Origin of the sequence: Dyella sp. ASV21, from assembly GCF_016428975.1 — a bacterium.
GTDB lineage: Bacteria > Pseudomonadota > Gammaproteobacteria > Xanthomonadales > Rhodanobacteraceae > Dyella.
The window spans coordinates 1-54,413 of the sequence record NZ_JAELTT010000027.1; the positions used below are offsets into that span (position 1 = coordinate 1).

A 54,413-nucleotide genomic window follows, 5' to 3' on the forward strand; every position below is an offset into this window, starting at 1 on the left:
CCCCCCCCCCCCCCCCCCCCCCCCCCCCCCCCCCCCCCCCCCCCCCCCCCCCCCCCCCCCCCCCCCCCCCCCCCCCCCCCCCCCCCCCCCCCCCCCCCCCCCTTCTACTGCCCCGGCGACCACCGAGATCTACACCCGAACGTTGTCGTCGGCAGCGTCAGATGTGTATAAGAGACAGGTGTTGCGTTGACCGTCTGAAGTCGCAGCCTTGAGTTGTTCATTCGGATCGCGAAACACCAGGGGCTGCAACCGTCGCATTACCAGACGAAAGGTAGGAACCGCTTCACCCGTGCTGCGTACGGTCGATAGTCGGGGAAGGCACCGTTGAGCGCGTTCTCTTCTACATGGATGCGATAGAGAAACCCGGGCAGGGTGAACACCGTGAGCAGGATCATCGCGATCCCGTTGCCCAGCGCCAGACCCAGCCCGACAAAGCCCAGCCAGCCGCCGAAGTAACCGGGGTGCCGCACGAAGCGATACGGCCCCGCGATCACCAGCCGGTGATCGCTCTGCACCGCCACGTTGGCCGAAAAGAATTTCCGCAGCGTCCACATGCCGGCCCAGCGGATGCAAAAGCCCGTAAGCATCACGGCGATGCCGAAGATTTTCAGTGCAGGTGTAAATGCCAGCGCGCCGATGCCCAGGAAATAGAGGGCTATGGACAGCCAAGAAATGATCATATTGCTGCCGGCCAGCAAGGCGAGCGAGCGGTCATCCACGTTCTTGCCGCTGCGGTCACGTGCCGTGCGGAGGATCAAGGGTTCGGAAAAGAACCAGAGAGCAAAAAGCGCCACCGCAACGGTTTCGATCTTCATGGCATCCCCTTTACGCGCTAACTATGCACCGTACTTGAATACATAGTGTGTGCCGATGGTTCACGGCACACACAAACTGAGACGCCCTGGAAGGCTCGAACTTTGGAGTTCCGTCCAGTGTCGGCTTGGGCCGAAGCACCCGGCCCGCGCCAAGCCATGGGTGGCGCACACCGGCGAAGCAGCATCCTATTGACTCTAAAAGGTTGTGAATCAACAATTATTACATGAATACAACCATTGCCGACTCCGGTCGAAGCGCAACGCATCCGAACCTCATTCTGGGCATCTGCTGCCTGAGCCTGCTGATGGTCGCCATGGACGCGACCATCGTTAACGTTGCGCTGCCATCGATCCGACGCGATCTGGTCGCCTCGATATCGGGACTTCAGTGGGTGATCGATGCGTACACCATGGTGGTGGCAAGCCTGCTGATGTTGGCCGGATCGATGGCCGACCGCTTCGGCCGACGCCGCGTGTTCCAGACCGGCATGGCGCTGTTCATGCTGGGCTCGCTGCTATGCAGTATCGCCCCCAACATCCAGGGCCTGGTGGCGTTTCGCATCGTGCAGGCGCTGGGTGCGACGATGCTTAATCCGGTGGCCATGTCGATCATCGCCAACACGTTCCACGAGCCGAAAGCACGCGCACGCGCCATCGGCGTGTGGGGCGCGGTCGCCGGTGTCTCGATGGCGCTGGGGCCGGTGATCGGCGGCGTGCTGACCGAAAGCATCGGCTGGCGCTCGATCTTCTGGGTGAATCTGCCGGTGGGCGCCGCCGCGATGTTGTTGGCAGCACGCTACATCCCCGAGTCCAAGGCACCGCACCCGCGACGCGTGGATGCCGTGGGGCAGTTGCTGGTGTTCGTGATCCTGGCCACGGTGACGTATGCGGTGATCGAGGGTCCTCACGCCGGCTGGCGCTCGCCGACGATCATGGGCCTGTTCAGCGCCTCCGCGCTCGCACTGATCGCCTTGCTGATCTACGAACCTCGACGCCATGAACCGCTGATCGACATTCGCTTCTTCCGCAGCGCGCCCTTCAGCAGCGCCACCTTGATCGCCGTATGCAGCTTCTCGGCGTTCTCCGGCTTTCTGTTTCTCAATGCACTGTACCTGCAGGAAGTACGCGGTCTGTCGGCCTTTCAAACCGGCCTATGCACGCTGCCGCTCGCCCTCGCCACCATTCTTTGCTCGCCGCTCTCCGGGCGACTGGTCGGCACGTACGGCACGCGTCCCTCACTGATGGCCTCCGGCGTCGCCACCATCACCAGCGCGTTGCTGATGACGCAGTTGACCGCCACCACACCGCTGCCCTGGTTGTTGTTGACCTATGTGATCTTCGGAGTCGGCTTCGGCATGGTGAATGCGCCCATCACCAATACCGCCGTATCGGGCATGCCCAAGGCCCAGGCGGGTCTTGCTGCAGCGGTGGCGTCCACCAGCAGGCAGATCGGTGCGTCACTGGGTGTCGCGCTGGCAGGCACCATTCTGGGCACACACATGCATCATGGATTCGCCGAAGCCTCTCATCCGTTCTGGTGGCTGGTGACCGGCGGCGGCGCGACCGTGCTGTTGTTGGCGTGGCTTTCCAATACACGCTGGGCACACGAGACGACGCGGCATGCGGCGCATTTGCTGGAAGAAGCCCCCGCGGGAGCGGCGGCATGACTGGACACGCCCCCAACGGCAGCGCTGCCGATAGCGTGTGGCAGATGCTGGTCAGCCTGGTGTGGGAAACCCGCGGTGAATGGCGTCGCAAGGTGAGCGATGCCACCGGCCTGCCTTTCAGCCGCGTGCGTATCCTGCGACGACTGCTCGACGCGCCGCTAACCTTGAGTCAACTGGCCGAGATGACCGGCAGCGATGCGCCAGCCACTACTGTCGCGGTGAACGATCTGGAAGATCGTGGCCTGGTTGAACGCCGACCGCACCCGGAGAATCGCCGCGCAAAACTGGTGTCGCTCACGTCCGCAGGCCGCCAGCTCGTGGAGCTGGCCCAACGCACGGTTCATGACGATGCACCGCTGGCCGTCCAGCGACTATCCGCAACCGATCTCGCTCACCTTCGTCGGATTCTGCAGCAGATAAGCCAGCACGAGCAGTAGGCGGCACACAGGATCGCGCCGGGTGCTTCACCTCACTTACCTCAGTCGCGCTCATGGGCGCTCCACTGCAAGCGGCCGTTATGACGTGGCGGCAGAGTGTGGAACCACGCTCGCCATGGGCAACGTGGGAGCAATGCTGTTGCGTCGCTTCAGAGGCGGCGATAGGTCAGCGCTTCAGCGAGGTGCGAGCGATCGAGCAGGGCGGCGCCGCCATCCAGATCGGCGATAGTGCGGGCCACACGCAGGGTACGGTGATAGGCGCGTGCCGACAGGCCCAGGCGCTCCAGCGCAGCATCGAACCAGCGGCGCTCGGCCGGCCCCAGCGCACAGTCGCGCTCCAGTTCGCGGGTGCTGATTTCCGCGTTGGAGCGCCCCGCACGCATCAACCCGTGATGCCGCGCCTTGATCACGCGTGCGCGAACGGTAGCGGAGTCCTCGTCATGCGGCCCGCGCAATGCACCCAGCTCGCCCAGTGGCACGCGCGGCACGTCCACCGCCAAATCGATGCGATCGAGCAACGGGCCGGAGATGCGGGCGCGATAGCGCCGCACCTGATCGGGTGTGCATTGGCAGCACTGGCGCGGATCACCGGCATAGCCACAGGGACATGGGTTCATCGCCCCGACCAACTGGAACTGCGCGGGAAAGGTGGATTGCCGGGCGGCTCGGGAAATCACGATGTGCCCGGACTCCAACGGCTCGCGCAGCACATCCAGCACGTGGCGACCGAATTCGGGCAACTCGTCGAGGAACAACACGCCGTTGTGCGCCAGCGAGATTTCGCCGGGCCGGGGCAGCGCGCCCCCGCCCACCAAGGCCACCGCCGAGCTGGTGTGGTGCGGCGCCCGGAACGGGCGGCGACGCCACCGGGCAGGATCTACCGACTGGCCCGCCACCGAAAGTACCGCGCAGGTCTCCAGTGCTTCGGACTCAGTGAGAGGCGGCAGGATGCCGGGCAGGCGCTCGGCCAGCATGGTCTTGCCGGTACCCGGCGGCCCCATCAGCAGCATGTGGTGACCGCCGGTGGCGGCAATCTCCAGCGCACGCCGCGCTTGCAGCTGGCCGCGCACGTCCAGCAGATCCGGCGCGCCTGTTTCGGTGATCTGCGTCGACGCCTCGCCCGGCATGGCCAACTCCTGCGCACCGCGCAGCCAGCCGCATACTTCGGCCAGGGAGTCGGCGACCAGGACATCGGCATCGGAAACGAGCGCGGCCTCGGCGGCATTGGCCCGCGGCACGACCACCCGCCGCCCGCGCGCCCGCGCCCGCAACAAGGCCGGCAGCACGCCGGATACGGCGCGCAACGCACCGGACAGCGCCAGTTCGCCGAGAAATTCGCAGTCGTCGAGCTTTTCGCGCGGTACCTGGCCGCCTGCCGCAAGGATACCCAGGGCGATAGCCAGGTCGAACCGGCCACCGTCCTTGGGTAGCTCGGCCGGGGCCAGGTTCACCGTGACCTTGCGATTGGGGTATTCGAAGGCGGTGTTCTGGATGGCGACACGCACGCGATCGCGCGCCTCGCGCACGGCAGCTTCAGGCAAGCCGACAATATTGGTCCCGGGCAGGCCGCCGGACAGATGCACTTCCACCATGACCTGGGGTGCCGCCACACCTTCCTGGGCACGACTGAGCGTGACCGCGAGACTCATGGGGCCGACGCTGAATGACCAAGCCGAATGCGGCTAGCGGATTCAGACATGGAGCGGTTCCCTCGCGCGGCCTGCATGAAAATAGCCGCCCCCGACCGTTCTCGGGGTGAGGGTGACAAATCGGGGGCGGCTCCCGGGACGTGGGCCCGCGCTGCGCCCCCTTAGGTGGCAGCACCGGCCTCGAGTTCGGCGATTCGTTTCTCCAGGGCCTCCACCTTGGCGCGGGTGCGCGCCAGGAGTTGAACCTGGACATCAAACTCTTCGCGTGTGACTAGGTCGAGGCGACGCAATCCTTGCGCCAGGACATCGCTGAAGTTGGTGCGCAAATCCTGGTGCGCCTGAGCCAATCCTGATGGAACCAACGAAACAAGACGCTGGGCAAGCTGATCAATACCCTGCCTATCCATCATGGATAGCACCTCGAACTCGTCGAAAGTAAGTGTAGATTCATAAAGTGAAATGCCACTATCGGCATGCTCCGTCACGTGTTGTAGGTATTTTCCTACACGAGGGGGTCCCAGGCGACAGCTCCGGGGTCGCGCAGGCAAAATGGCGGTCTGGCGGCACGCGTGCCGGGACCCAACGATTGGAAGGAAAGCTCATGAAGCTGGTGGTGGCGGTCATCAAGCCGTTCAAGTTGGATGATGTGCGCGAAGCCCTGGCCGAAGTGGGCGTGCAGGGCATCACCGTAACCGAAGTGAAGGGCTTTGGCCGTCAGAAAGGCCATACCGAGCTCTATCGCGGCGCGGAGTATGTGGTGGATTTCCTGCCCAAGATCAAGCTGGAAGTGGCGGTAGCCGACGAGCAACTGGACCGCGTGGTGGAAGCCATCCAGCAATCGGCACGCACTGGCAAGATCGGCGACGGCAAGATCTTCGTCACCCCTCTGGAGCAGGTCATCCGCATCCGCACGGGCGAGATGGACAGCGACGCCCTGTGAGCACCAGGCCTCAGGCTACCGCCTGGGCCTGTTCGAAACGCCGGTGATGCACCAGCAAGCCGGCGTTGTAGCAAATGTAGTAGCCAATCATCAGCCCGAAGATCGCCAGGGTCAGCGGGCTGTTGCCCATGGCCGGCCCCGAATGCGTCACGGACGGATCTTGCAGCTGAGGCATCACGACCAGGAAGCGCCAGGCCAGACGGGCCACCAGCAACACAGTGAGCAGGCCGCCGATCCAGGCATTGGGAATGTACAAATCCGCGCCATCGGCGCGACGCTCGAAGCGGGTCAAGCGCAAGCCGACGGTGCCCAGCGCGGCACCGGCAAACACGCCGCCCAACAGGCCTTCCAGCAGCTTGAGGTTGTGCAGTCCGCTCACCGCCAGCAGCACGCCGATCACGGCGAAAATGACGATGCGCGCCATCATGCGCTTGCGCCGGATCGGCTGACGGCCAAAGCTGCCGCGCACGCGGCGCCAAATGGCAAACACCATCAGCGGAATCATGAGGGCGTAGATCATGTTCGGGGTCATGGCGGCGCTTCGCGTGGAAAGTGTGCGCAAGCTTAGCGGCGGACCCGCGGCGTGGCGATTGACGCGCCATAGCCATCGCGGGTGACGTCTGTCACCCGCGAGGTCGTCTCCTGGCTTACTTGGCCTTGCCCTGGTTGGCTACGGCGGCCATCTTGGCGGCGATGGCGGCGGCGTCGCCCAGGTAGTAATGACGGATCGGCTTGAGGTTGGCGTCGAACTCGTACACCAGCGGCACGCCGTTGGGGATGTTGAGTTCCACGATTTCCTCCTCTGACATCTGATCGAGGTACTTCACCAAGGCACGCAGCGAGTTGCCGTGAGCGGCCACCACCACACGCTGACCGGAACGGATGGCCGGCGCCAGTACGTCATGCCAGTAGGGCAGCACGCGATCGACGGTGTCCTTCAGGCACTCGGTATCGGGAATCATCGAGGCATCCAGCCCGGCGTAGCGCGGGTCGGTCACGGCTTCGTTGCTGGCGCGATCGAGCGGCGGCGGGGGAATGTCGTAGCTGCGACGCCACACCTTCACCTGGTCCTCACCGTACTTGGCCGCCGTCTCGGCCTTGTTGAGGCCGGTAAGGCCGCCGTAGTGGCGCTCGTTGAGGCGCCAGTCGGTCACCACCGGCAGCCACATCTGGTCCACCCCATCCAGCACGCCCCACAGGGTGCGCACGGCGCGCTTGAGCACCGAGGTATGGGCCACGTCGAAGGCATAGCCTTCGGCCTTGAGCAGGCGACCGGCTTCGGCAGCCTCGGCCTTGCCCTGTTCGGTGAGGTCCACGTCGGCCCAGCCGCTGAAGCGGTTGTCGAGGTTCCACTGGGACTGGCCGTGACGGATGAGTACGAGCTTGTACATGGCGGGAATCGGTGGCGGGAAACCTGAAATGGTGAGGCCCGGCCCCAGGCGCGTCAAATGGAGGCCGGCCCCGTGTCGAAGGTCATGCTAAACCCGGCGCCGCGCGGGTGCATCCTAGCCAGGTCATTTCTATTCTTTGGGGAGCCCTGTCATGCGCCGTACTCTTATCGCCCTCGCTTTTGCCCTGGCCTTGCCCGTAGCGGCCCACGCCTGGGACAACGACGTCAGCAAGGTCAATGGCACCGTCCGCGTGGACTCGGGCCAGCAGGCCGGCAATGTCAGTACCGTCAACGGCGCCGTGCACATCGGCGATAACGCCACGGTGCAGAAGGCGAGCACGGTCAATGGTTCGGTGGACATCGGCGACAAGTCGCAGGCGTCGCTGATCGACACCGTCAACGGCTCGGTCACACTGGGCGCCAACAGCCGTGTCACCAGCACCATCGGCACCACCAATGGCGGCGTGCGCCTGGGCGATCACGCGGAAGTGGCGGGCAAGGTGAGCACGGTCAACGGCACCATCAGCCTTGCTGCCGCGCACGTGGGTGACGGTATCCGCACGGTGAACGGCGATATCAACGTGGGCGCCAATTCGCATGTGGAAGGCGGCATCCTGGTCGACAAGCCCGGCGGCTGGTTTAACTGGAACAGCAATAGCCGCCTGCCGCATATCGTGATCGGCCCGCACGCCGTGGTGCAGGGCACGCTGGAGTTCCGCCGCGAGGTGGTGCTGCAGGTGAGCGACACCGCCCAGATCGGACCGGTGAAGGGCGCCACGCCGGTGAAGTTCAGTGGCGACGCGCCGAAGGAATAAGGCGACCTCTTCCAACCGAAGGGCGTGGCGGTCGTCATTCGCGGCAACGGGCCAATGACGACCAAGCCGTCGACCTCACACCCAGTCGCGCGGCTTGAGGTAGTCGGAAAGCCGCGCTTCGGCCGAATCCGGCTCGGGCTGATAGGCATACTCAAAACGCACCCGCGGCGGCAGGCTCATCAGGATGGATTCCGTGCGGCCGCCCGACTGCAGGCCAAACAGCGTGCCGCGATCGTAGACCAGATTGAATTCCACGTAGCGGCCGCGACGGTATAGCTGGAATTCGCGCTCGCGCTCGCCATATGGCGCGTCCTTGCGACGCGCCGCAATGGGCAGGTAGGCATCGAGGAAACCCTGGCCCACGTCGCGTGTGAACGCAAAGCAGCGCTCGAAGCCGCCTTCGTTCAAATCGTCATAGAACAGGCCACCCACGCCGCGTGTTTCACTGCGGTGCTTGAGATAGAAATAGTCGTCGCACCATTTCTTGTAGCGCGGGTAGACCTCTTCGCCGTACGGCGCGCACAGGTCGCGGGCCACGGTGTGCCAATGCACCACGTCCTCGTCGTGCGGATAAAACGGGGTGAGATCGAAGCCGCCCCCAAACCACCACACCGGCGCCACGCCTTCCTTGCTGGCCTCGAAATAGCGCACGTTGGCGTGCGTGGTCGGCACGTGCGGGTTGCGCGGATGCAGCACCAGCGACACCCCCGTGGCGACGAAGCTGCCGCCGGCCAGGTCCGGACGATGCGCGGTGGCGCTGGGCGGCAACTGATGGCCGTAGACGCGCGAGAAGTTCACCCCCGCCTGCTCGAAAAGGGCGCCATCGCGCAGTACGCGCGTGCGCCCGCCACCGCCAGCCGGACGCGTCCACGCGTCTTCCTCGAAACGGGCTTTGCCGTCGAGCTGCTCTACAGCGGCGCAGATGCGGTCTTGCAGCGCACGCAGGAAAAGTTCGGCTTGGTCGGCTTGCTGGCTCATCACGCGGTCCGTGGTCGTGGTCAAAACGCGCCAAGCTTAGCAAGCGCCGCCGCGCGCACCGATGCGGCCGGGCGTCGCGTCGGTGCGGCCCTAGCTCATTCGCTCCACGATGCGCCGATGGCCGATCAACCGCCCCCACCGCACGCCCACATCGATCCACATGAGATAACCCGACTCGGTCAGCAGGCGCAGCAGATTGCGGCGGTCAAGCCTGAACTCCGGCTCGGCCGCCACGGGTACGCTGTCAAAGCCCAGGCGGCGCGACAACAACAGGCAACGGGCCAGGTGATAGCGACTGGTGACCAGTGCCACCGGCGGCAAGCTGCGCATCAACGGACCATCTTCCTGCAACAGGCTGCGTGCGTGACGCAGGTTTTCCAGCGAATCGACCGACGCCTGCTCCAGTTGCAGAATCACCCCGGGCGGCAGCCCATGTTGGCTCAGCCAGGCCTGCCCGGCGGCGGCCTCACTGAGGCTGCCGCCGCTGCGACCGCCCAGCAGCAGGACATGCTCGGTCTGCTCGGCCCGCATCAACGCCAAGGCCCGTTGCAAGCGCTGCTGGTAGTCGCGCTCGGGCTGGTCGTCCACCAGCCGGCGCCCGAATACCAGCACGGTCATCGGCCGCGCCAGCGTAAGCGGGCTGCGCGCCGCCACGCGCCAGACGTGGATGAGATAGCCCACCCACAGCAGGCCCAGGCTCAACACCAACGCGAGCAGCGTTATCACGACCGCATGCAACACATCGCGATCGCTCAGGTAGCGCCAGGGACCACGTTTGAGGGGAGCAGTGAATGGCGACACGGCGGCAGGCAGGGCGGGGCGCGAAAGCGCCGATGGAGGAGTGTGCGCAGCGGGCCAGCTGGGCGCAATTGCCCCAGCGCAAAGATGAACGCTACCCGGTACGCGGACCGTCCGGGCATAGGCAATGGGGCGGTCGCTGGGTAGGCTGAACGGATGTCTGTTCCGTTCCAACCCTTGGCCGTCCGTACCTATACGGCCACCTCCGCCCTGGGCCGAGGGCTTGACGCACATTACGCCGCGCTGGTCGCCTCGCGCAGCGGGCTCCGCGCCAACGATTTCAGCAGCGCGCCGCTGGCGTGCTGGATCGGCCGCGTGGATGGCGTGGAAGACGCCGCGCTACCCGCCGCGCACGCCGCCTGGGATTGCCGCAACAACCGCCTGGCCTGGCTGGGCCTGCAGCAGGATCACTTTCTCGAACAGGCGCTGGACGCTCGCCTGCGCTATGGCGCGGCACGCGTAGCCCTGGTGCTGGGCACCTCCACCGCCAGCATCGGCGCCACCGAGGAGGGCTACCGTACGCTGGACGCGGACGGCCGCATACCGCCGGAACTGCGCCGGCCGTTGATCCACGCGCCGCATTCGCTGGCCGGCTTCGTGGCCGAGGCGCTGGGGCTGGAAGGCCCGTGCCTCACGGTTTCGACCGCCTGCTCCTCCAGCGCCAAGGTGTTCGCCCATGCCGAGCGGCTGATCCGCCTGGGCTTGGCCGATGCCGCCGTGGTCGGTGGCGTGGACACGCTATGCGACAGCGTACTGTTCGGCTTCAACGCACTGGAGCTGGTGTCGCCCGAACCCTGCCAACCGTTCGACCAGGCGCGCCGCGGCATCTCCATCGGCGAAGCCGCCGGTTTCGCCTTGCTGGAACGCCTTGATGCCGCGCCCCAAGCGCCTCGCTTGCTCGGCTATGGCGAATCCAGCGATGCCCATCACATGTCCACGCCGCCGCCCGATGGGCTCGGTGCCGAACTGGCGCTGCGCGCCGCCCTGTCCCGGGCCGGCCTGCGCGCCGAGCAGGTCGACTACATCAACCTGCACGGCACCGCCAGCCAGAAGAACGACGAGGTGGAGGCGGCGCTGATTGCACGTACGTTCCCCATCCACACCCGCGCCAGCTCTACCAAGGGCTTTACCGGCCACACGTTGGGCGCGGCGGGCATCCTGGAAGCGGCCCTTGCGCTACAGGCCATCGAGCGCGGCCTGATACCGGCCAACCTCGGCGCGCGGACCCCCGATGCCGTCTGCGGCCCGCAGTTCGCCTGGGAGAGCGAGCAGCGCCCCGTGCAGGTGGCGCTGAGCAATTCGTTCGGCTTTGGTGGCAACAACGCCTGCCTGGTCTTCGGTGGAGCGCCCGCATGAGCATGCTCACCGTGTATCTGGATGGCATCGGCCTGTGGTCACCGGCGCTGGCGGATTTCGCGGCGCTCAAGGCACAGTTGCACGGCCAGGACACGCCCGCACCGGCCGTGCGACCGCCCGCTGGCCTGCTGCCTGCCAACGAACGCCGACGTGCGCCGGAAAGCGTGCTGCTCGCGGTCGAAGTCGCCGGGCAAGCCGTGCAGATGAGCGGCTATGCAGCCGCCGATCTGCCGTGCGTCTTCAGCTCCGCCTATGGCGATCAGCTGATCTCCGACTACATGTGCGCCACGCTGGCACAGGCGCCCACCGAGCTGTCGCCCACGCGCTTTCACAACTCCGTGCACAACGCACCCGCCGGTTACTGGACCATCGCCACCGGCTGCCACGCCGCCTCCAGCGCCATCAGCGCCGGCCGCGCCAGTGTAGGCGCCGGCTTACTGGAGGCAGCGAGTCTGTGCATAGCGGAACAACGCCCGGTGTTGTTAGTCTGCAGCGACATCGCCGGCGCTGGCCCCTTGCTCGACATGAGCGCCACGCGCGTCAGCTTTGGCTGTGCCCTGGTAATGGCCCCGCAAGCCAGCGCGCATAGCATGTATCGCCTGTCACTCAGCCTGCATCCCCATGCTGGCGACCAGCTGCGCCCGGCGCCGCCCACCGGGGCGTGGTACGAAGACAACCCCATTTCCGCATCGGCATGGCCGCTGGTGCAAAATCTTGCTCGTGGCGCTGGAGAGAACATCCTCGCCGCGGCCGAAACCCTGGCTCTGCGAGTTGTCATGGAGACGCCTGCTTGAATACAACCGATGTCCGCTGGTGCGTGCTGATTCCCTGCCTCAACGAAGAGGCGGCGATCGGCCGTGTCGTGCAATCCGTGCTGGCACTCGGTGTTCCGGTGATCGTGGTGGACGATGGATCAGACGATCGCACGCCGGAGATCGTGAGTGCATTGCCGGTAACCCTGCTGCGCCACCCGCAGCGGCGCGGCAAAGGCGAAGGCCTGCGTACGGGCTTTCGCGAAGCGCTGCGCCAGGGCTACGACGCCGTGCTCACCATGGATGGCGACGGCCAACACCTGGCCAGCGATATTCCGCGCATCGCCGCGGCCGCACAGCGCTATCCCCACCACATCGTGATCGGTGCGCGTTTGCTCGATCGCGAGCAGCAACCCAAAAATCGGCGGCGCGCCAATGCCGTGGCGGATTGGGGCATCTCCTGGGCATGCGCCCAACCGGTAGCCGATACGCAGAGTGGCCAGCGCTGGTATCCGCGCGCCGCACTGGACCTGGTGGATTTGCCGGCCGAAAACTTTGTGTTCGAGGCGGCCATCCTTATCGCCGCCACGCGAGAGAAGGGGCTTGGCGTCGTATCGGTACCTATCGCCTCGCGCTATCAGGGCGAGTTCCGCCTGAGTCACTTCAGCCCGGTGCGCGACGTGGCACGCATCACGTTCTATACGGTGGGCCAGTTGGTCCGCCACGGCGATGTCGTGGCCAGCTATCGACGCTCCCGCGCCTCACGCCCGATCGTGTTCGACACCGCCGTCACCTGATCGCACACCGCGACGCCATGCGATGCAAGCCGGGCATCCGCGGTTAACCGCGGGTCGGATGGATCACCGCCGCGCGGCCGCTCACCAAGAGGCGGCCGCCCTGTTCTATGCGAAACGCATACTGTGCGCCGGCATCGTCCGCGTAGAGTGCGTGTGCATGGACGTCCAAACGCCCGAGCGACGCCTCCACGTACTCCACGGCAAGCGTCACCTCGCGCAGGCTCACCAGACGCCCCGGGCGTACGGCTTCACTGCCTCGATGGCGTGCCAGCAAGGCGCCATGCACGGCCATGGCCTGCGCACCGTATTCGGCCAGATGCACCGCATGCAGCCCTGATTCACCGCGCAAGGGCTGATCTTCGCGCGCGTGACTTTCGCTGATGGCGTGAATATCCGCCTCGTCCCAGGCCAGCACGGCGTCCAACAGACACATGCTGCCCTGGTGCGGAATCAGGTGAGCCCAATCAGTCTTGGCGAGCATGCGGAGCCATCAGGATGGAAAGACAGAAATGGAATGCCACACCCAGGCTCACGGTCAAGCCAATGGCGCGCAGCACCGGAATGGAACTCCAGGCCAGCATGCCAAACACCAGCAGCGCCGAGAGCACGCACACGAGGGTGGCATGCAGGGTGCGTCGCTGCTCGTTCAGGTCACCGGTATCGCGTTCGAAGAACAACGCGTAATGCAGTCCCAGGCCGGCAGCGAGAATCAAGGCTACTAGATGGAACAGCGATATCTCGACGCCCGCGATGCGCTCGACCGCCAGCACCAGAAATGTCGCCAGTGTCATGGGCGCCAATACATGCCAGGCGCGGCGCAGGCTGCGCAACGACAGCGTAATAGTCAACACGAGCAGCACCGTAGCCACCCACAAAGCCTGCAGAATACGAGCACGGTAGTCCACCACCAGCGATTCGGCGGCCGCCTTCAGGTCGAGCACGCGCACCGCATCGCCCTGGGCTTGGGCCCATTGCTGTAACGCGGCCACGTCATGCACGCCGCTCACCGTACCCAGACCCAACCAGCGCCCATCGCGTTGCTGCAACATGGCTGCCAGGCGTTGCCCCAGCGGCGAGCCCTCAACGCGTGCGGGCTCCAATAGCGGCAACCCACGCGCCTGCTCCACGTCGTTCACGAAGGGCGCAAACAATCCCGGCTGAAACGGCAACCCCTGCTCGGCGTCGGCCAGTGCCCGCTCCAGCGCGGCGCGATCCGGCAATGCCTGCTGACGCGCCCGCTGCACGGCGTCGCTGGGCAGATAGCGCGAGGGCAATTCGATGGCATCCACCACATGGCGGGCCTGCAGCGCAGTCGCCGATGTCTCCAGCGCTTCGGAGAGGCGCAGTACGTCCTGTTGGCTGGGTGCCTGCAGCACCAACAGATAGCGCACATCCGGCGCGCCCAAGGCGGCACGCAGGCGCGCGTCGCGTTGCAGCAGGTCACGTGGCAGCGGTGTCAGCGCCGATAGATCGTTCTGCCAGAACGGCGGCTGCGCCGCCACCAGCATGACTACCGTAGCCAGCGCTACGAATAGCGGCAGCCAACGTGGGCGCGGCAACGCATCCACCCACCGACGCGCGGTGACCAGCCAAGGCATGTGTGCCACGTCGCGTACGTGCGTGGGCAACAGATACGGCAGCAGATAGCGCGTACTGAAACCGGCGACCAGCAAACCCACCACGGTGAATACGGCGAGCTGGCGCAAGCCGTTCACACCCGATGCGTAGAACGCGAGGTAGGCAATGCATGCCGACATGATGGCGGTAAGCAGCAGCGGCCATAGATCGCGCACGCTCTGCACCGCATCTTCGCCAGCGCGGCGGTGGCTGAGCACGCGTATGGGATATTCCTGGGCTACGCCCAGCAAGGTAAAGCCAAACGCCAGGGTGATGCCATGCACCTGCGGATACAGCACGATCAGGGCCAGCATGCCCGCCAGCGCGGCGCTGGCGATGGGCAACGCCGATAGCAATAGCGACGCCACGCTACGGTAGGCAAGCAGCAAGAGCAGGATGAAACCCACGGTGGATACACGACCGATCCACTCGGCCTGTCCGCGTGTCTGCGCATTGGCGACCACGCTGAAATACCCCGGGCCGCTGAATGCCAGCGTTGCCCCCGCGCGCGCCGGCAACGCGTCGAAGGCGCGTTGGATACCGGCGACCGCATCAGCCTGCGCGCCGGGATCAAAGCCCGCCGCACGGGTCTGCACCACCAACAAGGCCTCACCTTGCGCGGAAAACCACACGCCCTCGCGCAGTTCCGGCGACGTGGCGGGGGTCCAGCGCTGGGCCAGTTGCAGCACCTCGAGCGTGGGATCACGCGGCAGCAAGCCCTTCAACAGACTGGCCGCGGGTGAGGAGAGATCCTCCAGTCGTTGCTCCAGCTGATCGCGCAGAAAGGGCGCGTCCAGCCGCTGTTGATCGAGCGTGGGCGAGAGCAGGTAGCGATAAGGCAGCAACGTATCATCCAATGCGGCCATGTCGAAGCTGCCATTGAGCACCTGGGTGTAGCGCGTATCGTGGCGCAGGGACTGCACCAAGCCTTGGCTCAACGTGGCCAGCGCGTCATCCGGGGCGCCGCCGATGGCCAGCAGCAGCAAGCGCGAGCCCGGACCTTCGCCCACTTGCTCCATCAACAAGCGCTGGTCAGCCGTGCTGGGTGCCGGCATGAAGCTGCGCAGATCGGTACTCACACGCAGTCGCTGTACCACCACCACGGCGAGAACGGCCAACAGCGCCAACCAACCCAGCAGCAGGAACCATCGACCGCCGCGCCGCATGCTCAACCGCCCTGACAAAGCGCCACCAATCCTTCGCGTGTAGGTGCGGCCGGCATCCTGGCCGCCAGTTCGCCCAGCAGGTCCACCGCGAGGTCGCCATCGGCTTCCTGCATACGCAGGCAGCGTGGCTCGTTGCCACGGCCATCGATCTCGATGCGACTGACCGTGCGCACCAACTTGGGATCGCGCGGAATCAAGGTGAGCGTCCAGTGGGTAGCGTCCGTGCCGCTACGTTGAATGGTGAACGCCTGCTCCAACCGCGCCGGATCGCCTCCAAGCAAGGCCACGAAGCTATCCAGCAGCGCCTGCAATTGCGGTGCGCGCTTGAGCGAGAAACGGCGGGGCTCGCGACCTTCGCGTTGCTGCGTCACTTCGCCATCGGCAATGGTCGATAGTTCACGGTGTGGTTGCAGCAGCTGGCGCTCCAGCCTGTCACCGCCGAGCCACGACAACTGGCCCGAAACCACCAATGGCTGGTCCAGCATCTTCATGAAGCGCGCCTCGGCAAACGGCGTGCGCGCGGGGGCGGGGCGGCCCAGCGCGCTGACCAGCTCGCGCGCGGTGGCGGCGTCCTCAGGCGCCGACGCGTTCGCGTACGGCGACAGCGTCAGGCTGCACAGGAGCACCCACGTCTTGCTGCCAGAAATCATAGAAGTTGAACCAGTTATAGGGAGCGACGTGGACAAAATGTTCCACGCGATGGGCGTAGCGAGCGAGCCATGCATCCAGGGCGCGCGCGCGATCGTGGCGCGGCACCTGCACTTCATCGGCGAAGGGCTCGAAGATCAGGCGATAGTGATTGCCGCCTTCGTACAGGCCAAAGCACAACATCACCGGCACACGCAGCGAGTGGGCGAGCAGCCAGGGACCCACGGGAAATGGCGCCGGCTCGCCCAGGAAGGGCGTGCGTCGCAGCACTTCGTGCTCGCGACCGCGGTCGGCGAGCAAGGCGACCATGGCGCCCTGGGCGCAGGCCTCGGACATCGCCAGCGTGATGGACGCGCCACCTTGCGAAGCATCGATCACGCTGGCACCGATATCGGGCGCCAGTGCTTCGAGCAACTCGGTCATGGCCGGCGTCTTTTGCTTGTCCAACACCACGCGCAGCGGAAGATCGGGACGTCGCGTGCTGAGCACACGCAGCGCCTCGAAGCTGCCTTGATGCGAGCCGATCAGCAACAAGCCACGCCCCTGCGCGATGCAGGTTTCCAGCGCATCCAGACCCTCGACCTGTATGTCGAAGCCACGCTCGCCATGCGCCAGCAGGTAGATGCGATCGAGCAGGGTGGCGGCGAAGCAATGAAGGTGTTTCATCACCTGCCAGGCGGATACCGGCCGGCCCAGCACGCGCTCAAGAAAGCGACGCGAGGCGATACGTTCGGGGCCGCGCCGCACGTAGAAGTAGAGCGTGATCGGATACAGCAACAGCCGACTCAGCGGACGACCGCCATGCAGCGCAATGCTGCGGATCAACCACAGCGCGCGGCGACCGCCGCCTTCCGGACGACGCTGCCAATGCTCGCTCATGCCGCCCCCACCACGCTGCCGCGCGCCAGCAGCTGGTCATCGCGGTGGACCTCGAAACGCACGCGTCCCTGCACGTCGCTCAGTACGATCCGGGCCGCTTGATCCGGCAGCAAAGGCGCTACGAACTTCGCCTCGACGATGCGGGCCAACCGTTCCCCCCGCCAGACGCGCAGCGCCTGCGCCACGTGGTCGAGCAGCACCACGCCCGGTACCAGCGGCGCGCCCGGGAAATGTCCCGGCAAGCTGGGATGCCCCGCACTCACGCAGAACGTGTGCTCGAACGTCGACGTACTCATGACGCACCCGGCTCCCGGCCACACCACGGTGCACCGGCAGATGACGCGGAAAGCGTTAGCCCGCGTGGCGATGTGGCTATCGGTGAAGAGGCGTCGGAGGACAACATGCGGGGCTCAACCTGTTCGCGGAACGTCGAATGACGGCGGCCGGTGAAGGCCGCACGCGAGACACATCATGCCCGATGCAAGTTAAACGGCACGATGCTGTTCGACGTGCGCCGACAGGGTGCTCAGGCTGGTGAAGATCTGACGGTTTTCCGGGTTGTCCGAGCGCAGCTGGAAGCCATAGCGCTTGGACACGGCCAGCGCGATCTCCAGTGCATCAATGGAGTCCAGGCCCAGATCTCCGCCGAAAAGGGGCGCATCGGGGTCGATCTGGTCCGCCGTGACCGAGTCCAGGTTGAGGCTCTCCACGATCAACAAAGCCAGTTCGTGTTGTGCGGCGGTCTGCTCAGCCATGCCTGATTCCGGACGATTGCATGCGCCTCTCCCCCAGAGGCAGCGGCCGGCGAGTGTAACATGACCCCCTCCTACCCCCGGCTTGATTCCATGGTTCAGGGTTGTGAAAACGTAAGGCTTGCGGGGCGCCGGGCACCCCTGGTGACCTATCGGGCAGGCGATCCGGTGACCTTGCTGGCCGAACCGGGCACGCTGGCGGCCCTGGGCTTTGGCTCGGGCGCACCGGCCAGCGCCGATTCACGCTGGCTGACCATCGCCCTGGAGAGTTTCCACGCCCCGGCGCCGGTCGAGGTGTGGCAGGTCGAGGGGCCCGTGAGCCACGGTCGCGACGGTGAACTACGGTGGTCCGCTGGCGCCGGCTGGTTGTTCGCCGCCATCGAACTGGATGAGGCCATGCACGGCGGCCCCCGCGATACCGCCGCCGCGGCTTACCGTGCGCTGGGTGCGTTTCTGCACGCGCGCCCGGAACGCCATGTACAGCGCATCTGGAACTACCTGGGCGCGATCAATCAGGGCGAGGGCGATGCGGAGCGCTACAAGGCGTTCTGCGAAGGGCGCGCAGCCGGCATGGGTGATGTCTTCGCCGATGGCTTTCCGGCCGCTACGGCCATTGGTCATCACGCTGGCCACGCGCATCTGCAGGTCTATCTACTGGCCTGTGACAAGGCCGGTCAGCGCGTGGAGAACCCGCGCCAGGTCAGCGCATGGCGTTACCCGCGCCAGTACGGTCGCACGCCACCCAGCTTCGCCCGCGCGATGGCGCTGCCCGGCGGCGATGCGCTGGCCATTTCCGGCACGGCGGCCGTGGTCGGCCACGCCTCCGCGCATCAGAACGACCTGCCCGCCCAACTGGACGAAACCCTCACCAACCTCGAAGCCCTGCTGACCAGTGCGGGCATGGCCGCTGGCTTTGACACCCAATCACCCCTCAAGGCCTATGTGCGCCACCCCGGCGATGCGGCGACCGTGCACGCTTTTTTGCAGCAACGCCTGCCTGGCGTGCCGGTGCTGATGCTGCATGGGGATATCTGCCGCAGTGAACTCCTGGTGGAGATCGACGGCTGGCGTTACGCCTGAAGCTCAGCCCGGCCACCCCTGCGGTGAATGGCAGGCAGGAAAGGCCTGCCGAAAACTATCGATCACGAACGCAGACAGATCGGGCTTGCCGCCCGGTAGCGCCGCGTAGACCGCAGCCACCGCAAGATCCCCCTTTGGGCTATCCAGCGCATTCACGGGGATACTGCTCAGCACCGCGGCCTGCACGGTGAGCCCGGCCGCGCGATAGCGGAACAACGCGGTGCAGTCATCCGGACGCGACTGCCAGCTCATCACCGGATTGGTTTGTCCAAGATTGGCGGCCGCCCCGCCGCTTACATCTGCCAGATGCTCACCGGCGCCCGGCAACAAACCATTCGCCACCTCGAGCATGCAGCCCAGGCAGGCAGGAACGACGGTGTAGGAGAGCCAGCCGGAGCTCGCTCCCGCAGCTGCGGCGAAGGTATACACCGCGCCACCGTCCACCCCGATCGCGGCGCGCTGTACGTGCCAGCCGGCGGGCACGGGCATCCAGCCCACGGTATTGCCGTAGAACCATTGCACGCGATCGTGCAGGGCAGCGGGCGCATCGAGCGGCAGCGTTGGAAGCTTGGCCGAATCAGGTCGCAGCCAATCACCGAGACCGGAGTTCACGTCGATCAGTGTCACCGTGTGCGCGCCGACCTGGGCGGTGCGCAGGGCGTAATCCTTGCCAAGCGCCGACGTAAGCTCAGGTGTCGAAGGCAATTCACGCACACCGGTTTCGGCATGCAGCAACGGCACGCATACAGCCAGCAGACCCGCGCCGAGCCACCGCAACCAAGGACAATCGAGCACACGCATGGCACGCTCCCAAGCGACCGCTGGGCGCAGCTTACACGCGCGCCCAGCGTGCGGAAGCGGTATAGGCCGTCAGGCCTAAGCCTGCATCAGGCGTGTCCCGTTGGCGCGGGAAACCTAGGCCTTTTTGGTCGGGCGCTTCCAACCGCCCAGCGTCAGTTGGCGCGCACGTGCCAGCGTCAGTTCACCGGGCGGCGCATCCTTGCCGATGACCGAACCGGCGCCGATGGTGGCCTGGGCGCCGATGGTCAGCGGAGCCACCAGGGCGCTATTGGAGCCGATGAACGCACCATCGCCGATGGTCGTGAGGTGCTTGTTCACGCCGTCGTAGTTGCAGGTGATGGTGCCTGCGCCGATGTTCACGCCGCTGCCGATCACCGCATCGCCGAGATAGCTCAGGTGGTTGGCTTTGCTGCCCTCGCCCAGGCGCGCCTTCTTGGTTTCCACGAAATTGCCTACGTGTACACCCGCCGCCAGTTCCGTGCCGGGGCGAAGACGCGCGAACGGACCGATGGTGCAGGGGCCATGCGTCACCACGCCATCCAGGTCGCAGTGCGCCTGCACCACGGTGCCGGCGGCCAGACTCACATCCTTGAGCCGCACGAAAGGGCCAATGCTTACGTCATCGCCCAGCGTCACCTGGCCTTCGAAGATCACATCGATATCGATCTCCACATCCATGCCGGCCTTTACGGTGCCGCGCACATCGATGCGCGCCGGATCGGCCATACGCACACCTTCCAAGGCGAGCGCTCGGGCGGCACGCAGGCGATATTGCTGCTCCAGCTCGGCGAGCTGCCAAGGATTGTTGGCACCGGCCGCCTCGTATTCATCCGCGCATTCCACACAGGCAGCCGCGCGATTCTCCTCGGCGGCCATCGCGAAGATATCGGTGAGGTAGTACTCACCTTGCACGTTGTTGCGATCGAGTTTGGACGTCCATCGCTTCAAGGCCTGCGCATCGGCCGCGACAATGCCGGTATTGATCAGATTGACCGCGCGCTGGGCGTCGTCCGCGTCCTTCTCCTCCACCACGGCGCGCACAAGGCCATTGCCGTCGCGCAACACACGGCCGTAGCCGAACGGCTGGGCGACACGCGTGGCGAGCAAGGCCACCGTACCCTCGGCCGCCACCAGACGCTGCAAGGTTTGCGCACGCGTGAGCGGCACATCGCCGTAGAGCACCAGTACGACTGCCTCGTCCGGTACATCCAGCAGCGCCTCGCGCACCGCGTGACCGGTGCCCAAACGCTGGGATTGCAGCACCCAACGCAGGTCTGCCTCGTGCTCGAAGGCCGCATGCACCTGGTCGCCGCAATGGCCGTACACCACATGGATCGCCTGTGGCTTCAGAGCGCGCGCCGCCTCCAGCACGTGTGCAAGCAAGGGGCGCCCGGCCAATGGCATCAGCACCTTGGCCTTCTTCGACTTCATGCGCTTGCCCTCACCAGCGGCGAGGACGATCACGTGCAGCGGGGCGGCGTTGTTCATGGAGATGCCTATAGCGAATCAGCGGCGGAGCATACCAGCCACGCCCGGGCGGGCTTCAGCCCCCCGAGTGGCCTAGGGCGGGCGTCTGGGGGAGGATGGCCGCGTCGGCGCCCGTCACCGGCTTACCGTCCTTCCAGGCGAAGCGGAACACCACGTCGAAACGGAAAGGCTGCGCCTGGCGGCCGACCTCATGGGTGTTGCCGTTGGCGTCGGCCGCCCATTGGCTCACCATCAGCGGCTCAAAGGTCCATTGCAGCGCCGCAGCGCGAATGGCGGCATCGAACGGGCTGCGCAGCGGATCGGCCGGATTCGCACCGTCGATGCACACCTCGCTGACCCGCCCCTGGGCGTCAACGATCAATCGGGCGCTGATTTCCTGCGGCGGCAGGCGGGCTTCGCGCAGAGCGACCGGATAGACCGGTGCCGGATGCTCGCGCGGTACGGCGCCCGTGGAAACCTGTCCGAGAGCGAGTTCGTAGTGGGCCACCTCGCCTCGATCCGCCGCGCGATGCGCGGCATCAACCTCGGTCGCCGGGCGCGGGGATGCGGTGTTAGACGGCGCACTGGCGCAGGCCGCCAACAGCACGGTGCTGGCAAGCCAACCGCCACGGCACCATGGCGAGCCACCGACGCGTTTGTCGTCCATGCCACCTCCTTCCCGGGGGTCGTGAGCCAGCATAAACAAAACGCCGGCATGAGGCCGGCGTTTGTCAGGCAATCCTGCGCGAAGCAGGGGGCAGCGCGAGACGTCAGTGCTTGAGCGTCTTGCGCATGCGCTCCAGCGCCTGCAACTGGGTAATGGCTTCGGCAAGCTTGGCCTGCGCCTCGGCGATTTCCACCGCGTCGGTGCGATTGGCCAGGGCGTCTTCGGCTTCCTGCTTGGCGCGCTGGGCGGCCTGCTCATCCAGGTCGGAAGCGCGGGCGGCCGTGTCGGCCAGCACGGTGACCACCTGCGGCTGCACTTCCAGGATGCCGCCAGACACCCAGAACTGCTGACGTTCGCCGTTGCTCAGCACCACATCCACGTGGCCCGGCTTCAGACGGGTGATCAGCGGCGCGTGGCGGGGCGCAATGCCCAGTTCGCCCATTTCGCCGGTGGCGACCACCAGCTGCGCATCACCCGAGAAGATCTCGGCTTCGGCGCTGACGATGTCGACACGGAGGGTATGACTCATGACGGTATTCCGATGCGTACGGTAAAAAGCAGACGAGGCTGGCTGAGACCAGCGAAGCGCGCCTTGCGTTGCGCTTCACCGTGGTACTTCACGCCGATCAGGCCGCCTTCTTGGCGCCCATTTCCTCGGCCTTCTTGATGGCCTCGTCGATGCCACCGACCATGTAGAACGCCTGCTCCGGCAGGTGGTCCACGTCGCCGTCCACGATCATCTTGAAGCCGCGGATGGTTTCCTTCAGCGGCACGTACTTGCCCGGCGAGCCGGTGAACACTTCGGCCACGTGGAACGGCTGTGAGAAGAAGCGCTCGATCTTGCGGGCGCGCGACACGGCCAGCTTGTCGTCTTCGGACAACTCGTCCATGCCCAGGATCGCGATGATGTCCTTGAGCTCCTTGTAGCGCTGCAGCGTGCCCTGCACGCGGCGGGCCACGTCGTAGTGCTCGGCGCCCACGATGCCCGGATCGAGCTGGCGGCTGGTGGAGTCCAGCGGATCCACGGCCGGGTAGATACCCAGCGAGGCAATGTTACGCGACAGCGTGACGGTGGAATCCAAGTGCGCGAAGGTGGTGGCCGGCGACGGGTCGGTCAAGTCATCGGCGGGCACGTACACGGCCTGGATGGAGGTGATCGAACCGGTCTTGGTGGAGGTGATGCGCTCCTGCAGCACGCCCATTTCCTCGGCCAGCGTCGGCTGGTAACCCACGGCGGACGGCATGCGGCCCAGCAGCGCGGATACTTCGGTACCGGCCAGCGTGTAGCGGTAGATGTTGTCCACGAACAGCAGCACGTCCTTGCCCTTGCCGTGCTCGTCCTTCTCGTCGCGGAAGTACTCGGCCATGGTCAGGCCGGTCAGCGCGACGCGCAGGCGGTTGCCCGGCGGCTCGTTCATCTGGCCGTACACCATGGCCACCTTGTCGAGCACGTTGGAGTCCTTCATCTCGTGGTAGAAGTCGTTGCCCTCACGGGTACGCTCACCCACGCCGGCGAACACGGACAGACCCGAGTGCGCCTTGGCGATGTTGTTGATCAGCTCCATCATGTTCACGGTCTTGCCCACGCCGGCGCCGCCGAACAGGCCGACCTTGCCGCCCTTGGCGAACGGGCAGATCAGGTCGATGACCTTGATGCCGGTTTCAAGCAAATCGTTCGAGCTGGCCTGGTCGGCGTAGCTCGGGGCTTCGCGATGGATGACCCAGCTGTCGTCGGCGGCGATCGGGCCGGCTTCGTCGATGGGGCTGCCCAGCACGTCCATGATGCGACCCAGGGTGGCCTTGCCGACCGGCACCTTGATGCCTTCGCCGGTATTGCGGGCCACCAGGCCGCGCTTGAGGCCGTCGGTGGAACCGAGGGCGATCGTACGGACGATGCCGTCGCCCAGCACCTGCTGGACTTCCAGCGTGATGGCGGTGCCGTCGATCTTCAGCGCGTCGTAAACCTGCGGCACCTGATCGCGCGCGAATTCCACGTCGATGACCGCGCCGATGATCTGTACAACTTTGCCCTGACTCATGGATGTGCTCCGGATGGATCTTTTAGTGTCTGTCGAGGCGCCGATGAACGTCGCCAAAAAATTAGGTTGGGTGGCCGCGAGGTTTAGACCGCCGCCGCGCCGCCCACGATTTCCGAGATTTCCTGGGTAATGGCGGCCTGACGGGCCTTGTTGTAGATCAACGTCAGTTCACCGATCACCTTGTTCGCGTTGTCCGACGCCGCCTTCATGGCGACCATGCGCGCGGCATGCTCGCTGGCGAGGTTTTCCAGCACGCCCTGGTACACCACCGACTCGATGTAACGCTGCAGCACGTGCTCGAGCACCGTGGCGGCATCGGGTTCGTAGATGTAGTCCCAGTCGTGCTTCTGTTCCAGCGTGAGGCCGGCCACCGGGAAATCCGGCGAGTTGGGCTTGCCTTCGCCGTGGACCATTTCCTCGGCCACCACCGGCAGCGGCAGCAGCGCGTGAATGGCCGGCTTCTGCGTCATGGTGTTGACGAAATCGTTGTACGCGAGGAACACGCGGTCCAGCTTGCCTTCCGTATAGGCGTCCAGCGCCACCTTGATGACGCCGACCAGGTCTTCCAGCTTGGGCTTTTCACCCAGGTGGGTGGCGCTGCCGATCAGGTTCACACCCTTCAGGCGACGGAAGAACGACACGGCCTTCTGGCCCACAGCCACCACGTCGACCTCCACGCCCTTGTCCTGCCACTCGCGGATGATCGGCAACAGGCGACGGAACAGGTTCGAGTTCAGGCCACCGCACAGGCCGCGGTCGGTGCTGACCACCAGGAAGCCGACGCGCTGCACCTTCTCGCGCGAGTGCAGGAACGGATGGCTGAAGTCGGTGCTGGCCTGGGCCACATGCGCGATCACCTTGCGCATGGAACGCGCATAGGGACGCGAGGCCTTCATCAGATCCTGCGCCTTGCGGATCTTCGAGGCCGAGACCATCTCGAGCGCGCGCGTGACCTTGCGCATGTTCTGCGTGCTCTTGATCTTGGTTTTGATTTCGCGTCCGCTTGCCACGTTTGCCTCAACCTTATGGGTTAGTGCCATCCCGGCCCGCTGGCCGGAGTGCGGTACGGCCGTATGGACGGCCGTACACCCTGTTTACTGCTTACCAGCTGCCGGTCTTCTTGTACTCGTCGAGCGAGGACTTGAAGGTGGCTTCGATGTCGTTGTTCCAGTCACCGGTGGCGACGATCTTCTTCATCAGCTCGCCGTGGTTCTGGTGCATGAAGGCGTGCAGGCCCTTCTCGAACGGCAGCACCTTGTTGACCGGCAGGTCATCGAGGTAGCCCTTTTCGGCGGCGTACACGGACAGGGCGAGCTCGGCGATGGACAGCGGCGCGTACTGCGACTGCTTCATCAGCTCGGTCACGCGCTGGCCGCGGTCCAGCTGGGCGCGGGTGGCCGGGTCCAGGTCCGAGGCGAACTGCGCGAACGCCGCCAGCTCGCGGAACTGCGCCAGGGCCAGCTTCACGCCGCCGGACAGCTTCTTGACGATCTTGGTCTGGGCGGCACCGCCCACGCGCGACACCGAGATACCGGCGTTCACGGCCGGACGGATGCCGGCGTTGAACAGGTCCGTTTCCAGGAAGATCTGGCCGTCGGTGATCGAGATCACGTTGGTCGGCACGAACGCGGACACGTCGCCGGCCTGCGTTTCAATGATGGGCAGCGCGGTGAGCGAACCGGTCTTGCCGGTCACTTCGCCGTTGGTGAACTTCTCCACGTACTCGGCCGACACGCGAGCCGCGCGCTCGAGCAGGCGCGAGTGGAGATAGAACACGTCGCCCGGGTAGGCTTCGCGGCCCGGCGGACGCTTGAGCAGCAGCGAGATCTGGCGGTAAGCCACGGCCTGCTTGGACAGATCGTCATAAACGATCAGCGCGTCCTGGCCGCGATCGCGGAAGTACTCGCCCATGGCGCAGCCGGAGTACGGCGCGATGTACTGCAGCGCGGCCGATTCAGAGGCCGAGGCCACGACGACGATGGTGTTGGCGAGCGCGCCGTTCTCTTCGAGCTTGCGCACCACGTTGGCGATCGACGAACGCTTCTGGCCGATGGCCACGTAGACGCACTTAATGCCGGAGTCTTTCTGGTTGATGATCGCGTCGATGGCCAGCGCGGTCTTGCCGGTCTGGCGGTCGCCGATGATCAGCTCGCGCTGGCCGCGGCCGATCGGGATCATCGAGTCGACCGACTTGTAGCCGGTCTGCACGGGCTCATCGACCGACTGGCGCCAGATCACGCCCGGCGCGACCTTTTCGATCGGCGAGCTGGTCTTGGCGTTGAGCGGACCCTTGCCGTCGATCGGGTTGCCCAGCGAATCGACCACGCGGCCCAGCAGCTCCGGGCCGGTCGGCACTTCGAGGATGCGACCGGTGGTCTTGGCGACATCGCCTTCGCGCAGGTGCTGGTATTCGCCCAGCACCACGGCGCCCACCGAGTCACGCTCGAGGTTCAGCGCCAGCGCATAAGCGTTGCCCGGCAGTTCGATCATTTCGCCCTGCATCACGTCGGCCAGGCCGTGGATGCGCACGATGCCGTCGGACACGCTGATGATCGTGCCTTCGTTGCGTGCTTCCGCGCCGAGCTTGAACTGCTCGATGCGAGTCTTGATCAGTTCGCTGATCTCGGACGGGTTCAAGGTGGAGCTGGACATGGGTCGATATCCTGAAATGTAAGCCGCTAAATACTTATGCCGTCAGCGCGCGGGTCATGCGCGCCAGACGCCCACGGGCAGAGCCGTCGATCACTTCGCTGCCGGTGTCGATCACCACGCCGCCAAGCAGCGATGCATCGACGCTGGTCTCCAGCTCGATCTCGCGCTTGAAGCGACGCTTGAGCGACGCCTTGAGCTGCTCGGCCTGCGTGGCATCCAGTGCAAACGCGCTGGTCACCTTGACCAGCAGCTGCGACTCGGAATCGCGCTTGTACTGTTCGTACAACGCGGCCACTTCCGGCAGCAGGTTCAGGCGACGATGCTCGGCCAACTCGCCAAGGAACTTGGCGAACGGCGCATCGGTGGCCATGCCCTGCGGCAGGTGCAGCGCCACCAACTGCTCGGGCTGCACGCGCGGATCGCTGGTGAGACCAGCTACGCGCGAGTCCTTCGCCACTTCGGCGGCGAACGCCAACGCATGCGACCACACACCCATCGAGCCGGCTTCGTGAGCCAGTTCGAAGGCAGCGCGCGCATACGGGCGGGCGAGGGTGATTGCCTGGGCCATGGTTTAGATCTCAGCCACGAGCTGGTCGAGCATGGCCTTGTGGGCCGAGGCGTCGACTTCGCGCTGGACGATCTTTTCCGCGCCCTGAATAGCCAGACGACCCACCCAACCACGCAGCTCTTCGCGCGCGCGCTGCTGCATGCTGACGATCTCGTCGGCGGCGGCAGCCTTCAGGCGGCTGGCCTCGGTCGTAGCTTCGGCGCGAGCCTTGTCCACGATCTGGTTGGCTTGGCTCTGGGCACGCTCGATGATCTCGTTGGCCTGTTGACGGGCCTGCTTGATCTCCAGCGCGACCTTGGCGTCGGCGTCCTTGAGCTCGGCGCGCGCCTTTTCGGCGGCCGCCAGGCCATCGGCAACCTTCTTCTGGCGCTCCTCAATCGCGTGATTGAGCTGCGGCCAGATGAACTTGGTGGTGAACCAGACCAGGATGGCGAACGAAACCATCTGGCCCAGGAAAGTCAGATTGATATCCATGAGCTTTCCAATTAACTCCCGAAGGCGTTGAAGCTGACGTGATGCCGCGGTTTTTCACCGCGGCACCACTTAACCCGCTCCGATTGGCCTTGCGGCCCGTCGAATGCTTAGTGCAGGGCGCTGATCAGGGGGTTCGAGAAGGCGAACAGCAGCGCCACGGCCAGACCGATAATGAACGCAGCGTCGATCAGGCCGGCGAGCAGGAACATGCGACCCTGCAGCAGCGGCACCAGCTCCGGCTGACGGGCAGCGGACTCAAGGAACTTGGAACCCATGATGGCGATACCCAAGCAAGCGCCCAGAGCGCCGAGGCCGATGATGATGCCGATGGCAATGGCGGTCAGGCCCTGCACGTGTGCGATGAGTTCCATGGTGTTCTCCTGTGAATCGATAACGGGTTGGTTAGAACAAGAAAGGTGAAGCGAAAATTGGAGCGAGTCGAAACTTAGTGATGCTCACGTGCCGTGGCGATGTACACGATCGTCAGCATCATGAAAATAAAGGCCTGCAGCAGGATGATCAGGATGTGGAAGATCGCCCATGCGGTGTTGAAGATCACACCCGGCAGGAAGCTGATCCAGCCTGCGAACAGGCCCGCAATCAGCATGAAAACGAGCTCACCGCCGTACATGTTGCCGAACAGTCGCATGGCCAGCGACACCGGCTTAGACAGGTATTCGACGACGTTGAGCAGGAAGTTGAACGGCACCAGGATGGCGACGACGATCGGGTTCTCCGCATGGAACGGAGCCGTCATCAATTCCTTGCCGAAGCCCAGCGCACCCTTGGCCTTCATGCCGTGCGCAATCACGATAAAAAACACAGCCAGGGCCAGGCCCACGGTGGTGTTGATATCGGCGGTCGGCACCCAGCGGAAGAAGGTGTGGTGCATCGCCTCGGTACCCGCCACGGACTTCACACCGAAGCTCGGGGCATCCAGCGGCAACAGGTCCATCGCATTAAGGAAGGCCACCCACATGAAGATGGACAGCGCCAGCGGGGTTACCGTGCGACGGTCGCCGTGGAAGGTGTCCTTTACCTGCGTGTCGACGAACTCGACGATCAGCTCGACCAGAGCCTGGCCCTTGGACGGTACGCCCGAGGTGGCCTTGCGAGCCTTGAGCCAGAACCACAGGCAGAACAGCGCGCCCAGCACGAAGGCCACCACGATCGAATCGAGATGGATCTTCATGAACGCGCCATCACCCAAGCTCACCGTATTGTGGTGAAGGTGATGCTGGATGTATTCGGTTAGTCCGCCCTGCGGCTCGCTCGCCATGTTCTTAACCCTTAAATCTGAACGCCAGCAGATTTATTGCGTACGCAGCCACCAGCCCCGTGATGGCGGCTAGAGGCGGCAGTTTCCAATGACCCAAGATCGTGACCAACCCTCCGAAGATCACGATCCACTTCAAGACCACGCCTGACAACACGCGCCACATGGTCATGCCGCCACCGTCCATCCCGGCAAAGGTACGCCACGCCAGTAGCGCGGTACCCAGCGCCACCGAAGTGGCACCCGCAGCGGCCGCCCATGCATCACGGGGACCCTGCGTCAGGAAGGCGAGGCCAACGATCACCGCCACGGCGAGTTGCAGCAAAATCATGCGCAACGCCAAACGACGACCGGAAGCAAGACTGTTGATCACGTGATGTTCCCGCGCGGCTTCGCTCAAGGCGGCACCGAACCAGCTACGGGCCACGGTCCAATCTGAAAAAGTATATCAGCGAGGCATTTACAGCGACAAGCCACGTCCGCTGCGACATCTTGTCAAGCCGACGATCCGTTCACGAATCCCGGGCCGTATTGGCGCAAGAAAAAGGGGCCGGACATCCGTCCGGCCCCTTGACGCAACTGGGGGGAAGAAGCGCTGCGCCGCTAAAGCACTGCTTACTTGACCGTCGCAGCCTTCTTGGCAGCAGCGACCGGCGCGGTTACCGCGTCATTGGCAGCCTGCTGCTGTTCCTGCACGAGCGCGTTCAGCGACTCGGCGGTCTTCTGGGTCACGGCGATGATTTCCTGGGTCACGGCGACCACATGCTCGGCATTCTCGCGACCGGCAGCGGTGGCCTTTTCCCACAAGGTGCGCAGGCCATCGATGTCACGCGTTTCCAGCGCGCCGCTGATGAACTCGGCGGCCGCTTCGGACTGCTTCTCCAAAGCCTTGATCTGCAGCTCGGCGACCTTTTCCAAACCCTTGAGTGCCAGCGACTGCGCCTTGAACGCGCTATCGGCAAGCTGCTTGGCGTAAGCAAAAACCTGAGTATTCAGTTGCTGCGTCATGACTTGGTCCCTCGAAGGGAGTGGGGGTAGTGGCAGCCACTCTACCAAATCAAATTGTGCAGTGCAATATATTTTTACCCGAAACGACGCATTGTCACGAATAATTCAATAAAAACGCAGAATTAAGTCAAAACCAAGAAATTTTGCGACGCATCAAAAGCTGTCACGGCTGCAGCTAGCGCCCGACGTGCAGGTCTCATGCACCACCACCTTATCCAGGCCCGGCAACGCGGGCTGCAGGCGGCGGAAGATCCAGCGCGCCAGCATTTCGCTGGTCGGGTTCTCCAGCCCCTCAATGTCGTTGAGGTAGTGATGATCGAGCTGGTCATACAACGGTGCGAAAGCAGCCTTGACGTCGGCAAAGTCCATCACCCAGCCCAACTGCGCATCCGGCTCGCCGGCCACGTGGATTTCCACACGGAACGAATGCCCGTGCAGGCGCGCGCATTTGTGCCCCGGCGGGACATGGGGCAGGCGGTGAGCCGCTTCGATATTGAATACTTTGAAAATATGCATGCACACATTCTACCGCCACCCGCGCAACGACACCGCGCACAGCCATCGCGCAGGGACGCCATGGCGATGACCGCCACACGCGCAAGCCGCCACGGAGTGGCACCTGGAATCGAATTGCTTCGGGGAGAGGCCCTGCAAACAAGGGCCTGAAGCGCGTCACATCAAACGGATGGACGCATGGTGGCTATGGGTGGACTCGAATAACTCCTGGCAACCCCAATTTTCACGCGGCTCTCAACAGAAGAACCATTAACGCCACTACCAGAGTTACCTTCAACGCTCAGCGCGGAGGTATACCCGACTACTGCAGCCCACCACGCCCCTTGAGTCTAGTGTCTGAGTCAGGCTAACAACCCTTCTCGGCCAGCTTGCGAGCCAAGATGAATACCTCGTCCAGTGATTTACCCAATTGTTCGGCAACGCGCTGCAGGGACTTCAGAGAGGGATTGCGCCGCCCCCTCTCAATCCCGCTAACGTAGGTACGGTCCAGCCCCGCACGGAAGGCTAGTTCCTCTTGACTGATCTCAGCACGCTCTCGCAGCTGCCTGAGCGCCGGTCCTACGTAGGGCGTGATATCCACACCGCCACAGTCACTTGCAGTCGACTATGAGACCACGGACTATAAGTCACGTTTCAGATTCTTACCTCGAACCCAAATCGCTGGCCAAGACTGCCCGGCACGTGTCTTCGGAGAGTTTTAATGGCACTTTTCAAGCGTACGGAGTGGCCAGCTTTAGCTGCCTTTGTGGCGCTATGTCGGCTGTCGATTTCGTCTAGGCATGGGTTTGCCGCAGCCGTAGCTATAACTCTCATGGCGGCAGCAGGCAGCTCAACTGCGCAATCAGAGCAGATGTCCTCGATCATTCAACTGCCATCATCCCCCTCGGGAGCGATGCTACCCACTATCCACCCAGGTGACACGCTGGACATTGACACGTCGAAACTCACCCCGCACCGTGGCGACATCATCGTATTTAACTTCCCGGGCTACCTCTGTGAGTCCGACGGGCGCCTAGGGCGTAGCGGCGATCAAACATGTGTTAACCCTAGACAACCCGTCGTCCCCCACCACTTTGTGATGCGTGTTGTAGGCATGCCAGGCGACCGTGTCGAACTGCACGACGACCAATTGATGATTGGCGAGAGGCGGGTGACGGAAGACATGGTCGGACCGTTCGACGGAGACCCCAAGAGTGAGCAGGAGCGCCTGCTGCTCGAAATGGGGGCAGTGATCTTCAAAGAGCATTTGCCCGGGAAAGATCACTTGATCGCACGTATGCCAAATTACTCGGCTCCCCCACCGATCCCGAATCCCCATGTATCCGCGGTGGTTCCCCAGGGCTGCTATTACGTGCTTGGGGACAGCCGGAACAACTCAACTGATTCACGTTGGTGGGCTTGCGTTCCTGCACAAAGTGTTCAGGGAATCGTCGTGAAGATAACGAGGCCTAAGCCTAAAAAACGGGAATCGACCCTGCGGAGCGATTCAAGCTTGGGTACGTAGCCTTCAAGGGGTGGGCGCGCTCTATTGCCACGTCACTGAAACTTGGAATTGCGCATGGATAAGCCAACTTAGGAAGGCCGACAAAGCGGTGTTCGGATAAGGATCATCCGCGACGAGACTCACCCATGCCGGAAGCCATTGAAAACAAAAAAGCCCCGCATCGCTGCGGAGCCTTCTGGTACACGCATGGTGGCTATGGGTGGAGTAGCACCTCACTCAGACGCATCCCATAAGCCATTGTTTCCAGGAGCAGCCGTCGCCCGCTGACAGTTCTAGCGTAGCAGATGATGGGAGGCCGCCTGTAGCAGACTGGGCAAGCAAACAAAGCACCCAAGCTCTCTGCCCATGAGGGCCGTCAGGGGTACTCACGCCAACTGTGTTTAACTTGATACAGTCTCACTGGAAGGGAATCCAATGGGAGAGCAGGGACAGTGCTGCCAGCGTTCACTTTGTCCGGCGTTCTACCGCCGTACCATCCGGATCTAGGAGCGGTCCAAAATCAGGTAGGTGGTCGCTCCCCGTATCAGATCACCCCTGAGGAACTGGTCGCAGCCTTTGCGACAAGCGAGGAGCGAAAATCCCTCCTCCGAGATCTATTTCAGTACCGGCAAACGCTGCGCGAGCTTGGGTTTCACGGATACCAGTGGATCGACGGCAGTTTTGTAGAGGATGTCGAGATGCAACGGGGGAGACCGCCTGGCGACATCGACCTGGTGACCTTCTTCTTTCGTCCCGCGGCATGTGAGGACGGAGCAGTGTGGGAAGAGTTCATCAACCAGAACTTCCCTGCCCTCGACGGCGAAGGCCTTGGAGTGCACTGTTTCTTCGTGGATCTGACCCTTCCACCACCGGTCGTGGTGCGGCAGTCCGTGTATTGGTTTGGACTGTTCTCCCACCAAAGAGAGACCGCCCTCTGGAAGGGCATCGTGCAGATTGAGTTGGACACTGACGATGCTGCCGCAGTTGCCTCGCTGGAAGGGGAAGCAGATGCCCACTAAGTTGCGACGCGAGGAAGTCTCCGCTGAACGGGTCACCGTGAGTGCACTGCTCGCCCAAGCCAACGAAGTTGGCGATCTGCTTGGCGCGAGGCAGTTCCAACGACGGTTGCAAAGACTCGACGATGAACTCAGGGTGCTTGGGCAGTTCGAAGAGAAGAGCGCCTCTGCAGCTTTGTTCTTCGGCGGCCCAAAAGTCGCGGGCTCAAGAGGCATAGAAGCCGACTTCGCCGGTGACGCTCTAGAGCGGTTTCAAGATCTCGTCTCTAAGACTTTCGCGAGGCGGGAGCTTGGAGCACTTGGTGCGCGAGGGCCCGTTGGGGTCAGACCAGAGTCAAAGCTCATGGTTACTGCGGTTACTCGCGGCTCTTTCGGCTTCGTACTCGAAGAGGTTGGCGATCAGGTCGAGGCTTTACGGACCCAGCTCAGTGAGGTGGTCGGCGACGTCGTCGATTTTGTTGCGCAGGTCGCCGATCCGGCTGAAGACGTCTTCCTAGAGGCCGTAGCGGATATAGATGCGCGACTTCTTACCTCCGCTCGCGGATTCTTCAAGTCGCTTTCCGGTGCGCAAGCGACGCTCAGGATCGTTGAAGGCGACCGCGAGATCTCCTTAGGCCGGGACGATGTCCAGCGCGCCAACGAGCGAACTGAAGGCCTGGAGGTCATCGAGCGCGAGGCCGTTCAGTTGAGTGGCCTACTATTCGGACTACTTCCTGCGCATCGACGGTTCGAGTTCGTGATCGAAGATACTGGCGAAAATATCTCTGGCCGCGTAACAGCAGATGCGAGCAGGGAGATTGGCGACCAAGTCTTGGGCGGCCTATTCAATCCCCTCGGACGTCGCTGGCTTGCGGAGTTCGACGTCAGGGAGGTATCTAGACCCGGCAGGCCGGATAGGCGCTTCTACACCCTAGTTCGTCTGATTCGCGAACTAGATGCCTAGCGGTGGACCCGAAACGAATCCTCCGCTTCAACCACCGAGCCAGCGTTGCCTAGTCCTCACGAGGCTCTCGGTGTCTCAACAGTGGGCGCTCCTGGGCACGTCGCTGTGGCGGCTCCCCCTAAATCACGCCCGTCGATACGCTAAGCGAACTGTAGGTGCCCCTGATGCTCCCGCTAGGCGCCCAGCCGGCGTAATCTTTACGGGTGGCGCAACTTAGCCTGAAATCAGGGGAAGGATATGGGACAGACAGGGCTTGTCAGGTTTAGCGACGTCTCGTGGGTGCATACGTCCACGGGAAAGGTGACTGGTTGCCGCATGGAGGTTTGGCACACCGGATTGAATGAGCATCGGTTGCTAAAAGCGCCCGACCCGGCAGTTCTCCAGAACAAGATGAATGCTCAGCTGGCGAGCTGGGCTGAGAAGTGGGAGAGACTGAGCGCAAAGCAGTTGGCCTCCTCCACCAAGGAGAAAGGCAAAGAGCAGGCCGACTCTGCGACTAATGAAGCCCAAAACGCGCTCAGGGATGCCGAGGGGCTCCTACTGGCGACGCTGGACATTGACGATGCCGTTGACTGGAGCACCCTAGAGGACCATTCACCCTTCCGAGGCTTTGACGGATCTTCGTTTCCAAGCGTTACGTTCGCAGATACTGGCTGGCCGATGGGGATCAAGGAAGCTATCGCACCCAAGGCGCCGGACCCAAAGTCAGCCAAATATCAGCCCGCCCTTGGGCTTCTGGACAAGCTCCTATCAGGACGTCGTGCCGCCAAAGTCGCAGCCTCAGAGCGGCTGTATGCCGCCGATCACGACGCGTGGGTAGAACAGCGGCGTTTGGCAGATGGCGCCAATGCGGCCTCGAACAAGCAACTTGATGCTGCGAAGGCCGCCTTTTTGAACGCTGAGAACACCTTTAAAGCGGCCCAGGAAGAAGGCAACGCCAAAGTCCAGGCCCTAGCTGCCCGATATCGTGCAGGAGAGAGCGACGCTGTATTGGCAAACGTTGAACTGATCCTCAATGCCTCGAAGTATCCAGATTGGATTAGAAAGGACTACACGACCCAGTACAACGCTCAGACGAAGCTCCTGATTGTCGACTTTCAGCTTCCCACCCATAGCGACATCCCCAGACTGACAAAGGTCGCCTACGTCGCTTCCAGAGACGAGCTTAAGGAGAGCTTCCTTTCCGACTCAGACTTCAATCGTCTATTCGACAGCGTGATCTATCAGCTGACGCTCCGAACCATCCATGAGCTGTTTGAGGGTGACACTGCAAACGTCGTCGATTCAGTGGTGTTCAACGGCTGGGTAACCGCTGTGAATCGCAGCACTGGGCGTGACGAGACCGCGTGCATTGTTTCCCTTCAGGCGACCAAGGCTGAGTTCTTGGCGTTTGATTTGCGCCGGGTGGACCCCAAGGCTTGCTTCAAACAACTCCGAGGAGTTGCCGCTTCCAAACTCAGCGGGCTCACGCCAGTTGCTCCGATCATTCAAATGGAACGGGACGACCCGCGTTTTGTTGCGAGCCACGAGGTGGCAGGGCGCCTAGAAGAGGGCACTAACCTGGCCGCTATCGACTGGGAAGACTTCGAACACCTCGTCCGCGAACTGTTCGAGCAGGAGTTCGCATCGGGCGGCGGAGAGGTAAAGGTGACTCGCGCGAGCGCCGACGGTGGCGTAGACGCCGTGATCTTCGATCCAGACCCAATCCGCGGAGGCAAGATCGTGGTTCAAGCAAAGCGCTACACCAATACGGTGGGCGTCTCCGCCGTTCGGGACCTTTACGGCACCATGATGAACGAGGGTGCGATGAAAGGGCTGCTAGTCACTACTAGTGACTACGGCCCAGACGCCTATACGTTCGCCACCGACAAGCCGATCACGCTCCTCAACGGTGGCAATCTCCTCCACCTTCTAGCCAAGCACGGGCACAAGGCTCGTATTGACCTTGCTGAAGCGAAAAGATTGCGCGAACAAAGGACTTAAGCGGGCAGCGTTTTCGGCAGAAAAATGCGAAGCCCTGTCAACGTGCACTGATCCCAGATCCCCCCCATACCCCCACGCGCCTTGGTCGCACTTAGAGTGCCGCCTTGCACCGGTCGATCACGCACTCAAGTGGCTGTGAACATCGGTGCGAGGTCACGATAAGATTCGAGACACTTAGAGAATCTCAAGCGTCGATAAGCTTCCTAAAGCGCCGCCGGTGAAGTCTGAGCTGACGCCTTATAGGTTGAGACTTGGCCTTTCGCTCAGCGAGCTTGACGTAGCTCAGGTAGCTCCTATGTCCAGGAGGCGCGTGTTCCGTATACATGCGCACGAGGCTCTTTCGACGCTGCTGGAGTATGGGAGTATCCCCGTCCGTCACCTTCGCCTCTTTGTGAAGCTTCACATTTGCGCGCATTTTCGCGTAATAGCGTGCAACGCCGGCCGGCCGCAAGAGAACCCGCGCGCCGTCAAAGGTTAGTCCCAAATATTGCAGCGGCTTGTCTGCCATGCCGTTGCTGAAGCGGCACTCAAGGGTCTTGGTTGGCTGCATCGACAACTTGAGCTGAGAGAGTTGATCTCGGACGAGATCCTTCATCTCAACCGCAAACTCGTCCGGAACTACAACAAGAATGTCATCGCAGTACCGTCGATAGAAGCCGCCGACGCTAAAGATCTTCGCTTTCAATACCTCGTCAAACGGGAGCATGTAGGCGTTAGAGAGTCCTGCGCTGATAGGAGAACCCTGGGGAATGCCTTTAGTGGCCTTGTTGACGTTTACCAAACCTCCGTCCCGTATCAGGGACCTGAACTCGTGAGCTTCGCAAAAGCGCTTCCTTCTACTTAACTCTTGGCGGCTGATCCCTAGAGCCTTGCGCGCAGCAATGAGCTCTACAGACGCGTGACGAGTGATCGATCTGAAGACGGCGTAGTGGTCGGGCGGCAGCTGAGGCACGCCAAGCAAGGACGCCCAGATCTCCTTGAGCACACCGTGGTCGAGTGAACCGAAGAAGTCCTGCACATCGAACCCGAGGGCGGTGCAGGGTTGGTGCGCATGAATCCACTCGAACGCCTCGACAGCAAAGTCTACGTTGGACTTCTTTAGTGCGCGAAAGGCTATCGTGACCTCACCTAGGTCCGCGGAGGCCAGCGCCGCCTCGTATCGTTCCGTCAGAAGATCGTTGTAGTACGCGTAGATCGCCGAGTCAGCGTGCGCGGCATATCGGATCTCTCGAATCTTAAGAGACTTTCGGAGTTTCCCCGGACCAAGTCTTTTGATTCGCGGACGGGTTTGGTCATGGCGAAGGAAGGGGTAGAAGGCGTGCCGCGCGACTGCGACTGGATCTAGAACGAGCTTTTCGCAGGTCTTCCGGGATAGGGGCAGATCGAAGTGGACATACCCACGACGACGTTGCGCCGCCTCAAGTCCAGGCACGGGGCTTTTCATCTCACTCACAGCACATTCCTTGCGCTTCTACAGGGCGGGGTAGGCTGCGGCGACCTTACCCCCCCCTGTTGCTACAGCACAGGCCCTGTCTAAAGGTGCCCTACCCATCCCAGCCGGTAGCCGGGACTTAGCCGCAAAAATGACAATGTTGTGTTGTGACCAACTGACTGAGGAACTGTTCGTGATCGCTGCCAAACTGACGTTGATCGCCGTGTCCGTCCTGGTCGGCCGGGTGGCATCCGCTAGCGGATGCTGCCCAGACGTGGTAACAGCGTCCCCATCCACTTACTGGATGGGCATAACCTTTCTATCACGTTCCTGAACACCCCTCAATCAATGGGAGGGCTGGACTTCCTTAGCCGCGCACTGTACACAACTGCCTAACGACCGTTACTCAGATCTGTACAGATGAAGTTCGTCGCCTATCTCCGAGTCTCGACCTCTCACCAGGGGCAATCTGGGCTCGGCCTAGAAGCTCAGCGCGCCGCCATTGCTGCCCTGATAGAACAGCGCCAGGGGGTTCTCCTGGAGTCGTTCTGTGAGGTCGAGAGTGGCTCCCTGAACTCACGCCCCGAGCTTGCCCAGGCCCTGCATCTGGCGAAGCTCACCGGGGCCACCCTGGTGATCGCGAAGCTGGACCGCTTGTCACGTAACGCGGCCTTCCTGCTGGCCTTGCAGGAAAGCGGGGCACGCTTTATCGCCGCGGACATGCCCGACGCTAATGAGCTGACCGTGGGAATCATGGCCTTGGTGGCCCAGCAGGAACGTCAGGCCATCTCGCGCCGCACCCGCGAGGCTCTTGCTGCGGCCAGGGCTCGCGGCCAGCGTCTGGGAAATCCGAATGGGGCAGCCGCCCTCAGGCGAGCAGATCGGGGCAATAGCGCTGCCGTCGCAGCAGTTAAGTCAATCGCAGCCGACAACTCTGAATCTCTACGCCCCCTTATCGACCAACTGCGCAGCGATGGCGTGGGGACACTCGCCGGGATTGCCAGCGAGCTCAATCGTCGGGGGATCCTCACGCCGCGACAGAAGACGTGGCATCGGTCCTCAGTATCGAACCTGCTGAAAAGACTGGCGGCAGCCTGAGCCTCGGCCCTGCCGGGATTGCCAGCGACTTAAGGCGCCCCTGAGGTCGCCGTAAGATCTTGCCTACGCCAACCCTTCTGATAGTCTTCCGCATCCCCACGGAGGGGTACGGGGTGTCGACTTTTGCAGCTGATGTACAGAACCACCGACGACACCAGCCCCAAGGACCGACCGTTCGACCCCTCGAAGACTCCAGCAAGCGACTCGATAGTCACCGCGGCGGATCTTCAGGTGGGCCATAGGTCCGCGTTGGCGTGGAGACATGCCAGGGAACTTCTTGGTCATATTCGCTGGCAACGAAATGATGGCCGAGCTGACGTCCCGCATGTCTTCCTTGCTCACGTCCACCATCTCGGGGTCGTCCAGCAGATTCACGAGCAAGGCGAGATATCCGCGGTGCTGCTTTTCGGTGCGCGCAGACCAGCTCTTCAGTGCCACCCTCTGGTCACCATAAATCTTCGCCAACTCGGAGATCCTATGGGCAGGCTTAGGGGGCTCCTGGGTTGCCCCTGAAGAGAGAGGTATGGCAAACGAGTCGACCCCGAATGGTGCACGCCAAGGCACGCCTGAGAACGCCTTTATTTCGGCCTTCAGCGCCTCAAGCTTCGCCTCCATCAGGCGGCGAGCAAGAATGCGCAACTCCTCATCTTCGCCATTGGGGAGCATGGACTTGGCCAAGACCATCCCCTTCTCGTAGTCGATGTGTGCGAGCCCAGCTGAAAGCCGCTCAGCTTCCTCTTTCAGCTCCCAACGCCGGACATCTATCGCAACCTCGTCCCAATCCAGGGCCAGGCGACTTTCAATCTCATCGAAGGTGGCCGACAGGTAGCGGGCAGCGAGTCGGTCAAGTTGTTCGCGGGTCATGCTAGTTCCGTGCAGGCGAGTCTTGGCAAAAAGCCCGCCTAAGTGCGTCTCCCACAATCGCAGGCGACGTAATGCTTCCATACGGTCGCCCGTACGGAGACTTCGGGTGATCTCAACTTTCCCCAAAAGGGGCTGCAAGGACACCGGGATGACGATTCGAGAGGTGTACCGGTTGCCGCGTCGCTGTAGCACTTTCTGTAGCACTCCCTGTAGCGCAGACGCTGCGGAGGCTTCGGAAACGCTTGCGAGGCTTGGCCTGTAAGGCCTTCTACGCGCATGGTGGCTATGGGTGGACTCGAACCACCGACCCCAGCATTATGAGTGCTGTGCTCTAACCGGCTGAGCTACATAGCCTTGGGTGCCGCCCGCCGCAGGCGATCAACTGGTGTCGATCAGGCGGGGCGCGGCAGTGTAGTCGCCCTGGCGCTTTGGTTCAAGTACTCGGCTTGCCGGCGCTTCACCCGCGTGCTTGAATCGTTTCGCGGGCACTGGCTTCCGCGACAGGCGCAGCACGTCGCCCGGCCGGCCCCAAGGAGGCGACATGATCGACGTTGATGGCTACCGTCCGAATGTGGGCATCGTGCTGCTGAATGCAGACGGCCGACTGTTCTGGGCGCGCCGCGTCAATCGTGACGGCTGGCAGTTCCCCCAGGGCGGCATGCGCAGCGATGAAACCCCGCTGGAAGCGATGTACCGCGAACTGGAAGAGGAAACCGGCCTCGCCCCGCATCATGTCGAAGTGATCGGCGCCACGCGTGGCTGGCTGCGCTACCGGCTGCCCAGCCGCTACGTGCGGCACCACCAGCGACCGACCTGTATCGGCCAGAAGCAAGTGTGGTTTCTGCTGCGCCTGGTCGGCGGCGAGGACGCACTGCGCCTGGATGCCTGCGAGAAACCCGAATTCGATCACTGGCGCTGGGTGGATTTCTGGTACCCGGCCTCGCATGTGGTCAACTTCAAACGACAGGTCTATGAGCGCGCCCTGCGCCATTTCGCCCCGTTGGTGGAATCCTTGCTGAGCGTCCAGCTGGGTGAGCTGCCGCACCAGCACGACCCCAATGACCGCCAGCGCAAGGGCGAAGCCGCCGCCTGAACGGACGCTCAAGGCGGGCTCGTCCAAATCGACATTCATTTGACAATCATTCGCATTTACGTTTCCATATGCAGCCATGTATATCTGCATGTGCAACGCCGTAACTGACAGTGACATCCGCCGCGCCGTGGCGGATGGCGTCAACCATTTCAGCGATTTGCAGGCGCGTACCGGCTGCTCCGATTGCTGCGGCTGTTGCGAACAGGATGCCCGCGCCACGCTGGACAAAGCGCTTTCGCAGATACAGGTGCCGCTGCCGATCACGGCCATGGCCTGAGCCGGCGCGATCGAAGTGACCACCGCCCAACGCGCAGCCCTGGCTGCGCGTTTTTGTATGCAAGCTCCAGCCACGATCCGCTGCACCGAGCACGCTCAAGTCATTCTCGTTTCGTCGTCCCCACGAACGAACACGTATAGTCGAGCGCTATAGCTGCCAGGAGACTTCCCATGAAGGGCGACGCCAAGGTCATCGAATTCCTCAACAAGGTGCTCTACAACGAGCTCACCGCGATCAACCAGTACTTTCTGCATTACCGCATGTTCAAGGACTGGGGCTATGGCGAACTGGCGGCGCACGAGTACAAGGAATCGATCGAGGAAATGAAGCATGCCGATCACCTGATCGAGCGCATCCTGTTCCTCGAAGGCCTGCCCAACCTGCAGCATCTGGGCAAACTGCGCATTGGTGAGAATCCGCTGGAATGCCTGCAGGGCGACCTCGACCTGGAAATGGCGGCAGTGAAGGACCTGCGCGAGGCCATTGCCCATAGCGAGGGCATTGCCGACTACATCAGCCGCGACCTGTTCAAGACCATCCTCCACGACGAGGAAGAGCACATCGACTGGCTGGAAACCCAATTCAGCCTGGTCAAGGACATCAGCGCCGAGCGCTACCTGCAATCCAAGATGGAAAGCTGAGCGACCCATCGGCCACCCATGCGCCACGTCGCCGGGGCGTGGCGCCGTTCCTTGACGCTCTCGCTCCAGCACGGCTATACCTGAGTTTTCCCCTGGACGCCCGCGCATGGCTTCACGCCCACCACCGCGCTTCGTGATACGCCCGCACGATGCCTCCGGCATGCGGCGGCGCGTGCTGTGGCTGGGTGCCGCGTGGCTGGCCAGCGTGGTGCTTACCGGCATCATCGTCGGGTCCTTGGTGCGCACGGTGACCCCGGCCGCCAACGATAAGCGTCAGCTGGCCGCACTCACCAAACAATATGACGACCTGCAGCAGCAGCTCGCCAACCTGCAGCGCGCCGGGCAAGTTTCGGACATCGCCACGCGCTCGCTGCGCCAGACGCTCTCCGAGCGCGAGGAAGAGATCAGCGGCTTGCGCGCGGACCTTGGCTTTTACGCCCGCCTCACTGGCGGCGATGCGCAGCGCGAAGGGCTTAAGGTGCAGGAGGTACGCCTGCAGCCAGTGAGCAACTCGCACGCCTGGAACCTCACGCTCAGCCTCACCCAGAACGCCAAGCGCGGCGACGACGTGACCGGCAATGTGACGGTCGGTGTGGAAGGTTTGCGCGGCGAGAAAGTGGTGCGCCTGGAGTGGAATGACCTGGGCGATAACGCCCAGGCCAACGGGCTGCCGTTCCGCTTCAAGTATTTCCAGCAGCTGCACGCCACCATCGTGCTGCCCGCCGACTTCCGGCCGACCCGCCTGGTTATCACCGCCCAACCCACCGGCGACGATGCGGTCAACCGCACGCTGGCCTGGAGCGATGCACTGGCGGGCCAACTGACCCCGACCCAAGGAGAACAGGATGCTCAACCGTAAGCGCGCCGAGCGCACGCCCAGCACCCCCGACACCAGCCTGATTGCGCGCGGCACCTGCATTCGCGGCGATGTGCGCTTCAGCGGCGCACTGCATCTGGACGGGCGCATCGAAGGCACCGTGCTGGCCGAGGAAGAGGGCGCGGTGTTCACCTTGAGCGAGCACGGTATCGTCGAGGGTGAGATTCGCGTGCCACACGCCATCATCAATGGACACGTGCTGGGTGACATCCATGCCGGGGATCGCCTGGAACTGGCGACCGAGGCCCGTATCACCGGCAACGTGCATTACCGCACCATCGAAATCGCCGCCGGCGCCCAGGTCAACGGCCGCATGAGCCATCACGGCTCCGAGCCGCCGCGTGAGTTGCCGGCCAGCCTGGATATTGCCGACGCCGTGCCGGCCTGATCGCGTTATCCTTGCACCCTAGCCGTATCGCCCCCACCTGAGCACCATGGATACTGTCGTCCCCCTCCCCATCATCCCTGACTACCGCAACGCCGGCGCCCCGCTGGTGTTCACCGAGGCCGCTGCCCACAAGGTGCGCGAGCTGATCGAGGAGGAGGGCAATCCGGAGCTGAAGCTGCGCGTGTACATCACCGGCGGCGGTTGCTCCGGCTTCCAGTACGGCTTCACCTTCGACGAGGCCCAGGCGGAAGACGATTTCGCGCTGGATCGCGAAGGCGTGACCTTGCTGGTCGACCCGCTGTCGCTGCAGTACCTCGGCGGGGCCGAGATCGATTACTCGGAAAGCCTGAGCGGCTCGCAGTTCGTCATCCGCAACCCCAACGCCAAGACGACCTGCGGCTGCGGCTCCTCCTTTTCCACCTGAGCGCCATCACGGCATGGAACGCACCCCCTTGCCGCGCCTCAATACGTTCGCGGGACTGAGCCATATCCTGGATCGCACCGCCGAACGGCGTGACGAATCGATCTGGGTGAGCGAACAGGCCGCCTCCGGCGAAGCGCGTTACCTGCTGCTCGACCCTCAAGGTCAGACCTACCTGCAAACCGGGCGTGACGCGCTGCGCTGGCTCGATGCGGGCGAACGCGAACGCTGGCTGGGCGAGCTCAAGGCCAGCTTCCTGGGCTTTGTCAACGACAAGCCGCATTTCCTGGTGGCGCTGGATGACGCCGAGCGCGCCGCCGAACTGGAAAGCACGCTGGACGCCCGCCGCGCTGACTTGCGCACGGCCGGCCTGCGCCTGCCAGCCGACGAAGCCGGCCTATTCGCCTATGGCAAGGGCCTGGCGCACTGGCAGCGGGAAACCCGTTACTGCGCGTACTGCGGTTCTCCGCTGGTGTTGGTCGCCTCGGGCCATCGCGCGCAATGCACCAACGATAGCTGCGGCCGCATGCATTTCCCGCGCACCGATGCGGCTGTCATCGTGATCGTGGAGCACGAAGGCGCGTGCCTGCTCGGACGCCAGGCGGGCTGGCCGCCGGGACGCTATTCCACGCTGGCCGGCTTCGTGGAGCCCGGCGAAGCCTTGGAAGACGCCGTGCGCCGTGAGGTCGCCGAGGAAGCAGGGGTGCAGGTAGGCGAGGTGCATTACCACTCCTCGCAACCCTGGCCGTTGCCGCAATCACTGATGGTGGGCTTTACCGCCAAGGCGGTGTCGCCGACGATCCGCCTGCGCGACCACGAGCTGGAAGAAGCACGCTGGTTCACGCCGCAGGACATCGTCCAAGGTCTCGCCGACGGCAGCTTCCTGCCATCGCCCAAGCTCTCGGTGTCCTATCACTTGCTGGCCCACTGGCTGCGCGAGCGTGCCGGCCTGGACCTGGATGTGCTGGTCGCGCAACACCGTCGTTGAGCAACGCCCGTCGCCGACGGGCTCACTGACATCATCCGCTCCAAGGCTTGGCCTACAATCGCGCCAACGACCGGGAGATTCGTTTTCATGGCTGTCAGCCTGCTCACTGCCCTTATTGCCCTTGGCCTGCTGCACATGGCGCCGCAACTCGCGCATTGGCGTGGCGACGGTGGCTTCCGCCGCTGGGTAGCCCAGCTCAACGACATCGCCGGCCCCGCACGCGTCGCGATCACACTGGGCGTGCCGGTGGTGGTGTGCCTGCTGGTGATGGGCCTGATCGGATGGATGCCCGGCAGCGACGTGCTGCGCCTGATCTTCTCGCTGGTAGTGCTGCTGTACTGCTTTGGCCCCCACGCGTTCGAGGCGGATCTGGAAGCCATCCTCAAGGCCGCCGATCAACCCGCGCGCGAGGCGGCCGCCCAGGCGCTGTCCGACGACGGCGACGCGGTGAGCTGGAATGCCATCGCCCTGGGCGAAGCCATAGCGTACGCCGCGTTGCGTCGCCGCTTTGGCGTGCTGCTGTGGTTTTTCCTGCTCGGCCCGGCGGGTGCCCTGCTGTATCGCCTGGCGCAGACGCTGGGGCGTGACCCCAGCCTGCGCCTGGATGCCCAAGGCCGCAGCGCCGCGCATGCCTTCGCCAACATCGCCGATTGGCTGCCCGCCCAACTGATGGTGTTCACGCTCGCCTTGGTGGGTCATTGGGATGCGGTGATCGGTGCCTGGAAGCGCTGGCATCAACAGCAGTCACCCCATGGCTGGTACGTGGAAGGCCCCGGCTTCCTCGGCGCCGCCGCACGCGCGGACGTCCAGGTGGATATCGAAGCCGGCGACGGTTACGCGGAAGAGCGCAGCGACCCCATCGCCGAGCTGATCCGCTTGCGCGGCACGCTGCTGCGCGCCCTGCTGGCGTGGCTCAGCCTAGTAGCAGTGATGCTGATTGCCGGCTGGATGAGCTGAGCCGGCTTTCCGCCAGGGATGCGCGGATGTACGCCATATCGGCGCGCGCATCCCTAGGCAAAGTCGCCGCGCAACGAGTGCACGCGCGCTTCCAGCAAGGCCATGCTGGCATCGGCGGGCGCGATCGGCGCACCGGCCACCAACTCCACGCGGGCACGGAAACGACGGGGCAAACGTGCGCGATGCAGCATCGAATCGCGCCGGCTCCACACGCTACCCCATAGTCCCCGCAACGCCAGCGGCACCACGGGTACCGGACGACGCTCCAGGATGCGCGCCACGCCAGGGCGAAAAGCGGCGATATCGCCATCACGCGTCAGGCCACCTTCGGGGAAGATGCACACCAGCTCGCCCGCCGCCAGCGCCGCATCCACCTCGTCATAGGCTCGCTCCAACACGGCGGGATCTTCCTTCTGACCTGCAATCGGAATGGCTCTGGCGGTGCGGAACACAAACTTCAGCACCGGGATATTGAAGATCTTGTAGTACATGACGAAGCGCGTCGGCCGGCGCAGGTTCGCCATCAGCAACAACGGGTCCATGAAGCTCACGTGGTTGCACACCAGGAGCGCGGGGCCTTCTTCCGGGATCTGCTCCAAACCTTCCACGCGCACGCGGTACAGCGTATTCACCAGCACCCAGGTGATGAAACGCATCAGGAACTCGGGCACCAGCGTGAAGATGTAAGTTGCCACGGCCACGTTGAGCAGTGCCGCCACCAGGAAGATCTGCACCGCGCTCAAACCCGCCGTCGCCAGAGCGAGACCCAGGCCTGAAGCGAGGCAGATCCACAACGCGTTGAGAATGTTGTTGCCCGCGATCACGCGGGAGAGATGACTGCGCGGCGTGCGTGCCTGCACATAGGCGAACAACGGCACTACGTAGAAACCGGCGAACACGCCGATCAAGGTGAGATCCAGGGCCACCCGCCAACTGCCCGCGCTGCGCAGAAAGCCCAGCCAGTCCAGCCCGTGCACGGTCGCCAAACCGGGGTGTGCGACATACAGGTCCACGCCGAAGGCGGTCAGTCCAAACGCGCCCAATGGCACCAGGCCCACTTCCACGCGGCGACCGGACATGCGCTCGCACAACAGCGACCCCACGCCCGTGCCCAGCGAAAACAGCGTGAGCACCAGCGTGTTCACCGTGCCATCGCCTCCCAGATTCATGCGCGTGTAGTTGGGCAATTGCGCCACCAACACGGTGCCAAAGAACCAGAACCAGGAAATACCCAGCACCGCGTTGAACACCTTGGGATCGCGCCGGGTGATGCCGAGCACGCGCACGGTTTCGGTCAGCGGATTCCAGTTGAACACCAGGTCCGGCGCCGTCGCGGGTGCCGGCGGAATGCGACGGCTGGCGAGGTAACCCACCAGCGCGACCAGAATGGTGGCGCCCGAAGCAGCGAGCGGCCCAAAACCGGCGATCAGCATGAGTGAGTTGCCCGCGATCATGCCGATCAGCATCGCCAGCTGCGTGCCCATTTCCACCAGCCCATTGCCGCCTACCAATTCCTCGGGCTTGAGCGCTTGCGGCAGGATGGCGTACTTGATCGGCCCGAAGGTGGTCGAGTGCACGCCCATAAGAAACAGCACCACCAGCAACAGCACCGTGTGATGCGTGTAAAAGCCGATCGCGGCAATCAGCATCGCGGCGATCTCGAACAGCTTTACGAAACGGATGATGCGCGATTTCTCGTACTTCTCCGCCAGCTGCCCAGCCGTGGCGGAGAACAGGAAGTAGGGCAGGATGAACAAGGCCGGCGCCAGATTGGTGTAGAGCGATACCGTCTTGTCGTCCAACCCCATTTGAAAGGCCACCAACATCACCAGCGCATTGCGAAAGGCGTTGTCGTTGAATGCACCCAGCGCCTGCGTCCAGAAGAACGGGGCGAAACGGCGGCTTCCAAGCAGGTTGAACTGGCTCATGCAGGGCCTTGATTGAAGGTCCGCGCAAGCCTAGCGCGAATCCAGCATGGCGACACGTCGTCCCCGATCGCCGCCACGCCGTGGCGTATTGCCGGACGGGACGCACCATGCACGATGGATCAAAGCCCTTCGATCATTCATCCCATCCAGCCGCCAACCTGCTAGCGTTTCGCCGGCAAGCCGTCATCCAGGGCGCTGGCCGCATGCCGATGCATCACGCAAGCCCCACGCCATACATGCCTGGAGATCACCATGCCACGTTTGCGCGCCCACAGTTTCTCGCTGTCTCTCGATGGTTACGGCGCCGGGCCGGATCAGGATCTGGCCAACCCATTGGGCGTTCGCGGACCCGAGCTCATGGAATGGCTCTTCCCCACCCGCGTGTGGCAGGCCATGCACGGCCCGGCCGACAGCGGCGAGACCGGCGTGGACAACGCCATGGCTGAGCGAGGTTTCGCGGGCATTGGCGCGTGGATTCTGGGACGCAACATGTTCGGCCCCGTGCGCGGCCCCTGGTCCGACGATGCATGGAAGGGCTGGTGGGGCGAGGAGCCGCCGTATCACACGCCGGTTTTCGTGCTGACCCACCATCCGCGCGCTTCCCTCACCATGGCGGGTGGCACCGTGTTCCATTTCGTCACCGAGGGCATCCATGCCGCCCTGGAGCAGGCGAGGAACGCCGCGGGCCCCCTCGATGTTCGCGTGGGCGGTGGCGTGGCAACGGTTCGCCAATACCTCCAGGCGGCATTGATCGATGAGTTGCATCTGGCGGTGCGGCCAGTCCTGCTTGGGCGCGGCGAGCCGCTGTTTCGCGATCTCGACCTGCCTGCGCTGGGCTATGCCTGTGCGGAATGCGTGCCCGGCGAGCGGGCCACGCACGTGACCATTCGCAAACAGGGACGCTGACCGACCCGCGTGTCGAAATCGCACGCATGCGTTCGTCGTATGCATGAGCACCCATCATCGGTGCCGTCCTTCCTCGCAGGAGAGTATTTGATGAGTACCGGCACCGTGACGCTGCACCGCATACTGCGCACGACACCCGAGAAGATCTATCGCGCGTTTCTCGACGCCGATGCGATGGCGCGCTGGCTGCCGCCACACGGCTTCACCGGACGCGTCCATCACATGGACGCCCGGATCGGCGGTAGCTACCAGATGTCTTTCACCCACTTCACCAGCGGACACGGCCATGCCTTCGGTGGCAGCTATCACGAGCTGGTGCCGCACGAACGCATCCGCTACAGCGCACGCTTCGACGATGCCAACCTGCCCGGGGAGATGTTCACCACGGTCACGCTGAGAAAGGTGTCCTGCGGTACGGAGTTGACCGTCGTGCAGGAAGGCATTCCCGCGCTCATTCCCACCGAGCAGTGTTATCTGGGCTGGCAGGAATCGCTGGTGCAGCTGGCCCAGCTGGTGGAGCCAGACATCCCGGGCTAAGCCATCGCATGGCGTCGATACGAAAAGCCCCGGACGAACCGGGGCTTTTTGCGGGGCGAGCGATGCAATGGTTCGAAGATCAGCCGCGGTGCAGCGCGCGATGCGCGATATCGCGACGACAAAACGCCCCTTCGTAATGCAGCTTGCCAACGGCCGCATAGGCGTTCTCGCGCGCGGCGGCAATATCCTTGCCCAGCGCGCACACGGTGAGCACGCGCCCACCGGCGGTGATTGCCTGGCCCTGCGCATTGAGCTGGGTACCGGCGTGGAACACCTTCACGTCGGGGCCAAAGTCGTTGTCCAGGCCGGTGATCACGTCGCCACTGCGCACCTTGCCCGGATAACCACCCGCTGCCATCACCACACCCAGCGAGGGGCGCGCGTCCCACTGCGCATGGGTGTGATGCAGCTCGCCGTCGAGCGCGGCCTCGATCAGATCGACCAGGTCCGACTTCAGGCGCAACATGATCGGCTGCGTTTCGGGGTCGCCAAAGCGCACGTTGAACTCGATGACCTTGGGCGTACCGCTCTTGTCGATCATCAGGCCGGCGTAGAGGAAACCGATGAAGGGCGCGCCTTCCATCGCCATGCCGCGCAGCGTGGGTTCGATCACTTCCTTGAGGATGCGCTTTTCCACTTCGGGGGTAACCACCGGCGCCGGCGAATAGGCGCCCATGCCACCGGTGTTGGGGCCGAGGTCGCCTTCGTCGCGTCGCTTGTGATCCTGGCTGCTGGCCATCGGCAACGCATGCTGACCATCGCTCATCACGATGTAGCTGGCTTCTTCGCCGTCGAGGAACTCCTCGATCACCACGCGGGCGGAGGCGTCGCCAAAGGCGTGCGCGCCCAGCATGTCGTGCAGCGCCTGCTCGGCGTCGGCGAGCGTGAGGGCCACCACCACACCCTTGCCGGCGGCGAGGCCATCGGCCTTGATGACGATGGGCGCGCCGTGCTGGCGCACATAGGCCAGCGCCGGGTTGAGTTCGGTGAACACGGCATAGCGTGCGGTGGGGATGTTGTGGCGGAGCAGGAAGTCCTTGGCGAACGCCTTGGAGCCTTCCAATTGGGCGGCAACCGCGCGCGGACCGAAGCAGCGCAGGCCGGCGGCGCGGAACTTGTCGACCACGCCAGCCACCAGCGGTACCTCGGGCCCCACCACGGTCAGCGCGATCTTTTCGTCCTTGGCCAGCTTGAGCAGGCCCTCCAGATCGGTCACGGCAATATCGACGTTGCGCAAGCCCTTTTCGTGCGCGGTACCCGCATTACCGGGCGCCACGATCACTTCGCTGACGCGCGGTGACTGCTTGAGTTTCCAGGCCAGCGCGTGTTCGCGCCCGCCACTGCCGATGACCAGGACTTTCATGCTTGCTCCACTGCCGGGGGATGCGCCGGAGGCTGGCGCAGCCCGTCATTGTAGAGGCAGGCTGCCACCCGTGCAGCGCAACACGTGGTTGGCTTCCGTCCGGAGCCGGCCGTTTGAGGCCCCCGCAGCGGCTTAGGCGCGGCTGTCCAGCAGGGCGAGCAGGGCGGCGCGGGGCAACTTGCCGGTCTCGTTGCGCGGCAAGGCCTCCACCCGCTTGAGCGGGCGCGGCAGGAATACCGGGTCCACCACGCGGCGCAGCGCCTCCAGGATGGCCGCCTCGGACAGGTCAGGCGCCACCGCCAACGCGGCGATGCGCTGCACGCCAAGGCCTTCGGCGCCGTCCAGCTGCAGCATCACCCCGTCCTTGACGCCGGGAATGGCCAGCAGCCGGCGGGTGAGATCGCCCAGCGACGCGCGCTTGCCGGCGATGTCGAGCAGATCCGCGTGGCGACCGCACAGGCGGAAGCGGCGACCGCCATCGTGCAGGGTGACCAGATCCGCCAGCGTGATCGGTTCATCCAGCTGCGGCGCGCGCACCGTGGTGCCGTCCGGCTGCGGATGCAGCTCGACGCCGTCGTACAGCGTCCACGGTTCGTCAGCGGCCGCGCGGCGACTGGCCACCACGCAGGTCTCGGTAGAGCCAAAGACTTCCAGCAGCGGCGCGCCAAAGGCGGTCTCGGCCGCCTGTGCCAGCTCGGCGGGCATCGGTGCGGTGGCCGAAACCAGGGCGGCAATGGGCGGCAGCCGCACCCCCGATTCCACCAGGGCACGCAGATGCACTGGCGTAATCACCAGCACGCGCGGCTCGGGCACCTCCGCCAGCGCGGTCGCCACGTCGGCAGGGAAGAACGGTCGGCCCGCGTGCACCGCCGCCTCGTCCAACAAGGGCAGCAGCACCGACATTTCCAGCCCGTACATGTGCTGCGGGGGCACCGTGGCGACGACATGGAAGCCACGCCCCACCTGGGCATGCAGCATGCGGCAGTTGCCGGCATTGCTGGCGTGGAAGTTGCCCCAGGTCTTGATGTTGCCCTTGGGTACTCCGGTAGAGCCGGAGGTGTAGCCAATCGCCACCACCTGGTCGGCGGGGAGGCAGGGCACCGGCTCATCCGCAGGGGTCGCGGGAACCTGCAGCAGGCTCGGCAGATGATGAAAATGCGCCGGCGCCACATCCGGCCGCCGCTCTCCCACCGCGTAGGCGCCCGCATGGGTCGCCATCACCTCGGCCACGGCCTGCGGCGCGCGCGAGGAAGGCAGCAGGTTCATCTGGCCGCGCAAGGCGATGGCGCAGAAGGCGACCAGAAAAGCGTAGCGGTCTTCGCACAGGTTCACCGCGCAGGGCGCGGGCGGCAGCTGCGCGGCCACCGCATATACATGAGCAAGAAAGTGCCCGGCACTGACCGGCGCGCCATCGCGCCAGACCACCGCGCGCTGCCATGGGCCAGCGGCCAGCAAGGGCAGCTCGAGAGCGGCCTGGTCCTGCGGGTGGTTGTCGAAAACGCTGACCAATTGGCTCTCCATGAAGGCACTACGCCGGACGACGATGGGCGGGTGCCGAATCGACGTACAGGCGATGGAAACGGTGTTCGGCGAGGCCCCATCCTCACGGCAGCCACTGAATCGTCCCCGACCGGGGCCGCGTGGCATGCATAAGCCGTTCATCCAGCCTCTCCCCGAGGCCGGTCATCAGGCTTCAATCAGGCCCGGATGATAGCGCCAGTAAGGACATCGCGGATGACCGAGGGTCGCTCCTGGTCGCCCAGCGGAGCGTCGAGCAGCCCATCCAGCGCGGCGCCGAAATAGGCATCCACGGTTGCCGCCGAACGCGCCGAGGGCTGGCCATGGGGGTTGGCGCTGGTCGATACCAGCGCGCCACCGAACGAACGACACAACGCAGCGGCGGGGGCGTGCGCGGTGATGCGCAGGGCAATACCTGCGTGCGCGCCAGCAACCCAGGCGGGCACGTCGGGCGAGCGCGGAAAGATCCAGGTGTTGGGGCCGGGCCAGCTGGCACGTGCCGCGGCAAGTGCGGCCGCCGGCACAGCAGCCTGGTCGATGTAGCGCTCGACTTGGGCGAAATCGGCGGCGATCAGCAGCACGCCCTGGGTGGGCGGGCGCTGCTTGAGTGCGAACAGCCGCTCGAACGCCACGCGATCGTGCGGGTCACAACCCAGCCCGAACACGGCCTCGGTGGGGTAGGCCAACACGCCACCGCGCCTTAGCAAGGCGGCGGCGGCGTCGAGCTGCCCCAGGGTAAAGCGCTCGCTCACTTAAGCGTCTGCCTTGGTCTTCTTGGCGGTGGCCTTTTTGGTCGCCGCCTTCTTGGCTGTCGTCTTCTTGGCGGTTGTCTTCTTCGCCGCGGCCTTCTTGGTCGCCGTTTTGGTGGCGGTTTTCGTAGCCGCTTTCTTCGCGGCCGGCTTCTTCTCCGTGGCAGCCTTCTTGGAGGCGGCCTTCTTGGCAGCCGTCTTCTTGAACGCGCCGCGCCCCTTCTTCACCGGCGCCGCCGCCAGCAGCTCCACGCATTGCGCCTCGGTCAGTTCCTTGGGGTCCTGATCCTTGGGAATGCGCGCGTTCTTCTCGCCGTCGGTGATGTACGGACCGAAACGGCCATTGAGCACCTGCACGCCGTTGCCGAAGTCCTGGATGATGCGATTGGCGATCATCTCCAGCTTTTCCTGCACGATCTGCAGGGCGCGCGGCAGCTCGATGGTGTACGGATCGTCCTCAGCCTTGAGCGAGGCATAGGTGCTGCCCTGCTTCACGAACGGTCCGAAGCGGCCCACACCCACCGACACCTCATCGCCATTCTCGGCCTGGCCGAGCTTGCGCGGGAGCTTGAACAGCTCCAGCGACTCTTCCAGCGTAATGGTGTGCATGCTCTGGCCCGGACGCAGGCTGGCGAACTGCAGCTTTTCATCGGTGTCCTTGTCACCGATCTGCGCATACGGCCCGTAGCGGCCCAGGCGCACCGATACCGGCTTGCCGCTCTTGGGATCGGTACCCAGCTCGCGCGCACCGGTGGCTTCGCTGCGATCGACCGACTCGGTCTTCTCGTCCACCTGCTGCTTGAACGGCTGCCAGAAGCGCTCCATCAGCGGCACCCAGGCTTCCTCGCCACGGCTCACCGCGTCCAGCTCGTCTTCGAGCTTGGCGGTGAAGTCGTAGTCGACGTAGCGGGTGAAATGCTGGGTGAGGAACTTGCTTACCGCACGGCCCACGTCGGTGGGCTTGAAGCGGCGGCTGTCCAGGAACACGTACTCACGGTTGAGCAGCACCTGGATGATGCTGGCGTAGGTCGACGGACGGCCAATGCCGTGCTCTTCCAGCGCCTTCACCAGGCTCGCCTCGGAGTAGCGGGGCGGCGGCTCGGTGAAGTGCTGGTCGGCCTCGATCTCCTGGATCGCCACGCGCTCACCCACATCGAGCTTGGGCAGGCGACGGCCTTCGTCGTCATCCTCGGCGGTCTTCTGGTCGCGGCCTTCCTCGTAGACCGCGAGGAACCCCGGGTCCACCACCGTGGTGCCGGTGGAACGGAAGGCGGCATCGCCACCGGCGACGTTCGGCACCGCAAAATCCACCGACACGGTATTGAGCGTGGCATGGATCATCTGGCACGCGACGGTGCGCTTCCAGATCAACTCGTACAGCTTGCGCTGCTCCTCGTTGAGGAAGGACGACACCTCGCGCGGCGTGCGCATGGCCGAGGTTGGACGAATCGCCTCATGCGCTTCCTGCGCGTTCTTGGACTTGGATTTGTATACCTGCGCGTGATCGGGCAATGCCTTGGCGCCGAAATCGCGCGTGATCAGCTGGCGCAGTTCGCCCACGGCGTCCTCGGACAAGGCCACCGAGTCGGTACGCATGTAGGTGATCAGACCGACGTTGCCCTCGTTGCCGATCGACACGCCTTCGTACAGGCCCTGCGCCACTTTCATGGTGCGGCTGGTGGAGAACCCCAGCTTGCGCGCGGCTTCCTGCTGCAGCGTGGAGGTGGTGAAGGGCGGTGCCGGACGGCGCTTGCGCTCCTTGCTGCCCACATCACTTACCGTGAGGTGGCCGTGCGCGGCCTCCTTAAGCGCATGGCGCGCGGTCAACGCATCGTGCTCGTTGGTCAGGTCGAACTGTTCGAACTTCTTGCCGTTGAGCTTGGTGAGCTTGGCCGTGAAGTCGCCTTCGGGGTGACGCAATGCCGCCTCGATGGTCCAGTACTCGCGGGCCTTGAAAGCTTCGATCTCTTCCTCGCGCTCCGCAATCATGCGCAGCGCGGGCGATTGCACGCGACCAGCAGACAGGCCGCGCTGCACCTTGCGCCATAGCACCGGCGACAGGTTGAAGCCCACCAGGTAATCCAATGCGCGGCGCGCCTGCTGGGCGTCGACCAGGTCATGGGAGAGCTGGCGCGGGCTGGCCACGGCCGCCTTGATCGCCTTGGGGGTGATTTCGGAGAACACCACGCGATGGAGCTGCTTGCCCTGGGTCAGGCCGCGCTCCTTGAGGATTTCGCTGATGTGCCAGGAAATTGCCTCACCTTCGCGATCCAAGTCGGTCGCGAGATAGATGTCGTCGGCCACCTTGGCCGCCTTGGCGATGGCGTCGACATGCTTCTCGTTGCGATCGATCACCTCGTAGGCCATGGCGAAGCCGTGGTCGGGGTCGACCGCGCCCTCCTTGGGCTTGAGGTCACGCACGTGACCATAGGAAGCGAGGACCTGGAAGTCCTTGCCGAGGTATTTGTTGATCGTCTTGGCCTTGGCCGGCGATTCGACGATAAGCAGGTTTTTTGCCATGAAGCTTGTTATCCGCCATCTATGGCCGCGCCCGACTGGGCCTGGCCGCTCTATATCTAGTTAAAGGCATGGCGGCACAACGCCGTCAAGCTCGGCCATGTGAAACCGCGTCCCAGGTCGGCTTTGACTCAGCCGTGCAGACGCTGATAACGGTTACCAGGCAAGGTTTCGACCTTGCCCGCCAATTCCAGCATCAACAACATCGACGACAGCGTCGCGACAGGCTGACCCGTGACCGATGCCAGCTCGTCCAGGGTCATCAAGCTATCGCCAAGGAGACCCAGCAACGCCTCGGACGCCGTATCGGTATCGGCGTCCTGGGGGCAGGCTGGAGTAACAAGGGTATCGAGCCGGCAAGCCAGTTCGCGCCCCAGGGCAATCGCCCCTGGCGTCAGCACTTCCACCATTTCGCTGGCCGTTTCCACCA

Annotated in this window: 58 protein-coding genes, 1 tRNA gene and 1 pseudogene; 23 read left to right on the top strand and 37 right to left on the bottom strand. The window is 64.0% G+C overall.

Annotated features, from left to right (window positions below; genetic code table 11):
* Positions 1 to 257 precede the first annotated feature (257 nt).
* Positions 258 to 815, bottom strand: coding sequence for an isoprenylcysteine carboxylmethyltransferase family protein (locus JHD67_RS10990; RefSeq protein ID WP_199099226.1), 558 nt, complete (start codon positions 813 to 815; stop codon positions 258 to 260).
* 224 nt (positions 816 to 1,039) lie between these two features.
* Between JHD67_RS10990 and JHD67_RS10995 the strand changes: the two genes are divergently transcribed.
* A complete protein-coding gene (locus tag JHD67_RS10995; protein ID WP_199099227.1) occupies positions 1,040 to 2,482 on the top strand; it encodes an MFS transporter in 1,443 nt (480 codons plus the stop codon).
* A complete protein-coding gene (locus JHD67_RS11000) occupies positions 2,479 to 2,919 on the top strand; it encodes a MarR family transcriptional regulator (protein WP_199099228.1) in 441 nt (146 codons plus the stop codon). The genes JHD67_RS10995 and JHD67_RS11000 overlap by 4 nt, the downstream gene beginning before the upstream one ends.
* A 149-nt stretch (positions 2,920 to 3,068) precedes the next feature.
* Here the strand turns inward: JHD67_RS11000 and JHD67_RS11005 are convergent, their stop codons facing one another.
* Together JHD67_RS11005 and JHD67_RS11010 are read right to left on the bottom strand one after the other, a co-directional pair.
* Positions 3,069 to 4,568, bottom strand: coding sequence for a YifB family Mg chelatase-like AAA ATPase (locus JHD67_RS11005; protein WP_199099229.1), 1,500 nt, complete (start codon positions 4,566 to 4,568; stop codon positions 3,069 to 3,071).
* Positions 4,569 to 4,729: 161 nt separating this feature from the next.
* Positions 4,730 to 4,978 carry an accessory factor UbiK family protein gene (locus JHD67_RS11010; protein WP_199099279.1) on the bottom strand — a complete coding sequence of 83 codons (249 nt, stop codon included), beginning with the start codon at positions 4,976 to 4,978 and terminating at the stop codon, positions 4,730 to 4,732.
* Between the two features lie 191 nt (positions 4,979 to 5,169).
* On the opposite strand from JHD67_RS11010, the gene glnK reads away from it, so the two are divergent.
* Positions 5,170 to 5,508 carry a P-II family nitrogen regulator gene (gene glnK / locus JHD67_RS11015; protein ID WP_199099230.1) on the top strand — a complete coding sequence of 113 codons (339 nt, stop codon included), beginning with the start codon at positions 5,170 to 5,172 and terminating at the stop codon, positions 5,506 to 5,508.
* Positions 5,509 to 5,518: 10 nt separating this feature from the next.
* Here the strand turns inward: glnK and JHD67_RS11020 are convergent, their stop codons facing one another.
* On the bottom strand, positions 5,519 to 6,028 hold the full coding sequence (locus JHD67_RS11020) for a DUF1453 domain-containing protein (RefSeq protein WP_233171810.1): 510 nt from the start codon (positions 6,026 to 6,028) through the stop codon (positions 5,519 to 5,521).
* Between the two features lie 127 nt (positions 6,029 to 6,155).
* Positions 6,156 to 6,899, bottom strand: coding sequence for a 2,3-diphosphoglycerate-dependent phosphoglycerate mutase (gene gpmA, locus JHD67_RS11025; RefSeq protein ID WP_199099232.1), 744 nt, complete (start codon positions 6,897 to 6,899; stop codon positions 6,156 to 6,158).
* A 151-nt stretch (positions 6,900 to 7,050) separates the two neighbouring features.
* Between gpmA and JHD67_RS11030 the strand changes: the two genes are divergently transcribed.
* Entirely contained in the window at positions 7,051 to 7,713 is a 663-nt protein-coding gene (locus tag JHD67_RS11030; protein ID WP_199099233.1) for a hypothetical protein, read from the top strand.
* 75 nt (positions 7,714 to 7,788) lie between these two features.
* On the opposite strand, the gene hemF is transcribed toward JHD67_RS11030, so the two are convergent.
* The gene (gene hemF / locus JHD67_RS11035) at positions 7,789 to 8,691 is read right to left on the bottom strand and encodes an oxygen-dependent coproporphyrinogen oxidase (RefSeq protein WP_199099234.1); all 903 of its coding nucleotides are present in this window, start codon (positions 8,689 to 8,691) and stop codon (positions 7,789 to 7,791) included.
* Between the two features lie 90 nt (positions 8,692 to 8,781).
* Positions 8,782 to 9,432 carry a YdcF family protein gene (locus JHD67_RS11040; RefSeq protein ID WP_343214349.1) on the bottom strand — a complete coding sequence of 217 codons (651 nt, stop codon included), beginning with the start codon at positions 9,430 to 9,432 and terminating at the stop codon, positions 8,782 to 8,784.
* A 213-nt stretch (positions 9,433 to 9,645) separates the two neighbouring features.
* Between JHD67_RS11040 and JHD67_RS11045 the strand changes: the two genes are divergently transcribed.
* Genes JHD67_RS11045 through JHD67_RS11055 form a run of 3 tightly spaced genes read left to right on the top strand, consistent with a single transcriptional unit; the run spans position 9,646 to position 12,394 of the window.
* A complete protein-coding gene (locus JHD67_RS11045) occupies positions 9,646 to 10,845 on the top strand; it encodes a beta-ketoacyl-[acyl-carrier-protein] synthase family protein (RefSeq protein WP_199099236.1) in 1,200 nt (399 codons plus the stop codon).
* Positions 10,842 to 11,639, top strand: a complete 798-nt coding sequence (locus JHD67_RS11050; RefSeq protein ID WP_199099237.1) for a beta-ketoacyl synthase chain length factor — start codon at positions 10,842 to 10,844, stop codon at positions 11,637 to 11,639. Before JHD67_RS11045 ends, JHD67_RS11050 begins: the two co-directional genes overlap by 4 nt.
* Positions 11,636 to 12,394, top strand: a complete 759-nt coding sequence (locus JHD67_RS11055) for a glycosyltransferase family 2 protein (protein ID WP_199099238.1) — start codon at positions 11,636 to 11,638, stop codon at positions 12,392 to 12,394. Before JHD67_RS11050 ends, JHD67_RS11055 begins: the two co-directional genes overlap by 4 nt.
* Before the next feature lie 43 nt (positions 12,395 to 12,437).
* Here the strand turns inward: JHD67_RS11055 and JHD67_RS11060 are convergent, their stop codons facing one another.
* The 6 genes from JHD67_RS11060 to JHD67_RS11085 all read right to left on the bottom strand — a co-directional run bounded on the left by JHD67_RS11060 (position 12,438) and on the right by JHD67_RS11085 (position 17,459).
* A complete protein-coding gene (locus JHD67_RS11060) occupies positions 12,438 to 12,875 on the bottom strand; it encodes a phosphotransferase (RefSeq protein ID WP_199099239.1) in 438 nt (145 codons plus the stop codon).
* On the bottom strand, positions 12,859 to 15,177 hold the full coding sequence (locus JHD67_RS11065) for an MMPL family transporter (RefSeq protein ID WP_199099240.1): 2,319 nt from the start codon (positions 15,175 to 15,177) through the stop codon (positions 12,859 to 12,861). The genes JHD67_RS11060 and JHD67_RS11065 overlap by 17 nt, the downstream gene beginning before the upstream one ends.
* A 2-nt stretch (positions 15,178 to 15,179) precedes the next feature.
* The gene (locus JHD67_RS11070) at positions 15,180 to 15,803 is read right to left on the bottom strand and encodes a LolA-related protein (RefSeq protein ID WP_343214350.1); all 624 of its coding nucleotides are present in this window, start codon (positions 15,801 to 15,803) and stop codon (positions 15,180 to 15,182) included.
* Entirely contained in the window at positions 15,751 to 16,704 is a 954-nt protein-coding gene (locus JHD67_RS11075) for an acyltransferase (protein ID WP_199099242.1), read from the bottom strand. Before JHD67_RS11075 ends, JHD67_RS11070 begins: the two co-directional genes overlap by 53 nt.
* On the bottom strand, positions 16,701 to 17,000 hold the full coding sequence (locus JHD67_RS11080) for a hydroxymyristoyl-ACP dehydratase (protein WP_199099243.1): 300 nt from the start codon (positions 16,998 to 17,000) through the stop codon (positions 16,701 to 16,703). The genes JHD67_RS11075 and JHD67_RS11080 overlap by 4 nt, the downstream gene beginning before the upstream one ends.
* Positions 17,001 to 17,189: 189 nt before the next feature.
* Entirely contained in the window at positions 17,190 to 17,459 is a 270-nt protein-coding gene (locus tag JHD67_RS11085; RefSeq protein WP_199099244.1) for a phosphopantetheine-binding protein, read from the bottom strand.
* Positions 17,460 to 17,549: 90 nt separating this feature from the next.
* Here JHD67_RS11085 and JHD67_RS11090 point away from each other — a divergent pair, with 90 nt between their 5' ends.
* The gene (locus JHD67_RS11090; protein WP_199099280.1) at positions 17,550 to 18,536 is read left to right on the top strand and encodes a pteridine-dependent deoxygenase; all 987 of its coding nucleotides are present in this window, start codon (positions 17,550 to 17,552) and stop codon (positions 18,534 to 18,536) included.
* Positions 18,537 to 18,539: 3 nt separating this feature from the next.
* On the opposite strand, the gene JHD67_RS11095 is transcribed toward JHD67_RS11090, so the two are convergent.
* The 15 genes from JHD67_RS11095 to JHD67_RS11165 all read right to left on the bottom strand — a co-directional run bounded on the left by JHD67_RS11095 (position 18,540) and on the right by JHD67_RS11165 (position 30,584).
* The gene (locus JHD67_RS11095) at positions 18,540 to 19,337 is read right to left on the bottom strand and encodes a DUF4850 domain-containing protein (RefSeq protein ID WP_199099245.1); all 798 of its coding nucleotides are present in this window, start codon (positions 19,335 to 19,337) and stop codon (positions 18,540 to 18,542) included.
* 114 nt (positions 19,338 to 19,451) lie between these two features.
* Positions 19,452 to 20,825, bottom strand: a complete 1,374-nt coding sequence (gene glmU / locus JHD67_RS11100; protein ID WP_199099246.1) for a bifunctional UDP-N-acetylglucosamine diphosphorylase/glucosamine-1-phosphate N-acetyltransferase GlmU — start codon at positions 20,823 to 20,825, stop codon at positions 19,452 to 19,454.
* A 55-nt stretch (positions 20,826 to 20,880) separates the two neighbouring features.
* Positions 20,881 to 21,471 carry a hypothetical protein gene (locus JHD67_RS11105; protein ID WP_233171811.1) on the bottom strand — a complete coding sequence of 197 codons (591 nt, stop codon included), beginning with the start codon at positions 21,469 to 21,471 and terminating at the stop codon, positions 20,881 to 20,883.
* A gap of 103 nt (positions 21,472 to 21,574) precedes the next feature.
* Positions 21,575 to 22,000 (bottom strand): F0F1 ATP synthase subunit epsilon, encoded by a 426-nt coding sequence (locus JHD67_RS11110; RefSeq protein ID WP_199099247.1) that lies wholly within the window; start codon positions 21,998 to 22,000, stop codon positions 21,575 to 21,577.
* A gap of 97 nt (positions 22,001 to 22,097) precedes the next feature.
* Positions 22,098 to 23,510: a F0F1 ATP synthase subunit beta gene (gene atpD / locus JHD67_RS11115; RefSeq protein WP_199099248.1), complete on the bottom strand. Its 1,413-nt coding sequence runs from the start codon at positions 23,508 to 23,510 to the stop codon at positions 22,098 to 22,100.
* A gap of 83 nt (positions 23,511 to 23,593) precedes the next feature.
* A complete protein-coding gene (gene atpG / locus JHD67_RS11120; RefSeq protein WP_199099249.1) occupies positions 23,594 to 24,520 on the bottom strand; it encodes a F0F1 ATP synthase subunit gamma in 927 nt (308 codons plus the stop codon).
* 91 nt (positions 24,521 to 24,611) lie between these two features.
* On the bottom strand, positions 24,612 to 26,162 hold the full coding sequence (gene atpA, locus JHD67_RS11125) for a F0F1 ATP synthase subunit alpha (RefSeq protein WP_199099250.1): 1,551 nt from the start codon (positions 26,160 to 26,162) through the stop codon (positions 24,612 to 24,614).
* Between the two features lie 34 nt (positions 26,163 to 26,196).
* Positions 26,197 to 26,730: a F0F1 ATP synthase subunit delta gene (locus JHD67_RS11130; RefSeq protein ID WP_199099251.1), complete on the bottom strand. Its 534-nt coding sequence runs from the start codon at positions 26,728 to 26,730 to the stop codon at positions 26,197 to 26,199.
* Positions 26,731 to 26,733: 3 nt separating this feature from the next.
* Complete coding sequence (locus JHD67_RS11135; protein ID WP_199099252.1) at positions 26,734 to 27,204, bottom strand: F0F1 ATP synthase subunit B; 471 nt, start codon at positions 27,202 to 27,204, stop codon at positions 26,734 to 26,736.
* A 107-nt stretch (positions 27,205 to 27,311) separates the two neighbouring features.
* Entirely contained in the window at positions 27,312 to 27,575 is a 264-nt protein-coding gene (gene atpE / locus JHD67_RS11140) for a F0F1 ATP synthase subunit C (protein ID WP_046971224.1), read from the bottom strand.
* A gap of 74 nt (positions 27,576 to 27,649) precedes the next feature.
* A complete protein-coding gene (gene atpB, locus JHD67_RS11145; protein WP_199099253.1) occupies positions 27,650 to 28,483 on the bottom strand; it encodes a F0F1 ATP synthase subunit A in 834 nt (277 codons plus the stop codon).
* Between the two features lie 4 nt (positions 28,484 to 28,487).
* Complete coding sequence (locus tag JHD67_RS11150; protein WP_343214351.1) at positions 28,488 to 28,907, bottom strand: ATP synthase subunit I; 420 nt, start codon at positions 28,905 to 28,907, stop codon at positions 28,488 to 28,490.
* Positions 28,908 to 29,095: 188 nt separating this feature from the next.
* Complete coding sequence (locus tag JHD67_RS11155; protein WP_199099254.1) at positions 29,096 to 29,488, bottom strand: phasin family protein; 393 nt, start codon at positions 29,486 to 29,488, stop codon at positions 29,096 to 29,098.
* Between the two features lie 153 nt (positions 29,489 to 29,641).
* A complete protein-coding gene (gene queD, locus JHD67_RS11160; RefSeq protein WP_199099255.1) occupies positions 29,642 to 30,004 on the bottom strand; it encodes a 6-carboxytetrahydropterin synthase QueD in 363 nt (120 codons plus the stop codon).
* A 346-nt stretch (positions 30,005 to 30,350) separates the two neighbouring features.
* Positions 30,351 to 30,584, bottom strand: coding sequence for a helix-turn-helix transcriptional regulator (locus JHD67_RS11165; RefSeq protein WP_199099256.1), 234 nt, complete (start codon positions 30,582 to 30,584; stop codon positions 30,351 to 30,353).
* A 120-nt stretch (positions 30,585 to 30,704) separates the two neighbouring features.
* On the opposite strand from JHD67_RS11165, the gene lepB reads away from it, so the two are divergent.
* From lepB to JHD67_RS11185, 4 genes are all read left to right on the top strand, one after another.
* On the top strand, positions 30,705 to 31,508 hold the full coding sequence (gene lepB, locus JHD67_RS11170; protein WP_199099257.1) for a signal peptidase I: 804 nt from the start codon (positions 30,705 to 30,707) through the stop codon (positions 31,506 to 31,508).
* 431 nt (positions 31,509 to 31,939) lie between these two features.
* The gene (locus tag JHD67_RS11175) at positions 31,940 to 32,506 is read left to right on the top strand and encodes a hypothetical protein (RefSeq protein WP_199099258.1); all 567 of its coding nucleotides are present in this window, start codon (positions 31,940 to 31,942) and stop codon (positions 32,504 to 32,506) included.
* Positions 32,496 to 33,446, top strand: coding sequence for a hypothetical protein (locus JHD67_RS11180; protein WP_199099259.1), 951 nt, complete (start codon positions 32,496 to 32,498; stop codon positions 33,444 to 33,446). Before JHD67_RS11175 ends, JHD67_RS11180 begins: the two co-directional genes overlap by 11 nt.
* 315 nt (positions 33,447 to 33,761) lie before the next feature.
* On the top strand, positions 33,762 to 35,429 hold the full coding sequence (locus tag JHD67_RS11185) for a restriction endonuclease (RefSeq protein WP_199099260.1): 1,668 nt from the start codon (positions 33,762 to 33,764) through the stop codon (positions 35,427 to 35,429).
* A 184-nt stretch (positions 35,430 to 35,613) separates the two neighbouring features.
* On the opposite strand, the gene drt2 is transcribed toward JHD67_RS11185, so the two are convergent.
* Positions 35,614 to 36,873, bottom strand: a complete 1,260-nt coding sequence (drt2, locus tag JHD67_RS11190) for an antiviral reverse transcriptase Drt2 (RefSeq protein ID WP_233171816.1) — start codon at positions 36,871 to 36,873, stop codon at positions 35,614 to 35,616.
* A 408-nt stretch (positions 36,874 to 37,281) separates the two neighbouring features.
* Between drt2 and JHD67_RS11195 the strand changes: the two genes are divergently transcribed.
* Entirely contained in the window at positions 37,282 to 37,959 is a 678-nt protein-coding gene (locus JHD67_RS11195; RefSeq protein WP_199099262.1) for a recombinase family protein, read from the top strand.
* A 63-nt stretch (positions 37,960 to 38,022) separates the two neighbouring features.
* On the opposite strand, the gene JHD67_RS11200 is transcribed toward JHD67_RS11195, so the two are convergent.
* Entirely contained in the window at positions 38,023 to 38,823 is an 801-nt protein-coding gene (locus tag JHD67_RS11200) for a hypothetical protein (RefSeq protein WP_199099263.1), read from the bottom strand.
* Between the two features lie 277 nt (positions 38,824 to 39,100).
* Positions 39,101 to 39,177 (bottom strand) — tRNA-Met (locus JHD67_RS11205).
* Positions 39,178 to 39,364: 187 nt separating this feature from the next.
* Between JHD67_RS11205 and JHD67_RS11210 the strand changes: the two genes are divergently transcribed.
* From JHD67_RS11210 to ampE, 8 genes are all read left to right on the top strand, one after another.
* Complete coding sequence (locus JHD67_RS11210; RefSeq protein ID WP_199099264.1) at positions 39,365 to 39,916, top strand: RNA pyrophosphohydrolase; 552 nt, start codon at positions 39,365 to 39,367, stop codon at positions 39,914 to 39,916.
* An 88-nt stretch (positions 39,917 to 40,004) separates the two neighbouring features.
* Positions 40,005 to 40,193 (top strand): (2Fe-2S)-binding protein, encoded by a 189-nt coding sequence (locus JHD67_RS11215; protein WP_233171812.1) that lies wholly within the window; start codon positions 40,005 to 40,007, stop codon positions 40,191 to 40,193.
* Between the two features lie 170 nt (positions 40,194 to 40,363).
* Positions 40,364 to 40,834: a bacterioferritin gene (bfr, locus tag JHD67_RS11220; protein WP_199099266.1), complete on the top strand. Its 471-nt coding sequence runs from the start codon at positions 40,364 to 40,366 to the stop codon at positions 40,832 to 40,834.
* Between the two features lie 106 nt (positions 40,835 to 40,940).
* Positions 40,941 to 41,693, top strand: coding sequence for a DUF6776 family protein (locus tag JHD67_RS11225; protein ID WP_199099267.1), 753 nt, complete (start codon positions 40,941 to 40,943; stop codon positions 41,691 to 41,693).
* Positions 41,680 to 42,099: a polymer-forming cytoskeletal protein gene (locus JHD67_RS11230; RefSeq protein WP_199099268.1), complete on the top strand. Its 420-nt coding sequence runs from the start codon at positions 41,680 to 41,682 to the stop codon at positions 42,097 to 42,099. The genes JHD67_RS11225 and JHD67_RS11230 overlap by 14 nt, the downstream gene beginning before the upstream one ends.
* A 46-nt stretch (positions 42,100 to 42,145) precedes the next feature.
* Positions 42,146 to 42,523, top strand: coding sequence for an iron-sulfur cluster insertion protein ErpA (erpA, locus tag JHD67_RS11235; protein ID WP_199099269.1), 378 nt, complete (start codon positions 42,146 to 42,148; stop codon positions 42,521 to 42,523).
* Between the two features lie 13 nt (positions 42,524 to 42,536).
* Entirely contained in the window at positions 42,537 to 43,508 is a 972-nt protein-coding gene (nudC, locus tag JHD67_RS11240; protein ID WP_199099270.1) for an NAD(+) diphosphatase, read from the top strand.
* A gap of 87 nt (positions 43,509 to 43,595) precedes the next feature.
* A complete protein-coding gene (ampE, locus tag JHD67_RS11245; protein ID WP_199099271.1) occupies positions 43,596 to 44,465 on the top strand; it encodes a regulatory signaling modulator protein AmpE in 870 nt (289 codons plus the stop codon).
* Between the two features lie 53 nt (positions 44,466 to 44,518).
* Here ampE and JHD67_RS11250 read toward each other — a convergent pair whose 3' ends face one another.
* Positions 44,519 to 46,393 (bottom strand): MFS transporter, encoded by a 1,875-nt coding sequence (locus JHD67_RS11250; RefSeq protein WP_199099272.1) that lies wholly within the window; start codon positions 46,391 to 46,393, stop codon positions 44,519 to 44,521.
* Positions 46,394 to 46,645: 252 nt separating this feature from the next.
* On the opposite strand from JHD67_RS11250, the gene JHD67_RS11255 reads away from it, so the two are divergent.
* Both JHD67_RS11255 and JHD67_RS11260 read left to right on the top strand, forming a co-directional pair.
* Positions 46,646 to 47,299 carry a dihydrofolate reductase family protein gene (locus JHD67_RS11255; RefSeq protein ID WP_199099273.1) on the top strand — a complete coding sequence of 218 codons (654 nt, stop codon included), beginning with the start codon at positions 46,646 to 46,648 and terminating at the stop codon, positions 47,297 to 47,299.
* A 90-nt stretch (positions 47,300 to 47,389) separates the two neighbouring features.
* On the top strand, positions 47,390 to 47,836 hold the full coding sequence (locus JHD67_RS11260) for an SRPBCC family protein (protein WP_199099274.1): 447 nt from the start codon (positions 47,390 to 47,392) through the stop codon (positions 47,834 to 47,836).
* 79 nt (positions 47,837 to 47,915) lie between these two features.
* On the opposite strand, the gene purD is transcribed toward JHD67_RS11260, so the two are convergent.
* The 5 genes and pseudogenes from purD to JHD67_RS11285 all read right to left on the bottom strand — a co-directional run.
* Complete coding sequence (gene purD, locus JHD67_RS11265; protein WP_199099275.1) at positions 47,916 to 49,199, bottom strand: phosphoribosylamine--glycine ligase; 1,284 nt, start codon at positions 49,197 to 49,199, stop codon at positions 47,916 to 47,918.
* A 132-nt stretch (positions 49,200 to 49,331) separates the two neighbouring features.
* Complete coding sequence (locus JHD67_RS11270; protein WP_199099276.1) at positions 49,332 to 50,720, bottom strand: AMP-binding protein; 1,389 nt, start codon at positions 50,718 to 50,720, stop codon at positions 49,332 to 49,334.
* A 176-nt stretch (positions 50,721 to 50,896) separates the two neighbouring features.
* Positions 50,897 to 51,469 carry a Sua5/YciO/YrdC/YwlC family protein gene (locus JHD67_RS11275; RefSeq protein WP_199099277.1) on the bottom strand — a complete coding sequence of 191 codons (573 nt, stop codon included), beginning with the start codon at positions 51,467 to 51,469 and terminating at the stop codon, positions 50,897 to 50,899.
* A complete protein-coding gene (locus JHD67_RS11280; RefSeq protein ID WP_199099278.1) occupies positions 51,470 to 53,986 on the bottom strand; it encodes a DNA topoisomerase I in 2,517 nt (838 codons plus the stop codon).
* A 128-nt stretch (positions 53,987 to 54,114) separates the two neighbouring features.
* Positions 54,115 to 54,413 (bottom strand): annotated as a pseudogene (locus JHD67_RS11285) (DNA-protecting protein DprA); the annotation flags it as partial.

Excerpts from the sequence above, each read along its gene's own strand:
- JHD67_RS10990 (WP_199099226.1), bottom strand. The coding sequence starts at position 815 with ATGAAGATCGAAACCGTTGCGGTGGCGCTTTTTGCTCTCTGGTTCTTT.
- JHD67_RS10995 (WP_199099227.1), top strand. The coding sequence starts at position 1,040 with ATGAATACAACCATTGCCGACTCCGGTCGAAGCGCAACGCATCCGAAC.
- JHD67_RS11000 (WP_199099228.1), top strand. The coding sequence starts at position 2,479 with ATGACTGGACACGCCCCCAACGGCAGCGCTGCCGATAGCGTGTGGCAG.
- JHD67_RS11005 (WP_199099229.1), bottom strand. The coding sequence starts at position 4,568 with ATGAGTCTCGCGGTCACGCTCAGTCGTGCCCAGGAAGGTGTGGCGGCA.
- JHD67_RS11010 (WP_199099279.1), bottom strand. The coding sequence starts at position 4,978 with ATGATGGATAGGCAGGGTATTGATCAGCTTGCCCAGCGTCTTGTTTCG.
- glnK (WP_199099230.1), top strand. The coding sequence starts at position 5,170 with ATGAAGCTGGTGGTGGCGGTCATCAAGCCGTTCAAGTTGGATGATGTG.
- JHD67_RS11020 (WP_233171810.1), bottom strand. The coding sequence starts at position 6,028 with ATGATCTACGCCCTCATGATTCCGCTGATGGTGTTTGCCATTTGGCGC.
- gpmA (WP_199099232.1), bottom strand. The coding sequence starts at position 6,899 with ATGTACAAGCTCGTACTCATCCGTCACGGCCAGTCCCAGTGGAACCTC.
- JHD67_RS11030 (WP_199099233.1), top strand. The coding sequence starts at position 7,051 with ATGCGCCGTACTCTTATCGCCCTCGCTTTTGCCCTGGCCTTGCCCGTA.
- hemF (WP_199099234.1), bottom strand. The coding sequence starts at position 8,691 with ATGAGCCAGCAAGCCGACCAAGCCGAACTTTTCCTGCGTGCGCTGCAA.
- JHD67_RS11045 (WP_199099236.1), top strand. The coding sequence starts at position 9,646 with ATGTCTGTTCCGTTCCAACCCTTGGCCGTCCGTACCTATACGGCCACC.
- JHD67_RS11050 (WP_199099237.1), top strand. The coding sequence starts at position 10,842 with ATGAGCATGCTCACCGTGTATCTGGATGGCATCGGCCTGTGGTCACCG.
- JHD67_RS11060 (WP_199099239.1), bottom strand. The coding sequence starts at position 12,875 with ATGCTCGCCAAGACTGATTGGGCTCACCTGATTCCGCACCAGGGCAGC.
- JHD67_RS11065 (WP_199099240.1), bottom strand. The coding sequence starts at position 15,177 with ATGCGGCGCGGCGGTCGATGGTTCCTGCTGCTGGGTTGGTTGGCGCTG.
- JHD67_RS11075 (WP_199099242.1), bottom strand. The coding sequence starts at position 16,704 with ATGAGCGAGCATTGGCAGCGTCGTCCGGAAGGCGGCGGTCGCCGCGCG.
- JHD67_RS11080 (WP_199099243.1), bottom strand. The coding sequence starts at position 17,000 with ATGAGTACGTCGACGTTCGAGCACACGTTCTGCGTGAGTGCGGGGCAT.
- JHD67_RS11085 (WP_199099244.1), bottom strand. The coding sequence starts at position 17,459 with ATGGCTGAGCAGACCGCCGCACAACACGAACTGGCTTTGTTGATCGTG.
- JHD67_RS11090 (WP_199099280.1), top strand. The coding sequence starts at position 17,550 with ATGGTTCAGGGTTGTGAAAACGTAAGGCTTGCGGGGCGCCGGGCACCC.
- JHD67_RS11095 (WP_199099245.1), bottom strand. The coding sequence starts at position 19,337 with ATGCGTGTGCTCGATTGTCCTTGGTTGCGGTGGCTCGGCGCGGGTCTG.
- glmU (WP_199099246.1), bottom strand. The coding sequence starts at position 20,825 with ATGAACAACGCCGCCCCGCTGCACGTGATCGTCCTCGCCGCTGGTGAG.
- JHD67_RS11105 (WP_233171811.1), bottom strand. The coding sequence starts at position 21,471 with ATGGACGACAAACGCGTCGGTGGCTCGCCATGGTGCCGTGGCGGTTGG.
- JHD67_RS11110 (WP_199099247.1), bottom strand. The coding sequence starts at position 22,000 with ATGAGTCATACCCTCCGTGTCGACATCGTCAGCGCCGAAGCCGAGATC.
- atpD (WP_199099248.1), bottom strand. The coding sequence starts at position 23,510 with ATGAGTCAGGGCAAAGTTGTACAGATCATCGGCGCGGTCATCGACGTG.
- atpA (WP_199099250.1), bottom strand. The coding sequence starts at position 26,162 with ATGTCCAGCTCCACCTTGAACCCGTCCGAGATCAGCGAACTGATCAAG.
- JHD67_RS11130 (WP_199099251.1), bottom strand. The coding sequence starts at position 26,730 with ATGGCCCAGGCAATCACCCTCGCCCGCCCGTATGCGCGCGCTGCCTTC.
- JHD67_RS11135 (WP_199099252.1), bottom strand. The coding sequence starts at position 27,204 with ATGGATATCAATCTGACTTTCCTGGGCCAGATGGTTTCGTTCGCCATC.
- atpE (WP_046971224.1), bottom strand. The coding sequence starts at position 27,575 with ATGGAACTCATCGCACACGTGCAGGGCCTGACCGCCATTGCCATCGGC.
- atpB (WP_199099253.1), bottom strand. The coding sequence starts at position 28,483 with ATGGCGAGCGAGCCGCAGGGCGGACTAACCGAATACATCCAGCATCAC.
- JHD67_RS11155 (WP_199099254.1), bottom strand. The coding sequence starts at position 29,488 with ATGACGCAGCAACTGAATACTCAGGTTTTTGCTTACGCCAAGCAGCTT.
- queD (WP_199099255.1), bottom strand. The coding sequence starts at position 30,004 with ATGCATATTTTCAAAGTATTCAATATCGAAGCGGCTCACCGCCTGCCC.
- lepB (WP_199099257.1), top strand. The coding sequence starts at position 30,705 with ATGGCACTTTTCAAGCGTACGGAGTGGCCAGCTTTAGCTGCCTTTGTG.
- JHD67_RS11180 (WP_199099259.1), top strand. The coding sequence starts at position 32,496 with ATGCCCACTAAGTTGCGACGCGAGGAAGTCTCCGCTGAACGGGTCACC.
- JHD67_RS11185 (WP_199099260.1), top strand. The coding sequence starts at position 33,762 with ATGGAGGTTTGGCACACCGGATTGAATGAGCATCGGTTGCTAAAAGCG.
- drt2 (WP_233171816.1), bottom strand. The coding sequence starts at position 36,873 with ATGAAAAGCCCCGTGCCTGGACTTGAGGCGGCGCAACGTCGTCGTGGG.
- JHD67_RS11195 (WP_199099262.1), top strand. The coding sequence starts at position 37,282 with ATGAAGTTCGTCGCCTATCTCCGAGTCTCGACCTCTCACCAGGGGCAA.
- JHD67_RS11200 (WP_199099263.1), bottom strand. The coding sequence starts at position 38,823 with ATGACCCGCGAACAACTTGACCGACTCGCTGCCCGCTACCTGTCGGCC.
- JHD67_RS11210 (WP_199099264.1), top strand. The coding sequence starts at position 39,365 with ATGATCGACGTTGATGGCTACCGTCCGAATGTGGGCATCGTGCTGCTG.
- JHD67_RS11215 (WP_233171812.1), top strand. The coding sequence starts at position 40,005 with ATGTGCAACGCCGTAACTGACAGTGACATCCGCCGCGCCGTGGCGGAT.
- bfr (WP_199099266.1), top strand. The coding sequence starts at position 40,364 with ATGAAGGGCGACGCCAAGGTCATCGAATTCCTCAACAAGGTGCTCTAC.
- JHD67_RS11225 (WP_199099267.1), top strand. The coding sequence starts at position 40,941 with ATGGCTTCACGCCCACCACCGCGCTTCGTGATACGCCCGCACGATGCC.
- JHD67_RS11230 (WP_199099268.1), top strand. The coding sequence starts at position 41,680 with ATGCTCAACCGTAAGCGCGCCGAGCGCACGCCCAGCACCCCCGACACC.
- erpA (WP_199099269.1), top strand. The coding sequence starts at position 42,146 with ATGGATACTGTCGTCCCCCTCCCCATCATCCCTGACTACCGCAACGCC.
- nudC (WP_199099270.1), top strand. The coding sequence starts at position 42,537 with ATGGAACGCACCCCCTTGCCGCGCCTCAATACGTTCGCGGGACTGAGC.
- ampE (WP_199099271.1), top strand. The coding sequence starts at position 43,596 with ATGGCTGTCAGCCTGCTCACTGCCCTTATTGCCCTTGGCCTGCTGCAC.
- JHD67_RS11250 (WP_199099272.1), bottom strand. The coding sequence starts at position 46,393 with ATGAGCCAGTTCAACCTGCTTGGAAGCCGCCGTTTCGCCCCGTTCTTC.
- JHD67_RS11255 (WP_199099273.1), top strand. The coding sequence starts at position 46,646 with ATGCCACGTTTGCGCGCCCACAGTTTCTCGCTGTCTCTCGATGGTTAC.
- JHD67_RS11260 (WP_199099274.1), top strand. The coding sequence starts at position 47,390 with ATGAGTACCGGCACCGTGACGCTGCACCGCATACTGCGCACGACACCC.
- purD (WP_199099275.1), bottom strand. The coding sequence starts at position 49,199 with ATGAAAGTCCTGGTCATCGGCAGTGGCGGGCGCGAACACGCGCTGGCC.
- JHD67_RS11270 (WP_199099276.1), bottom strand. The coding sequence starts at position 50,720 with ATGGAGAGCCAATTGGTCAGCGTTTTCGACAACCACCCGCAGGACCAG.
- JHD67_RS11280 (WP_199099278.1), bottom strand. The coding sequence starts at position 53,986 with ATGGCAAAAAACCTGCTTATCGTCGAATCGCCGGCCAAGGCCAAGACG.